This is a genomic window from Photobacterium chitinilyticum (assembly GCF_004104355.1).
GTDB classification, from domain to species: domain Bacteria; phylum Pseudomonadota; class Gammaproteobacteria; order Enterobacterales; family Vibrionaceae; genus Photobacterium; species Photobacterium chitinilyticum.
On the sequence record NZ_RJLM01000003.1, the window covers coordinates 230,687 to 288,357 of the forward strand.

The 57,671-nt window shown below is 44.1% G+C and carries 60 protein-coding genes and 2 tRNA genes (2 of these 62 running past the window's edge); 27 read left to right on the top strand and 35 right to left on the bottom strand.

Features of this window, described 5'->3' with window-relative positions:
- The 8 genes from EDI28_RS09950 to EDI28_RS09980 form a co-directional block, all read right to left on the bottom strand.
- Positions 1-1,692: the 5' portion of a proton-conducting transporter transmembrane domain-containing protein gene (locus EDI28_RS09950; protein WP_128783710.1), read on the bottom strand. Its footprint begins 258 nt before the window's first position; only the first 1,692 of its 1,950 coding nucleotides appear in the window; it begins with the start codon at positions 1,690-1,692; its stop codon lies beyond the left edge, outside the window.
- Positions 1,689-2,303, bottom strand: a complete 615-nt coding sequence (locus EDI28_RS09955) for a 4Fe-4S dicluster domain-containing protein (RefSeq protein WP_128783711.1) — start codon at positions 2,301-2,303, stop codon at positions 1,689-1,691. Before EDI28_RS09955 ends, EDI28_RS09950 begins: the two co-directional genes overlap by 4 nt.
- Positions 2,304-2,633: 330 nt before the next feature.
- Positions 2,634-4,490 (bottom strand): SelB domain-containing protein, encoded by a 1,857-nt coding sequence (locus EDI28_RS09960; RefSeq protein ID WP_128783712.1) that lies wholly within the window; start codon positions 4,488-4,490, stop codon positions 2,634-2,636.
- A gap of 12 nt (positions 4,491-4,502) precedes the next feature.
- Positions 4,503-5,867 (bottom strand): L-seryl-tRNA(Sec) selenium transferase, encoded by a 1,365-nt coding sequence (gene selA, locus EDI28_RS09965; protein WP_128783713.1) that lies wholly within the window; start codon positions 5,865-5,867, stop codon positions 4,503-4,505.
- Positions 5,868-5,960: 93 nt separating this feature from the next.
- Positions 5,961-6,052 (bottom strand) — tRNA-Sec (locus tag EDI28_RS26925).
- 291 nt (positions 6,053-6,343) lie between these two features.
- Positions 6,344-6,418 (bottom strand) — tRNA-Gly (locus EDI28_RS09970).
- Positions 6,419-6,641: 223 nt separating this feature from the next.
- Positions 6,642-6,824, bottom strand: a complete 183-nt coding sequence (locus EDI28_RS09975) for a hypothetical protein (protein WP_128783714.1) — start codon at positions 6,822-6,824, stop codon at positions 6,642-6,644.
- A gap of 146 nt (positions 6,825-6,970) precedes the next feature.
- Positions 6,971-9,169, bottom strand: coding sequence for a glycosyl hydrolase family 18 protein (locus EDI28_RS09980; protein WP_128783715.1), 2,199 nt, complete (start codon positions 9,167-9,169; stop codon positions 6,971-6,973).
- 565 nt (positions 9,170-9,734) lie between these two features.
- Here EDI28_RS09980 and EDI28_RS09985 point away from each other — a divergent pair.
- The 3 genes from EDI28_RS09985 to EDI28_RS09995 all read left to right on the top strand — a co-directional run bounded on the left by EDI28_RS09985 (position 9,735) and on the right by EDI28_RS09995 (position 12,694).
- The gene (locus EDI28_RS09985; protein WP_199287401.1) at positions 9,735-10,634 is read left to right on the top strand and encodes a chemotaxis protein; all 900 of its coding nucleotides are present in this window, start codon (positions 9,735-9,737) and stop codon (positions 10,632-10,634) included.
- Between the two features lie 173 nt (positions 10,635-10,807).
- Positions 10,808-12,289 (top strand): FMN-binding glutamate synthase family protein, encoded by a 1,482-nt coding sequence (locus tag EDI28_RS09990; protein WP_128783716.1) that lies wholly within the window; start codon positions 10,808-10,810, stop codon positions 12,287-12,289.
- 99 nt (positions 12,290-12,388) lie between these two features.
- The gene (locus EDI28_RS09995; RefSeq protein WP_128783717.1) at positions 12,389-12,694 is read left to right on the top strand and encodes a hypothetical protein; all 306 of its coding nucleotides are present in this window, start codon (positions 12,389-12,391) and stop codon (positions 12,692-12,694) included.
- A gap of 44 nt (positions 12,695-12,738) precedes the next feature.
- On the opposite strand, the gene EDI28_RS10000 is transcribed toward EDI28_RS09995, so the two are convergent.
- Positions 12,739-15,162, bottom strand: coding sequence for a response regulator (locus tag EDI28_RS10000; protein WP_128783718.1), 2,424 nt, complete (start codon positions 15,160-15,162; stop codon positions 12,739-12,741).
- 79 nt (positions 15,163-15,241) lie between these two features.
- Here EDI28_RS10000 and EDI28_RS10005 point away from each other — a divergent pair, with 79 nt between their 5' ends.
- On the top strand, positions 15,242-16,000 hold the full coding sequence (locus EDI28_RS10005) for a substrate-binding periplasmic protein (RefSeq protein WP_128783719.1): 759 nt from the start codon (positions 15,242-15,244) through the stop codon (positions 15,998-16,000).
- Between the two features lie 85 nt (positions 16,001-16,085).
- On the opposite strand, the gene ribA is transcribed toward EDI28_RS10005, so the two are convergent.
- The gene (gene ribA / locus EDI28_RS10010) at positions 16,086-17,138 is read right to left on the bottom strand and encodes a GTP cyclohydrolase II (protein ID WP_128783720.1); all 1,053 of its coding nucleotides are present in this window, start codon (positions 17,136-17,138) and stop codon (positions 16,086-16,088) included.
- 277 nt (positions 17,139-17,415) lie between these two features.
- Between ribA and yjjG the strand changes: the two genes are divergently transcribed.
- Positions 17,416-18,090, top strand: coding sequence for a pyrimidine 5'-nucleotidase (gene yjjG / locus EDI28_RS10015; protein ID WP_128783721.1), 675 nt, complete (start codon positions 17,416-17,418; stop codon positions 18,088-18,090).
- A 174-nt stretch (positions 18,091-18,264) separates the two neighbouring features.
- Here yjjG and EDI28_RS27540 read toward each other — a convergent pair whose 3' ends face one another.
- A complete protein-coding gene (locus EDI28_RS27540) occupies positions 18,265-18,390 on the bottom strand; it encodes a hypothetical protein (RefSeq protein WP_267900008.1) in 126 nt (41 codons plus the stop codon).
- Positions 18,391-18,436: 46 nt separating this feature from the next.
- Here EDI28_RS27540 and brnQ point away from each other — a divergent pair, with 46 nt between their 5' ends.
- Positions 18,437-19,729, top strand: a complete 1,293-nt coding sequence (gene brnQ / locus EDI28_RS10020) for a branched-chain amino acid transport system II carrier protein (RefSeq protein ID WP_128783722.1) — start codon at positions 18,437-18,439, stop codon at positions 19,727-19,729.
- A gap of 80 nt (positions 19,730-19,809) precedes the next feature.
- Here brnQ and EDI28_RS10025 read toward each other — a convergent pair whose 3' ends face one another.
- From EDI28_RS10025 to hdfR, 3 genes are all read right to left on the bottom strand, one after another.
- Complete coding sequence (locus EDI28_RS10025) at positions 19,810-19,992, bottom strand: restriction endonuclease subunit S domain-containing protein (RefSeq protein WP_128783723.1); 183 nt, start codon at positions 19,990-19,992, stop codon at positions 19,810-19,812.
- Positions 19,993-20,141: 149 nt separating this feature from the next.
- Positions 20,142-20,303, bottom strand: coding sequence for a hypothetical protein (locus EDI28_RS26930; protein ID WP_164918524.1), 162 nt, complete (start codon positions 20,301-20,303; stop codon positions 20,142-20,144).
- Positions 20,304-20,590: 287 nt separating this feature from the next.
- On the bottom strand, positions 20,591-21,451 hold the full coding sequence (gene hdfR / locus EDI28_RS10030; protein ID WP_128783724.1) for an HTH-type transcriptional regulator HdfR: 861 nt from the start codon (positions 21,449-21,451) through the stop codon (positions 20,591-20,593).
- A gap of 160 nt (positions 21,452-21,611) precedes the next feature.
- Between hdfR and EDI28_RS10035 the strand changes: the two genes are divergently transcribed.
- The 3 genes from EDI28_RS10035 to EDI28_RS10045 all read left to right on the top strand — a co-directional run bounded on the left by EDI28_RS10035 (position 21,612) and on the right by EDI28_RS10045 (position 25,087).
- Entirely contained in the window at positions 21,612-21,959 is a 348-nt protein-coding gene (locus tag EDI28_RS10035; protein ID WP_128783725.1) for a MaoP family protein, read from the top strand.
- A 133-nt stretch (positions 21,960-22,092) separates the two neighbouring features.
- Entirely contained in the window at positions 22,093-23,121 is a 1,029-nt protein-coding gene (gene gshB / locus EDI28_RS10040) for a glutathione synthase (RefSeq protein WP_128783726.1), read from the top strand.
- On the top strand, positions 23,105-25,087 hold the full coding sequence (locus EDI28_RS10045) for a flavohemoglobin expression-modulating QEGLA motif protein (protein ID WP_128783727.1): 1,983 nt from the start codon (positions 23,105-23,107) through the stop codon (positions 25,085-25,087). Before gshB ends, EDI28_RS10045 begins: the two co-directional genes overlap by 17 nt.
- A gap of 366 nt (positions 25,088-25,453) precedes the next feature.
- Here the strand turns inward: EDI28_RS10045 and EDI28_RS10050 are convergent, their stop codons facing one another.
- Both EDI28_RS10050 and EDI28_RS10055 read right to left on the bottom strand, forming a co-directional pair.
- Positions 25,454-25,975 (bottom strand): aminoacyl-tRNA deacylase, encoded by a 522-nt coding sequence (locus EDI28_RS10050; protein WP_128783728.1) that lies wholly within the window; start codon positions 25,973-25,975, stop codon positions 25,454-25,456.
- A 115-nt stretch (positions 25,976-26,090) separates the two neighbouring features.
- Positions 26,091-26,591, bottom strand: coding sequence for an NlpC/P60 family protein (locus tag EDI28_RS10055; protein WP_233353336.1), 501 nt, complete (start codon positions 26,589-26,591; stop codon positions 26,091-26,093).
- 244 nt (positions 26,592-26,835) lie between these two features.
- Here EDI28_RS10055 and EDI28_RS10060 point away from each other — a divergent pair, with 244 nt between their 5' ends.
- The gene (locus tag EDI28_RS10060; protein ID WP_128783729.1) at positions 26,836-27,318 is read left to right on the top strand and encodes a GNAT family N-acetyltransferase; all 483 of its coding nucleotides are present in this window, start codon (positions 26,836-26,838) and stop codon (positions 27,316-27,318) included.
- A gap of 443 nt (positions 27,319-27,761) precedes the next feature.
- Entirely contained in the window at positions 27,762-28,517 is a 756-nt protein-coding gene (locus tag EDI28_RS10065) for a 1-acylglycerol-3-phosphate O-acyltransferase (RefSeq protein ID WP_128783730.1), read from the top strand.
- Positions 28,518-28,575: 58 nt separating this feature from the next.
- Here the strand turns inward: EDI28_RS10065 and EDI28_RS10070 are convergent, their stop codons facing one another.
- The 3 genes from EDI28_RS10070 to EDI28_RS10085 form a co-directional block, all read right to left on the bottom strand.
- Positions 28,576-29,427, bottom strand: coding sequence for an alpha/beta hydrolase (locus EDI28_RS10070; RefSeq protein WP_128783731.1), 852 nt, complete (start codon positions 29,425-29,427; stop codon positions 28,576-28,578).
- A 71-nt stretch (positions 29,428-29,498) separates the two neighbouring features.
- Positions 29,499-30,092 (bottom strand): TetR/AcrR family transcriptional regulator, encoded by a 594-nt coding sequence (locus tag EDI28_RS10075; protein WP_128783732.1) that lies wholly within the window; start codon positions 30,090-30,092, stop codon positions 29,499-29,501.
- Positions 30,093-30,645: 553 nt separating this feature from the next.
- Positions 30,646-30,999 (bottom strand): DUF2750 domain-containing protein, encoded by a 354-nt coding sequence (locus EDI28_RS10085; protein ID WP_128783734.1) that lies wholly within the window; start codon positions 30,997-30,999, stop codon positions 30,646-30,648.
- 248 nt (positions 31,000-31,247) lie between these two features.
- Here EDI28_RS10085 and EDI28_RS10090 point away from each other — a divergent pair, with 248 nt between their 5' ends.
- The 5 genes from EDI28_RS10090 (at position 31,248) to EDI28_RS10110 (ending at position 34,660) form a co-directional block, all read left to right on the top strand.
- A complete protein-coding gene (locus EDI28_RS10090; protein WP_128783735.1) occupies positions 31,248-31,844 on the top strand; it encodes a class I SAM-dependent methyltransferase in 597 nt (198 codons plus the stop codon).
- Between the two features lie 155 nt (positions 31,845-31,999).
- Complete coding sequence (gene rarD / locus EDI28_RS10095; RefSeq protein ID WP_128783736.1) at positions 32,000-32,911, top strand: EamA family transporter RarD; 912 nt, start codon at positions 32,000-32,002, stop codon at positions 32,909-32,911.
- An 89-nt stretch (positions 32,912-33,000) separates the two neighbouring features.
- Complete coding sequence (locus tag EDI28_RS10100) at positions 33,001-33,351, top strand: nucleotide pyrophosphohydrolase (RefSeq protein WP_128783737.1); 351 nt, start codon at positions 33,001-33,003, stop codon at positions 33,349-33,351.
- A gap of 125 nt (positions 33,352-33,476) precedes the next feature.
- Positions 33,477-33,878, top strand: a complete 402-nt coding sequence (locus EDI28_RS10105) for a globin family protein (protein ID WP_128783738.1) — start codon at positions 33,477-33,479, stop codon at positions 33,876-33,878.
- The gene (locus EDI28_RS10110; protein WP_128783739.1) at positions 33,875-34,660 is read left to right on the top strand and encodes a hypothetical protein; all 786 of its coding nucleotides are present in this window, start codon (positions 33,875-33,877) and stop codon (positions 34,658-34,660) included. Before EDI28_RS10105 ends, EDI28_RS10110 begins: the two co-directional genes overlap by 4 nt.
- A gap of 44 nt (positions 34,661-34,704) precedes the next feature.
- Here EDI28_RS10110 and EDI28_RS10115 read toward each other — a convergent pair whose 3' ends face one another.
- The 3 genes from EDI28_RS10115 to nrdD form a co-directional block, all read right to left on the bottom strand.
- A complete protein-coding gene (locus EDI28_RS10115; RefSeq protein WP_128783740.1) occupies positions 34,705-34,968 on the bottom strand; it encodes a DUF2960 domain-containing protein in 264 nt (87 codons plus the stop codon).
- Positions 34,969-35,170: 202 nt separating this feature from the next.
- Entirely contained in the window at positions 35,171-35,647 is a 477-nt protein-coding gene (gene nrdG, locus EDI28_RS10120) for an anaerobic ribonucleoside-triphosphate reductase-activating protein (RefSeq protein WP_128783741.1), read from the bottom strand.
- 88 nt (positions 35,648-35,735) lie between these two features.
- Positions 35,736-37,856 carry an anaerobic ribonucleoside-triphosphate reductase gene (nrdD, locus tag EDI28_RS10125; RefSeq protein WP_128783742.1) on the bottom strand — a complete coding sequence of 707 codons (2,121 nt, stop codon included), beginning with the start codon at positions 37,854-37,856 and terminating at the stop codon, positions 35,736-35,738.
- Positions 37,857-38,468: 612 nt separating this feature from the next.
- Between nrdD and EDI28_RS10130 the strand changes: the two genes are divergently transcribed.
- Both EDI28_RS10130 and EDI28_RS27545 read left to right on the top strand, forming a co-directional pair.
- Positions 38,469-39,323, top strand: coding sequence for an endonuclease/exonuclease/phosphatase family protein (locus EDI28_RS10130; protein ID WP_164918525.1), 855 nt, complete (start codon positions 38,469-38,471; stop codon positions 39,321-39,323).
- Positions 39,324-39,456: 133 nt separating this feature from the next.
- Entirely contained in the window at positions 39,457-39,585 is a 129-nt protein-coding gene (locus tag EDI28_RS27545) for a hypothetical protein (RefSeq protein WP_267900009.1), read from the top strand.
- Positions 39,586-39,658: 73 nt separating this feature from the next.
- On the opposite strand, the gene EDI28_RS10135 is transcribed toward EDI28_RS27545, so the two are convergent.
- From EDI28_RS10135 to EDI28_RS10160, 6 genes are all read right to left on the bottom strand, one after another.
- Complete coding sequence (locus EDI28_RS10135) at positions 39,659-41,002, bottom strand: sigma-54-dependent transcriptional regulator (protein ID WP_128783744.1); 1,344 nt, start codon at positions 41,000-41,002, stop codon at positions 39,659-39,661.
- A 277-nt stretch (positions 41,003-41,279) separates the two neighbouring features.
- Positions 41,280-41,789 carry a hypothetical protein gene (locus tag EDI28_RS10140; RefSeq protein WP_128783745.1) on the bottom strand — a complete coding sequence of 170 codons (510 nt, stop codon included), beginning with the start codon at positions 41,787-41,789 and terminating at the stop codon, positions 41,280-41,282.
- Positions 41,790-41,797: 8 nt separating this feature from the next.
- The gene (locus EDI28_RS10145; RefSeq protein ID WP_128783746.1) at positions 41,798-42,472 is read right to left on the bottom strand and encodes a C39 family peptidase; all 675 of its coding nucleotides are present in this window, start codon (positions 42,470-42,472) and stop codon (positions 41,798-41,800) included.
- 161 nt (positions 42,473-42,633) lie between these two features.
- On the bottom strand, positions 42,634-43,212 hold the full coding sequence (locus tag EDI28_RS10150; protein WP_128783747.1) for a hypothetical protein: 579 nt from the start codon (positions 43,210-43,212) through the stop codon (positions 42,634-42,636).
- Positions 43,213-43,428: 216 nt separating this feature from the next.
- Entirely contained in the window at positions 43,429-43,761 is a 333-nt protein-coding gene (locus EDI28_RS10155) for a carbon storage regulator (RefSeq protein WP_128783748.1), read from the bottom strand.
- Positions 43,762-43,802: 41 nt separating this feature from the next.
- Entirely contained in the window at positions 43,803-44,426 is a 624-nt protein-coding gene (locus EDI28_RS10160; protein WP_128783749.1) for a hypothetical protein, read from the bottom strand.
- A gap of 416 nt (positions 44,427-44,842) precedes the next feature.
- On the opposite strand from EDI28_RS10160, the gene EDI28_RS10165 reads away from it, so the two are divergent.
- The 3 genes from EDI28_RS10165 (at position 44,843) to EDI28_RS10175 (ending at position 46,892) form a co-directional block, all read left to right on the top strand.
- Positions 44,843-45,877 (top strand): transporter, encoded by a 1,035-nt coding sequence (locus tag EDI28_RS10165; protein ID WP_438942788.1) that lies wholly within the window; start codon positions 44,843-44,845, stop codon positions 45,875-45,877.
- 115 nt (positions 45,878-45,992) lie between these two features.
- The gene (locus tag EDI28_RS10170) at positions 45,993-46,391 is read left to right on the top strand and encodes a DUF2750 domain-containing protein (RefSeq protein WP_128783750.1); all 399 of its coding nucleotides are present in this window, start codon (positions 45,993-45,995) and stop codon (positions 46,389-46,391) included.
- 150 nt (positions 46,392-46,541) lie between these two features.
- Entirely contained in the window at positions 46,542-46,892 is a 351-nt protein-coding gene (locus EDI28_RS10175) for a HopJ type III effector protein (protein WP_128783751.1), read from the top strand.
- 49 nt (positions 46,893-46,941) lie between these two features.
- Here EDI28_RS10175 and EDI28_RS10180 read toward each other — a convergent pair whose 3' ends face one another.
- A complete protein-coding gene (locus EDI28_RS10180; protein ID WP_233353338.1) occupies positions 46,942-47,259 on the bottom strand; it encodes a hypothetical protein in 318 nt (105 codons plus the stop codon).
- A gap of 299 nt (positions 47,260-47,558) precedes the next feature.
- On the opposite strand from EDI28_RS10180, the gene EDI28_RS10185 reads away from it, so the two are divergent.
- From EDI28_RS10185 to EDI28_RS10195, 3 genes are all read left to right on the top strand, one after another.
- Entirely contained in the window at positions 47,559-48,341 is a 783-nt protein-coding gene (locus EDI28_RS10185) for a nucleotidyltransferase family protein (RefSeq protein ID WP_128783920.1), read from the top strand.
- Between the two features lie 236 nt (positions 48,342-48,577).
- Positions 48,578-49,363, top strand: a complete 786-nt coding sequence (locus EDI28_RS10190; RefSeq protein ID WP_128783753.1) for a nucleotidyltransferase family protein — start codon at positions 48,578-48,580, stop codon at positions 49,361-49,363.
- 137 nt (positions 49,364-49,500) lie between these two features.
- Positions 49,501-49,761 carry a Rho-binding antiterminator gene (locus EDI28_RS10195; protein WP_128783754.1) on the top strand — a complete coding sequence of 87 codons (261 nt, stop codon included), beginning with the start codon at positions 49,501-49,503 and terminating at the stop codon, positions 49,759-49,761.
- A 90-nt stretch (positions 49,762-49,851) separates the two neighbouring features.
- Here EDI28_RS10195 and EDI28_RS10200 read toward each other — a convergent pair whose 3' ends face one another.
- A complete protein-coding gene (locus EDI28_RS10200; protein ID WP_128783755.1) occupies positions 49,852-51,141 on the bottom strand; it encodes an L-cysteine desulfidase family protein in 1,290 nt (429 codons plus the stop codon).
- 201 nt (positions 51,142-51,342) lie between these two features.
- Entirely contained in the window at positions 51,343-51,795 is a 453-nt protein-coding gene (locus EDI28_RS10205) for a methyltransferase family protein (RefSeq protein WP_128783756.1), read from the bottom strand.
- Positions 51,796-52,038: 243 nt separating this feature from the next.
- Here EDI28_RS10205 and EDI28_RS10210 point away from each other — a divergent pair, with 243 nt between their 5' ends.
- The 3 genes from EDI28_RS10210 (at position 52,039) to EDI28_RS10220 (ending at position 54,761) form a co-directional block, all read left to right on the top strand.
- Positions 52,039-52,545, top strand: a complete 507-nt coding sequence (locus EDI28_RS10210; protein WP_199287402.1) for a YgjP-like metallopeptidase domain-containing protein — start codon at positions 52,039-52,041, stop codon at positions 52,543-52,545.
- A gap of 137 nt (positions 52,546-52,682) precedes the next feature.
- Positions 52,683-53,105 carry a DUF3010 family protein gene (locus tag EDI28_RS10215; protein WP_128783757.1) on the top strand — a complete coding sequence of 141 codons (423 nt, stop codon included), beginning with the start codon at positions 52,683-52,685 and terminating at the stop codon, positions 53,103-53,105.
- Between the two features lie 327 nt (positions 53,106-53,432).
- A complete protein-coding gene (locus EDI28_RS10220; protein ID WP_128783758.1) occupies positions 53,433-54,761 on the top strand; it encodes a diguanylate cyclase domain-containing protein in 1,329 nt (442 codons plus the stop codon).
- Here EDI28_RS10220 and EDI28_RS10225 read toward each other — a convergent pair.
- The 4 genes from EDI28_RS10225 to EDI28_RS10240 form a co-directional block, all read right to left on the bottom strand.
- Positions 54,747-55,148 (bottom strand): ribosome recycling factor family protein, encoded by a 402-nt coding sequence (locus EDI28_RS10225; protein WP_128783759.1) that lies wholly within the window; start codon positions 55,146-55,148, stop codon positions 54,747-54,749. The genes EDI28_RS10220 and EDI28_RS10225 overlap by 15 nt on opposite strands.
- A 103-nt stretch (positions 55,149-55,251) precedes the next feature.
- Positions 55,252-55,467, bottom strand: a complete 216-nt coding sequence (locus EDI28_RS10230) for a DUF3820 family protein (RefSeq protein WP_128783760.1) — start codon at positions 55,465-55,467, stop codon at positions 55,252-55,254.
- 223 nt (positions 55,468-55,690) lie between these two features.
- Entirely contained in the window at positions 55,691-56,263 is a 573-nt protein-coding gene (locus EDI28_RS10235; protein ID WP_438942786.1) for a YceI family protein, read from the bottom strand.
- 93 nt (positions 56,264-56,356) lie between these two features.
- Positions 56,357-57,671 carry the 3' portion of a methyl-accepting chemotaxis protein gene (locus EDI28_RS10240; protein ID WP_199287403.1) on the bottom strand. The gene runs 323 nt beyond the window's last position, so the window shows 1,315 of its 1,638 coding nt (coding positions 324-1,638); its start codon lies off the right edge, out of view; the stop codon is at positions 56,357-56,359.

Sequence of the window (57,671 nt, forward strand, 5' to 3'; positions counted from 1 at the left end):
ACCACAGGCCCAAGGGTCGCCTTGTTGACGATTAGCCAATCGACGCTGACGGAAGGCATATAGCAAAGTCGCCGGCACCAAGGTCAGCAGGGTCAGCGCAATCGCAATGACGGGCGTCGATAGAATTGCCTGATCGGCAACAGCAGGATAAACCGCCATACCGTTCACGACGGTAACAGGCGCAATATGCAAGATTGAGGAGGCAATCGCTGAGAAATATGGCGCAATCCATGGCGAGCCGATACCCAGCACAATACACAGCACCGCGAGAGCCGATGTCGCCGTTACCATTGCAGGCCCAACCTCGCGGGTGTTCGCCGCTTGCTCCGTTTTAGGTGCACCGGCAAAACAGATACCGTAAACCTTGACGAAACACATACAGGCCAACGCCCCGGTTAACGCCAGCATTACCATGCCAAAAGGCCCTGCCAGCAGATTGGCTACGCTGCCGGTTTTTCCGAGGCTAAATAGCGACTGATAAATAAACCATTCAGAGACAAAACCATTCAGCGGAGGTAATGCACAGATAGCCAAGGTACCGATTAGGAATGTAATAGCGGTTTTTGGCATGGTTTTGCCCAAACCGCCCATCTTGTCCATGTCTTTGGTGTGCATCCGATAGACAATAGAGCCGGAACCAAGACACAACAGACCTTTGAATACCGCGTGGTTCAGCAAGTGGTACAGACCGCCCAGCAACCCCAGCAACGCCAAGGTCGGATGATGAGAAGCGATCCCTATCATGCTCACCCCGACACCAATTAAAATGATGCCGATATTTTCGATCGTGTGATAAGCAAGCAAGCGCTTGATGTCATGCTCAGCAAGGGCATACATAACCCCGAGAACAGAAGACAGGGCACCAAAGATCAGTACCAGAAAGCCCCACCACATCTGGGTTGCGCCAAGAAATAGCACACCAACTTTTAAAATGCCGTAAATACCGATTTTCACCATGACGCAAGAGATCAACGTCGAACAATACGAAGGGGCAATCGGATAAGCTTTTGCCAACCAACCATGAAAACCAATACTGGCGGCTTTAATCCCAAAGCCGGCCAACGCCAATAAAAACACCAGTGATGCCGTGGTGCCGGTAACAGGATTATGGCTAAACGCACTGAAGTCATAACTGTTGGCATGCAGCGCTAAAATCAAAAATGCAGCCATGATCAACACACTTGCTACATGGTCGGCAATAAAATACTGCAAGCCTGCTTTCTTGCTTGAGACGCTGCCGTCACTGATAACAATCAGCCAAGAAGCCAGTGAAATGATCTCCATAAACACGATAAAGACCATTACATTGGCTGACACCACCAAAGCTGTCATCGCGGCGGCAAAAACGTTGAACAGAATATTGATTTTCCAACCGCCTTTACCTAAATATTCTTTAAGGTAATTGATGGAGTAGACAGAAGCCGCCATGGTCACGATAGATATCACTACCACCATCAAGGCAGACAACATGTCCATATTCACAACACGACCCGCTGCGGCAGCGGCATCTGCCGAGCCATAACCACAAACAATAGTGGTTAGGCCTGCAAGCATGCCAAATAACCCACCAAAGGCACTGATCACCCCTGCAATACGCAAGCTATCTTGTTCCTGCTTGCGCCCCACCAGCGATACTAGCGCGGCAATGCCATAACAAACCAAGGCAAATAGAACTAAAACTAACGGATTCATTGTGTTACGGCTCCATCTTTCACTGATGCAGAACTTTCTGCTGCACATTGGCGTTTCGCCTGACGTGCTTTGGTCACACTCACCTCATCGACCACCACCAGCGCCTGAGTCGGGCAGACCTCGACACAGGCTGGGCCATCTTCACGAAAACCACACAAATCGCATTTCACGGCAATGCTTTTCACCCCGGGCTCCCAGGCCAGAATGTCTTGCCCGAACGTACTGGGTACCGAAGTGGATGGATTACTGGAGCGAGGAGTAGAGGGGATAAAAGTATCGTAGCTATTTGCCATCGCCACGGGACGACTACCATCAAAGGCTATCGCACCAAACGGGCAGGCAACCGCACACAACGTACAGCCAACACACAGGGTCTCGTTGAGTAAAACCCGGTCACCTTCTTTGGTAATGGCCTGAACAGGACATACCTTGGCACAGGGGGCATCTTCACAGTGACGGCACATAACAGGTGCTGTCGCATCCTCATGCTTAATCACCGTCAGCCGAGGATGGCTTTGCAGACCTTCTTTCTTATGTACTGTTGAGCACGCTGCCATGCAGGTACCACAGCCAATACACTTCATAGGATCTGCAATTACAAAGCTTTTCATGACATTCCTAGTCAATTGCAAAACCCTGCAAATAGCAAAGAGTGTGCCATTAATCACACTTTTATTTTTAGTGTTATTTATCAGCAGGTTAAATTCAAAGTAGACAGAAAATTAGATACAACTCATTATCAACCAATTGTCATCGACACTACTATCGTCAATCAATATCGACAATAGTGTCGAATGACAGCCGTCCCCCAGCAAAAACGCTTTTTACAGTAGGTACTTTTCACAAAAAAAGCGGGGGACACAACCTTGTGTCCCCCGCCTTTCCCAACAATATTTTTCCAATTTGTTCGCGACCTTTTCCGGGCTTTTATCAGTTTCGGTTTATACCGACACTGATTGCCAGGTGCGGAGAATAATCCGCTCATCGCCGTCACGCCTCACCCAACCGTCTTTTTCCATCCGGTTCGCGAGTGGAATGGCGTACTTACGGCTCAACCCGGCACGAGTTTTTATGTCACCCATCGTGATACGATCCTGCGCCTGATGGTCTGCAACCACCGCCTGGACGATGCCTTGGTACAGCGCCATATCATAGTAAATGGTTTCATCCAGCGCGGTAATATACTTATAGTGTGCCAGCTGGCGCAGCCATTTCTTTCCGCCCGTCACCGACACCTTGTTCAGTTCCAGACCAGCCTTACCCAATCCACGAACTTGATCTAACAACGCCAACGCTTCAGCTGGCAAATCATCCTCATTTTCCCCCTGCCCGAGACACCACTTACCATGGCTCAGGTGCACTTTATCCTGCTGTTTTATCGCCTGCATAATCACCGATAACACCGTATCGTCCAACCGTAGCCGACTGCCAATTTCGCCGATGCCCATTGCACCATCTTCGGCCAACATTGTGAGCAAGGTGTGCTCGGTGTTCGCCAGCCATTCAGGCGCAAACATAATCGGAGCAAGATAACGGCCTTGATATTCCTTGATCGTACCGACTTTGCTGGTATCAAAATATCCCTGCAGATTTAACAGAAGCTGATACTTGAATGCAGGAGTCAAAACCGCAGGTAACTGATCTAACTCATCATAGATTCGACGTTTACGGCCTGATGGAATAAAGTCACACCACACCACCTCGCCACCATGCAGCAGACGACTTCCCCCCTTGAGGATAATCGCAACACGCTGGGCAAACTGAAGTGGCAGCGGTTGTTTAAATACCAGTCGCGCCAGTTTCGTATCTGGGATATAACAGAGCTTGGCGATACCGTGCCACGTTCCTATAGCCACCTCGACTTCGCGCTGGCGCTTAGCCGGCGATGCCGTTTGGGTTTGGCTGATACGCACCACACAGTGTTCAGTCTGCATAATCACTGACTCAGTGCCGGTCAGAAGGTGACCTCGCCCAACTTCTTTACGGGTCAGTCCCTTAATATTGACCGCAACACGGCAGGTTCCTGACACCGAATCCAGTTGCTGATGATAAGCTTGAATCGAACGCACAGTACCCACCTTTCCCAAGGGGTAGCAGCGCACCTTATCGCCGATGCGCAAGCAGCCTTGCGCCAAGGTACCGGTCACAATCGTCCCGATCCCGTTAACAACAAAGGCACGGTCAACATACAGCAACGGCGGATTCACATCGCCAGAATGTTCAGGTTCAGAGTGCGACGCACATGACTCAGGAGCCGTACGTGTCCGCGCAACGGTCTCGATAACTAACTGTCGTAATGCCGGAATATTGTCTTGATGCAGTGCCGATACCGATACCAGCTCCGGTACCAGCTCTGTCATCTCCATCACATTTTCCAGCGCTTGTTCTTCAATCTCGGCCAACCGCTCCGGAGAAACCTTGTCACGCTTGTTTATACAAACAATGATCTCTTCTATCCCCATGGCGTGGGCAACCTGAACATGGGAGGTTGTCATCGGCATCCAGCCTTCGTCGGCCGCCACCACCAGAATCAACGCATTCAGATGCCATACCCCGGCAACCATATTACGCAAATACCGCTCATGCCCCGGAACATCGATAACACCGATAGTATTGCCATCATCATCTTGGAAATGAGCAAAACCCAGATCTTGAGTCATCCCCAGCGCTTGTTCATGAGGGCGGGCGGTAACAATACCTGTCAGCGCCTCAATCAGTGCAGTCTTGCCATGGTCAACATGCCCGGCCAGCCCGACAACAGCCTGATAGGCTGGTACTACATTTTTTACATGAATCATGGTGTTCTCAACCTATTTCTGGAAACGCTGCAGATAGTGTTCGATTTGGCTTTCAAAGTGATGGAGATCATCATCAAGCAAAGTCGCCAGATTCAGCATCAGCCGATCAGCATGTAAATAAGCAATAATCGGAGTTGGCATCGCACGCAGGGCATCAAGATGTTGTTGTGCCTTACCAGGTAACAACAAAGCCAGACCATAGCAATCATAGGTTTCAGATGGAATTGAACCGCCACCCACCTGCATCTCCATCGGAACCATCTCGGCATACGGTGCCCATTTTGCTACCAGACGCTCAGCTAAGGCACGGGTGTGCTGGCAACGAAGGAGGGTATGCTGTGCGATACCTTCGCCTGAAGGTGTTTGGTTGAGTTTTCGGATCAGCAACTCTTCTAATAACGACAGAACAATACGCCCCGGCCGGAATGTCCGCATCATCGGGTTTTTAGCCAATATTTTTGTTAAACCCTGACGCCCTGCAATTATCCCGGCTTGAGGGCCGCCGAGAATCTTATCGCCTGAAAAACACACCAGATCGGCCCCCATTTGCAAATATCGGGAAAGCGACGTTTCGCTGCTGGCGTATTGTTCCGATGACAAGCCCGACCCTTGATCAACCACCAGCTGAACATGTTCGGGTAAGCGCTTGGCAACATCCTGAATATCCGGTGATTCGGTAAATCCTTGGATTGAAAAATTAGACTGGTGCACCATCAATACCATGGCAGTATTGTCGGTGATCGCGTTGATATAATCGTCGCTGGTAGTAATATTGGTGGTGCCCACCTCAACCAACTTGCAGCCAGAGAGCGCCAGGATATCGGGAATACGAAAACCGCCACCAATCTGAATTTGCTCACCGCGCGAAACAATCACCTCCTTGCCTGCGGCCAGCGCATGCAGGATCAAGTAAATAGAAGCCGCGTTATTGTTAACAATGACACAGTCCTCAGCACCAAGCCATGCATTGACTAACGTTGGTAGCAAACCATTTCGGCCGCCGCGCTTACCGGTAGCAAGCTCTAGCTCGAGGTTACTGTAACCGGTATTCACCTCACGCACGCTATCCCATATCTCAGTTACAATCGGCGAACGCCCCAGGTTGGTATGTACCGCAATGCCAGTGGCATTAAGCACTCTCATCTGACGCTTAGACTGCTGAACCTCGCAGACTTTGACTACTGCAGCTAACACATCTATACCCTCGGCACCTTGCACTTTAAAGCGCTCAGACTGACGAATAAGGGTAAGCTGAGAACGAATAATCTCTGTAACTACAGGCCGGCTCAAGGCTAAGACATAGGGTTGCAGGAAAGGATGTTGCAGAAGTTGTTCGACTTGAGGTAGACGATAATTGATTGCAGTTTTGACGGCCACTGGCGCATTCCTTGAACTGATCCAGATATAACAATGACCATGCTTTTATTTCAAACATAGTCTGTACTGAAAGAGCCATTTAAGCGCTTGAAATGGCGGAAGAGGCAGGAATCGAACCTGCCAGAGCCTATTCAGCTCACATCGGTTTTGAAGACCGAGAAGGCCACCAGACCTCATCTCATTCCGAAACTGCGTGCATACTATGCGAAGAAGGTGAATATTTTATTGATACAAATCATTTATCATACAAATAAGCGAAATTTCTAGTGAGGCTGTAAAAAGACTATAAATTGAAAAACTAACCACGAAAATCACGTAGTTGTACCAATTTGGATAAATAGTTGTTCAGAAAATTGCGCAGGAATAATTACTGAGGAAAAAGCATCAGAGCTATAGCTGATCATCAGACGTACAAAAATACGCTGCTAAGTACTTTATTTTTCAGGTAGATATATGGAACTTAGAGATAAGAAAGCTGGAGCGGGCAGCGGGAATCGAACCCGCATCATCAGCTTGGAAGGCTGAGGTAATAGCCATTATACGATGCCCGCTTTATTGATATCATTAACTAGGTTGCTAATGATGTTTTGCATCGAACAGGGACATAATGTCAGATTATTCAGCGAAATAAAGCACCCGACCCAAAAACTTGACATACATCACAAAAAAAGCAAACCAATCGCTTATTAAACAACCACATAGATGTGGTTTTGTCTGTCTCCACAAAGTACAAAAGCTGGCTTTCTGCCAGCTTTTGATAAACACGTCATTCTACTACTTGCTTGATGGGTACTCGCCTTCTTTCCTCTTCTGTGCCTTATTGCTTACCGTCCAGTGCTCATTAGGATCATAGCTCTCATCACAAATATCTAGAGAAAACCCCATATCAACAATTTCTTTCAATGTCAGGTTATCAGCAAGTTTGGCAATCTCTCCTGACTTGTTACGTAGCTCCATAACCGCCCACCTTCATCAAATATCCAACGCCCAAGTGACATTTTAAATATAGTGCCGCCTTTGACATTTGTCTTGTTGCCTCGCTAGGTAGAAAACAGCCCTGCTCAGGCAGGGCTGTAAACGGCGATTAGCTGTTAGAGCGTCAATCAGATCTGTTGCCAAACATTACTTTGATCTGGCTGTTCGCCTTTTGTCCACCACTTCGCTTTATACTTCAAGCCGTTGTAGGTAACAATATCACCGCCAACGTAAACAGCACTAGAGTCCCAAGTTGTATTACTTTCAGCCGTTACAGTCACAGCGACAGTTGAACTCGCTTCCGCCTGACCATCTGACACAGTAACAACTAGATTAACAACTGTGTCAACGGATACCGCTGGTGCTGTAAAGGTGACATTCGCGCCTGCCGCTGTGCTGGTCACGGTGCCACTGGATACGGTATAAGTTAGTGAATCGCCATCAGCATCATCAGCCGAGACAGAAATCACCACTTGCTGACCACTGGCTACCGTTGCAGTTGCTGGTGCTGTCAACACTGGAGCTGTATTACCACCATTTACGCTTCCTTTGACATTCACGACCACATCTTTGACAACGCTTTTACGGCCATCAGTCACCTTGACGGTTACCACTTCTTGTAGATTGGTCGCTGTGTTTGGCGCTTTATAGGTTACCGACGCACTACCATCACCATTATCGACGACAGTTGCATTTGTCGCGCTAAAGGTTAGCTTGTCACCGGCATCAGCATCTGTCGCAGAAACAACAAAACTAATCACCTGCCCTGCATCAGCCGACTGTGCTGCAGGAACGGTGAGTACCGGCGCGTTATTTGGTACCGTGCCTGTGGTAAATACACGGTCAATGGCTTCAGCCAATGGCGAACTCAACTTGGTACACGTCTTAAGGTTGGTACCATGATTAATAAAGGTGCCTTCACACTTAATATCACCATGCACCTGCCAGACAATAACGCCGCCCAGGTTGTTATCAACGATGTACTGTGCCTTCTTCTCGATAGCAGGCACATCATCATAGCTGAGGAAGTACTTACCTTTCACCGCGTAAGGTACTTCAGCATTAGCGTCCCACTTGTGCTCCCATCCAGGCTGCTTAATTATATAGTTATAGTTCGGCTGCCCTTCGAAGACTTTCCAGTTATCCATATCTGCCGCTGAGTTAGTCGGGCCATCGACACTAAAGTTTACGGTACGTTTTTCGGTCGGTGCGCCGACATAAGCCACAGGCTCTGTGGTCTGTACACCTCGGCCATAGAATGCGGCACCAAAGTTGATTTTATTTGACGGTACCCCTTTGGCTGCCATCCAGTTACGCAGGTAATCTAGGTTAAATTCAGCAAACTCCTCCTCTGGATAAGCGTAAAGCGGCGAATTATGCCCAGCTATGTTTGACCATCCCCCGTTAAGGTCGTAGGTCATCATGTTGAAATAATCCATGGAAGCAACAAGACGTGACCAGTTATACCCTTCCAGTTTTGTCGGCGCAGCCGAGAAAGCTGCCGTTAGCAGCTTGTTCGGACCGATCCGCTGACGAATATCTTCCATCAGCTGCTCAAAATCAGCGAAATCTGTCTGATTACCCGGGAAATTCATACCGCCACTTCCCGGGAATTCCCAATCAATATCAATACCGTCAAACCCTAAGGCCATAAGCTTGTCGACATCGGCAAGGAAACGCGCTTTCTTGACTGGATCTCGCGCCGTTTCAGGGAAATGCTTCGACATACTCCAACCACCTAACGAGGCCATGACCTTGACACCTTTCTGATGAGCAAGATCAATAAGGCCTGGCGCACCACCCGTCTTTTTCAGAGGAATTGGGAACTGTCCTGTAATACCTGTTGGTTCATGTAACCAACCGCTGCCTTGTTGAACAAAGCCTTGATTTTTAACTTTAAGGTACTGCTCCTGATTCCATGGTTCATTAACCGGGAATTGGTGAATATACTCTAGCTCCCCCCAAAGAATATGGAAGTCCCAGCTGGAGTAAACGTCGGGATGAAGTAACGGGCCGGGCTCTTGTACAGCAGTCGGTTGGTAAATGTTTTTATTTCTCAGATCACCACTGTGCAGTGAGCCATCTTTGGCCACACCAAAGAAGGAAAAGTTCAGGATAGAATAGATATCCATATTAACATTCAGGTGAGTAGCTTCGCCCTTTACGCTAAATCCTTCGTTCGGGCCTTTCCATGCTTCCCACTGGGTAAGGTAGCCGATCACATTTTTATCATGTGTCGGAGCCGCCTGAGCGGTACTGGCTACCCCTGTTATTAACATTGCGGCTACGGCGCCGGCAACTTTGCCCAGGATCAATCCCTTTTTCATGTTTTACTCCACGTCATCATTACTAAATTCGTCCGGGTACGACTCGTATACTCTCGCAACCCACTAGTGACTCTTCGTTAGCAGCTTTCCGTCATGGTTTTTACATTCACAAGCTATTAGCCCTACAACAAAGAAACCATCATCCGAAGCATTTCTCCCAAGAGTTAGTAGTAATTCTTATATGAAGTTTTTTTGTTTCGCGAAAATTATTAAGCGTTTTTAATAAGACCTCTAGGAAATACGTGCAATTTGTGTAAACGACATAGCATTCGCCCTAAACACATTCCAACAAACCTGTTTCTGAACGCTGTACAGGATGATAACCAGCAAGAACATTCACATAGAAAAATAAGATAAAAAGGCACTTTTCAGGCAAAAAAAAATAGCACTTTATAGAATTGCATACTTTAAAAGCGCAATTAACCCTGGTGGGGATTATCCAGTTCTCGCAAAATTCAAGAATTTACAATAAAGTCAATAACATCAATTCCTATTAGCTTAATAAAAAGCTACTATATTAGATTATATCTTTGAGTAATTTCTAACGCGCTAACAGGGATTGAAAATGATCAAAACTGCAACGAATCAATCTCAGGGAATGCTGCTTTTTCAACTTACATCGCTCCAATCTTTTGCTATTGGAACGTTGAAGGTAAAAGAAATTGTTCCTTACACACCTTTGACGGCTATTCCGCATTCGCATCCAACGGTATTGGGAGCAGCCAACCTACGTGGTGATACATTGCCAGTCATTGATATGGCTAAAGCAGTTGGCTATCCGCCACTAAGCAAAGATGAATTGAAAGACTGTTACATCATCATTACTGATTGCCGACGTATGCTCGTGGGCTTTTTGGTACGCGGGATCAATAAAATCACAGAATGTAATTGGCATAACATTGATGCACCGCCAAGCGCGCTGGGAAGCAATGTTTTTGTCACTGGTGTTATGAAGGTCGACGACAAGCTCATTCAGTTGCTCGATGTTGAATTACTGCTATCTAAAGTCTTCCCTGATAAACCTGGCAGCCTGCTTCCGGTTCTGACCGATGTTCAGCGCGAGATACTTCGACCGCTTAAAATATTGCTGGTTGATGATTCCGCTGTTGCTCGGCGTCAGCTGTCACAAGCACTCGACAGTATCAGCATCCCTTACTTCATTGCGACAAATGGCAGCGATGCGCTCAATATGCTTCAGCATGCCGCTGATGTGGGCAGTCCTTTCGACATTATTGTCAGCGATATTGAAATGCCGGGCCTTGATGGCTATGAACTAGCTTTCGAGGTCCAAAATAACAGTAGTCTAAACCATGCCTATATTATTCTGCACACATCACTGTCTAGTGAAATCAGTGTCTCACAGGCCCACCAAGTAGGTGCGCACGAGGCGCTCACCAAATTTGAGGCTAATGAGCTGATCCATGCCATGCTGCGAGGAGCAGAGAAAGTCAGCACCGTCGATTAAGCTCACCACTCGCTCTCATACCTTAAACAACTAGGGCGCGCATAGTGCCCTATTCTCTACTCCCCTCATCAGTGAAATTATCTCGCACTTATTCGTTCCTTATACCTGCAGTCAAAATTCAGCTACGTTTATTGTTGTCTAGCTAACAACAGTAGACATCGAAGGGGGGTGATATGGGTGATTTTATTCTACTGAGTATCGACTTTTTATCCGGTTTGTTCATTTTTATTATCGGTCTTGGGGTTCTACTTGCTATCTACATGTACATCGTCGATATCAGACAACATAAACACGCGATTCGACATAATTACCCGGTTATTGGACGATTCCGTTATCTATTTGAAAAGCAAGGGGAGTTTTTCAGACAATATTTTTTCTCTATGGATCGAGAAGAGATGCCCTTCAATCGAGCAGAGAGAAGCTGGGTTTATAAAGCAGCCAAAAACGTCGATCGTACCGTCGCCTTTGGCTCAACCCGGAGCCTAGATCCTGCTGGCACGATAATGTTCATGAATTGTGCATTTCCTACCCTAGAAGAAGATGCTGTCACGCCTGCTGCCATTACCATTGGTGGGAACTGCCGCTATCCCTATACGACCAACTCTATTTTTAACATATCCGGTATGAGCTTCGGAGCCATATCCAAACCTGCTGTCAGAGCACTCTCAAACGGAGCACACATTGCCGGCTGCTGGATGAATACCGGAGAGGGAGGACTAAGCCCTTACCACTTAGAAGGAAAGGCCGATCTGGTGTTTCAGATCGGCACGGCCAAGTACGGTGTCCGAGATGAAAACGGTGAGCTTAGCGAAGAAAAACTCAGCGAGATTGCTTCCCACTCTGAAGTCAAAATGTTCGAAATCAAAATTAGCCAAGGTGCGAAGCCCGGCAAGGGAGGTATGTTACCGGGTAAAAAAGTGACGGCTGAAATTGCCAAAATTCGAGGCATCCCCGAAGGGCAGGACTCCATTAGCCCCAATGGCCACAAAGATATTCGCACTGTCGGTGATCTCCTTGATAAAATACACTGGATACGAGAAATAACAGGCAAGCCTGTTGGCTTTAAAGCCGTGATCGGATCTTTACAGTGGTTCACCGATCTCCTCGATGAAATCGAGCGACGAGGAGCCAAAAGCGCTCCTGACTTCATCACTATAGACAGTGCTGACGGTGGCACGGGTGCAGCTCCCCAACCTTTGATGGACTATGTCGGGTTGCCGTTAAAAGAAAGTCTACCTCTTGTGGTTACTCTGCTCGAAGAAAGACAGCTCAAAGATCGCATAAAAATCATTGCCTCCGGCAAGCTAATTACCCCATCAAAAGTGGCGTGGGCTATCGCGCTTGGAGCCGACTTTGTCGTTTCTGCACGAGGACATATGTTTGCTTTGGGCTGTATTCAGGCATTGCAATGCAACAAAGACACCTGTCCAACAGGTATCACAACGCATAACAAGAGGTTGCAACAGGGCCTTAACGTGGCGGACAAAACACATCGAGTTGCTAACTACAATAAATATATTCACTATGGCATTGGCCTGATAGCCCACTCCTGTGGTGTTACTAACGTCAGGCAATTAAATAGATCACACATTAGAATTGTCACAGAAAGCGGCTTATCCGTCGCTTTGGAAAAGCTCTATGAAAATCACCGGTAATTTTGTATCACAGCACGACAGTTTGACGGTTTTCTGACAATAAAAAAGTCCTGCTATGACAAAGTAATGCTTCAGCCAAGCAACATTCGTAGAGTATCCATGATTAAGCACGCTATCCTTACCCTGTTCCTCCTTGGTGCATCAACAAGCTCACTGGCATCACCTGAGCTGCTATCTCCATCTGAAATTCAATTCGGCCAATTTAAGCTGATCGAGACGATAGAAATACAAGGTGATATAGACGACAGCTTATTACAACTAGTTGATATAAAATTGAAAGACAAAAACACGGATTTCTACGTTATACAGGATATCTCTGAAGATACCCGCAAGGACACGGTGACTGTGGTCGTGAATCTATACAATCAAAACAGTAATCTCGATCTCTCTCAGCATCCCGCCTAAAAAGAAGGGGGCGATATAAGCATTCTCCCCGCCTCAGTTCAGACTCATGACAAATACTTTTCCAGCATTTTCGCCAACATCTGCTGGCTCACTGGTTTTGAAACAAAATCATCCATGCCCGAGGCGTAGCATTTATCCTTTTCCTCTTTAACAACATTCGCCGTCAGCGCGATGATAGGGATCCGCAGTCCCTCAGGCTCTAGGTTCCGAATCGCTTCAGTCGCTTTAAACCCATCAAGCACCGGCATTTGGCAATCCATAAATATAAGATCAAAACTACCCTCGCGAAATTTTGACACTGCAGTTTGGCCATTGTCAGCAATCACAACGGTTACCCCTAATTTTTCCAACATCATTTGGGCAACTTTCTGATTAACCACCGTATCTTCAACGACTAGTACTTTTGCTTTTTCCGGGATACAGCCCTCTTCCTGCAAAGCCATCAATTCGGGTAAAGACTGGCTTCGCAATGTAACACTTGCATTACTCGCTGTATTAAGACGAGAAGATTGCTTGGCAGAATGAATATACACTTCTGGCATTGTCTGCCGAGGCTGAATAAATTGCTCATTACCAGACAAGGTGAGTGAATCATGACCAACTTCAACAAGATCAATATCGGTACTGCGCACAACTTGCTGGACAGTCCATTTCAAATTCGATTCTTTATAAGGTCTCGCTAGATAAGAGCGAATTCCGGATTTTTTGGCCCTCTCTTCATCACCCACTTCTGGCCCAGCCGAGATCATCATCATTTTAGGGCAACGATCTACAAATTGTATTTTTAGTTGCTTGGCCAATTCAAACCCATTAATTTCAGGCATAATTTTATCAAGAACAATCAAATCATAGGGCTCTTTACGGCTAATGGCCTGCAAAACAAAGTCAGCCGCTTGAGTGGCCTTCTCACAGCAAGTCGACTTTGCACCAAAGTTGCTCAACTGAGCTGAAGTAATCCTCATGTTAAGCCTGCTGTCATCAACAAGCAGCACAGAAAGCTCTGACAACAGCTTTGTATCACTGCTAGAGGCCGTAGATAGTATATTTTTCTCCAATGACAAAACGAACGAAAAAATGCTGCCTTTTCCCGGCTCGCTACTGAGCTGCAGTTCTCCGCCCATCAATCGAATGATCTCTCGACCAATAGCGAGTCCAAGCCCTGTGCCACCATACTTTCTGGTAGTGCTGCCATCGGCTTGTTGGAATTTTTCGAAAATAGCATCATGCATCTCTTTAGGGACACCGATACCACTATCCGACACTTCAAACCTCACTTTTACTGACTTGTGGTCTTCATCTTCACGTTGAACATGAAGGTGAACAAAACCACTTTCAGTAAATTTAATAGCATTGCTTACCAGGTTATTTAATACCTGACGAAGCTTGGTTGCATCACCGAGCAACATAGGGCTGACACTTCGGTCAATAGAACACTGAAAGGCAAGTTTTTTTTCAGCAGCCCTTACCAAGAAAACAGATTCAACCTCTTTATTAAGCTCGAATAAATTCAAAAGGTTATGTTCCAGTTCCAACCGTCCGGCCTCAATTTTTGAAAAGTCCAAAATATCGTTGATCAGATCCAACAAAGAGAGTGATGAAGTATTAAGCATATTCACATATTCTTTTTGCTCTTCCGACATATCCATCTCTTTCATCAAACTGGACAGACCGATAATTCCATTCATAGGGGTACGAATTTCATGGCTCATGTTCGCCAAAAACTCGCTTTTTTTACGATTGGCCTCTTCTGCATATTCGCGAGCATCTTCAAGCTGGCAATAGTGCTCGCGGATCTGCTCAACTGAATGATTATAGCGGTTAGACAGAATGGACATTTCATCGTCAAACCAACGCGCGCGAAGATGAATCGCTTTGGGCACCTTATCAGAGTCAAAATCAGTCACAGTTCTAGACATCTGTGTTAGCGGCTGAACAACCAGCCGATACATAATAAGAATGATGAAGACAGCAATAACGAAGATTTGGACGGCCTGGCTCATCAGTAAAAAAATAAACTTATCGATCAAGCCCTGATAGATGGCATACAGGTCGGATTGAACCGTCAGTGTTGCCAGATTGTACTCTTTGTTACCCAACTGATAGACCATGTCCCATGACTTCTGGTGCATGTACTTCGGTAATTCAGTGCCAATTCTAATGATGATGCCTTCGCTATCTTTAATCTCAAGATAATGAAGCCCGGGTAAATGCATAATACCTTCGGCCTGAGTGGCCAATTGCTCGCGGTCTTCGACCCATAAGCTGGAAACCAAGCTCGATAGATAGCTTTCTTCAATCTGAACAAATCTTTCTTCGATAGAAGCCAAATCTTCCTTATAGTCAAGATACAGATTCAAACAGGTCGTAAATAAGGTAAATAGTGAGCTAATTAACAAAATTGAAAGTAGTATTTGCCTCGCTATACCCATTTTACGTTTAGGCTTTATTTCTTGATACGTTTTATTCATCCTTAAACTCGCATCTTATCCTTCTTCTACTAACATAATAATAGCTTCTTCAACCGGATAGTTAAGGTAAGGACACAAAATGAATAAAATTTTTTCGATTGCAACAGTATTAGCGTTATCTTGCTCAAGCTTTGCATTAAATGCGGAGTCTGTGAATTATTATGTCATTGCCAAACAAGCAAGTCCGTTCCAAATTGAAAATGGCGATAATAAGCACAGTGGTATTGTTACTGACATCGTAAGAGCTATTTTCAAAGACAGTCAATATGATATTAACTTCCATACCTACCCATTCAACCGAATGATTTCATTGCTTGAAGCTGGCGGAAAACCGAACTGGATCACATACGGAAGCCCAGGATGGGGAGGAGTTCAGGCGGAAAACCTATCTGACAGCCCTATTTATAACGTCAAACACGTACTTGTAAGCAGCCATAAGAACTCTTTCGAGTTCAATTCAATGCAAGACATGAACGACAGAGTCGTCGTGCTGCTTCATGGTTTTGACTACCCTCAACTGACCCCCTACTTCAAAGGCGGTAACGTAGAAGAACTAAGGGTCAAAGATTACAGCGCAGCATTCCGGGTTATAAGGAAATTACCGGGAGATACTGCATTTGTAGAGATGGATTCTCGGATTAAATATAATCTATCGCAACAAAACCAAGATTTATCTCAGTACGATATCCAACCATTTGGGTCGGTCATTCCGGACTATCCTATTTACCTTGCATTTGATCCTAACATGAATAGAGAAATGCAAAATTATGCAAATTCAAAATTGAAAGAACTAAAAAGCACGGGAGCTATTGATAGTATCATTAAAAGCTACTTTTAATTAGGCCAACGTTACAATAACAACACTCATATTTATATGAGTAATTAAAAACGCAGCATAAGCTGCGTCTTTAATTACAACCAAGTTACTTAATAAACTCTTCGTCAAACATGTGACCAAGTTTTGTCGCTTTGGTTTTCAGGTAATTCTCGTTATGTGGGTTATTCCCTTCTTGTAGAGGAACCCTTGCCTCTATACTAATACCTGCACTGGTTAAGGCTTTTACTTTGCGGGGGTTATTTGTCATCAACCTAACCGATTTAATATCAAGGAAGCTTAACATTCCCCTACAGAAAGAATAATCACGCATATCAGCGGCAAATCCGAGTCGCTCATTCGCTTCAACCGTATCTGCGCCGTCATCCTGTAGATGATAAGCACGTATTTTATTAATTAAGCCAATTCCTCTCCCTTCCTGGCGCAAATAAAACAATACGCCACTTCCGGCATTCACGATATTCTCCATCGCTCTGGACAATTGAAAACCGCAGTCACATCGAGCGCTGAAAAGGGCATCACCAGTCAAGCACTCCGAATGCAAGCGGATCAAGGGTGGTGATTTCGGATCCAGCTCACCATATACCAGCGCTAAATGTTCCTTCCCTGTTGCCTGCTCGACAAACCCGTACATCTGGAATGTTCCCCACTGAGTCGGTAGCTTTGCACTATCAACAAAGTGAACAAGGTTAAAAGGCTCCATACCAGAAAAATAATCTCGCACATCCATCAGGATTTTACCGAGTTCATTGCGCCCGCTTCCATCCCCACCATCTCCCCAGAAATCATCATGATGAGAATGCTCTTTAATAACACTGTCGCCAGTGCTCACAAGCAAATGTGCAAACCGAGGATTTTGACGAAACTTTTCAAACACGATGAAGCGCATAACAGCACTTCGAACGTCCATCCAGTCGTCTTTGACCTTGTCTGCAAATTGACGACTTAAATTGAACGCTTTGTCAGGTGTTTCCGCATTTAAAATCTGCTGTTGAATCTCAGGTTCAACAAACTTCTGTGCCTGGTAGTAATGCTCACTTGTTGGCCACACAATATCACTTAATGTAATAGGACTAGATGCGAAGTTTGATAAGAATCCGTGGCTTTCTTCTGGCTCATAGAACTTTATTTCATCAACCATTCATTTTACTCCTTAGCATTATATTAAAGAAACAACTGCAGATTAATGGGGGCTCTCCATGCCTCTTTTCCCATACCATCAAGTATAGTTAATTAAACAGAATAGCAAGCCAGACATCGTCATTTAGCGTACATAACTACTTATAGGTATAACTAGGTTAAATCTAAAACTTTATATACAACTAGCATTTATGAAATTCAGAGAGAAAATATAACCTTGATTGATGTATTATCTGCCAACACCAACATAAAGCGAACCAAAGACCGGATTAATGTAAATGAAATATAAATGGATACTCTTTGATGCAGATGAAACCCTGTTTCACTTTGATGCTTTTCAGGGGCTGAATTTAATGTTTTCCCGCTTGGGCATCGAATTCACTCAAGATGACTTTGCGGAATACCAGAGAGTCAATAAACCACTGTGGGTTGATTACCAAGATGGGGTTATCACAGCCCAGCAGCTACAAAACATACGCTTTCAGTCATGGGCAGAGAAGCTCAAGGTCACAACTCAATTCATCAACAGCGCCTTCCTCACCGCAATGGCTGACATCTGCGCGCCGTTACCTGGTGCCCAAGAGTTACTGCACAACCTGCAAGACAGAGCAAAACTGGGCATTATCACCAACGGTTTTACCGAGCTGCAACAAATAAGGCTAGAACGTACCGGTTTCCAAGACTACTTCTCGACACTGATTATCTCGGAGCAAGTCGGTGTCGCAAAACCTGATCGCGGCATCTTTGATTTTGCCTTTTCGCAAATGGGGCATCCTGACAAAAATGACATACTTATGGTTGGTGATAATCCGCATTCAGATATTCTGGGTGGAATGAACGCTGGGATCCATACGTGCTGGCTAAATGCCCATGGTCATCAAGTTCCTGAAGGGATTAAACCGAATTACCAAGTCTCCACACTCGATGAACTTAACGCATTGCTAAACAGTTAAACACTTAAGAATCAGATAGTTAACGAGGTGAAAGATTAATGCAAAATAATCCGCTAGGTTTCACCTCAAAACCCAGAATAAAATAAAGCTTTACATCAGGCCGTGCACTGCATTATGTTAATTTTACTTATCTAAATTCCAAGTGTGAAGAATGCGCATCTCAATGACTAACAATCAGTCCGATTGCACGCAAGTAAATTCTTGCTCAGCATCTTGCACACTTTTCTCTGTCGTCGTCATTTTCTGACGCTGACGGCTTTGTTTTTCGTCAGCTTGGCTGGCGAAAACAGAGTATTTCACCTCTCTTTTCTAACCACCCAACTGACAATGACTGAAGGTGGTTCCATTGAAAAAAAGAGATATCACGGCTATTGGCTTTACGACCTTTGCACTGTTCCTGGGTGCGGGTAACCTTATTTTCCCTCCGATGATGGCCCTGCAAGCTGGAGAAAACTGGCTCATTGCGATGGTAGGCTTCTTGATTTCCGCTGTCGGGCTGCCGGCTCTGACAATTATCATTCTGGGTCGCCTTTCTTCTGTCAATAAACTCACTCAATCACTCCCGACATGGTTGGACAGAACATTCTGGCTAACCGTATTTATAACCCTAGGCCCAGCTTTTGTTCTACCCCGAGCTGTTACTGTCGCCTATGAAATGGGCTTAAAACCATTTGTCGGTGAAGGTTATCTATTGCCATTCTCTGTCACCTTCTGCGCCATTAGTCTGTTTCTGGCCCTCAAGCCAGGTAAGCTTGTTGATATTATTGGCAAGTTCATGACACCAGCCCTCATTGCGATGCTTGGCGTACTCGTCATCACCGCTATTTTCAACCCTCAGGGGTCAACAACCCAGGCTCTTACTAACTACCAGCAAGCACCCTTGGTAAACGGTTTGCTAGAAGGCTATATGACTTTAGACGCAATAGCTGCCGTAGCCTTTGGTTGGGTGATCATTCAGGCGATTAAGGAAAAAGGGGTCACCACCCAGATCGGTATACGCCGATACAGCTATTTCATCGCTGGTATCTACATGATATTGATGAGCATTTGTTATCTAGCAATGGGTTACCTTGGTGCAAGTTCTTCGGCTATTGCTCCCGGGGCAAGTAACGGCGGGGCGATTCTCACACTGTACTCGGCCGCAATTCTCGGGCCTATTGGCCAGCTACTACTCGCCGCAATTACCCTGACGGCTTGCCTAACAACGATCATTGGCCTTACCAACGCTAACGCAGAGTACTTTGAAAAGACCTATCAACTTCCATTTACAAAAGGGGCAACGATTGCCATCACACTGACTGCCCTAGTCGCCAATTTTGGCTTAGAACAACTTATCTCGTTCAGCCTACCTCTTATCCTTGTACTGTGTCCCATCGCAATAGCGCTCGTGTTGGCCGCCTCCCTATCACTCACTGAAAATCCAAATCTGAAATACTTGGTGTTAATTGCATTAGCTTTGGGGTGCATTGATACAGCCACTGTACTCGGAATTATGACTGACTCTCTTAACCGGATGTTCCTAGAATGGCTCCCTCTCTATAGCAGCCACCTTAGCTGGGTAGGCCCGTGTAGCTTAGTTCTGCTATGGCTGTCATTCACTATGAAGCCAACAAAAAGTCATCAGCCAGCACTTAGCTAAGTTACAAGCCGAATGACTACTCATAAAAAACGGCACCTTGAAAGGTGCCGGTTTTTTATTCGAGATAACGAATCGCTATATTAGCTATCTTCGTCGATCACTCGCTGGCCAGTCATATACTGTTCAAGAATTTCAGGCGTCAGTTCACCAGCTTCTTCCAGGCGCTTTAACGTTTCAACAATGCGCTTTTGCTCTTCAATGGAAGGGATCGGTAATTCAGGCTCTTTTTCGATATCATTAGGGATACTTAGGTTATCTAGCATTGCACAACTCTTTGGTGATTCATGTAACTGCAGCCAGTATACCGCAATCTGCGGGAAAAAGGTTGATCCCAGATATTGAGCTATCAACTAAAAGAGCGTTCATCTTGAACGCTCTTGTACTGGTATATGTCTACAGAAGATAATAATAATCAAAAGTTACTGTCATCATACTCTGAATACTCTTCACGCTGCCTCGCAATGCGGCGCTTTTTCTTCTTTGGTTGCTGGTTGAAATCTCGAAAGTCATCTTCCAGATCGAATTTGTTTTTGGACTTAGATCCTTTGCTAAATTTTTGATCTAACTTTGCCATGCTCGTTTCCTGAAACATATTCAGAGTAAAATGCTACTGATTGATTGAACACCGATAACGATATAGTCATCAACAGATATCGTCACCAACATTTACCGAATAATAATAGTCGTTTATGACAGTAAAACTAAAAGATACCGGTCCGAAGAGAATAAAACTACGACCAATATCAAATACAAGAACCAAAACACATATCGGATCTCATCTTACTGCCTGACGCGGAGAGTAGTGAGAATTCCGACAAGTGTACAACAAGTTATTTTTCATCCAACAAGCAATAGATTCGATTAGACGCTTTCAATAACATTGTTGAAAGGAACACTAAGCATTGCCTGCAGCAACGCCAGCTTGTCGCTATCTTCACGCCATACCAAATACAGTGACTGCTCCATCACCGGAGCCCCAAAAATGGGGTATAGCTCGCCATGCTCAACACTCTGAGCGATCACCGGCGACGGCAAAAAGCCGACCGAGCGGTTATTCAACAAATATTCCAGAGCCATCCTACTCGAATGGGTATGCATAACAGGTGTCTTTTGCAGTTCGCTTATACGACTGTGCTCGACCGAGAAGCGCGTCCCCCAGTCAAGAAAAACCAGAGGAAGCGCACTGAGATCATCCATGGTGCTGCCTTGTTCTCGGGTAACAAGCTGCAACTGAAAATCACGGACTCTTGATACCTGCAAGTTATCAATTCTCGGCGGTTCACTGGTAATCGAGACATCAATACTCTTGTCGAGCAACCGCTTCGCCATACTTTGTCTAGGAACGGATTCCAATCGTAGCGACAAACCCTCTTCGGCGTCATAAATCCGGTTGATCCAGTCTGAGATACCATCAAACTCCCAGAACATCGGCGATGCTCCTATTGTCACCTGTTTCGTTAAACTGTCAGTCAGTGCAACATCCTGTTTAGCCCGTCCCCAAGTCTGCAAAATAGCCTCGGCGTATGGCTGCAAGCGCTCACCGGCCGCTGTTAACTGAACATTTCCCCGCTGTCTTGAAAACAGATCATTCCCCAGCTGAGACTCCAGTTGCCGAACACGAAAACTGACCGCCGACTGGGTTAAAAACAAATTATCTGCAGCCCGGCCAAAATGCCTTGTTTTCGTCACTTCTAGAAACGTTCTGAGTAGTTCTGTATCCACATGTGTTCTCAATTAGCGAAAGAGGATAAAAAAAAGATAGTACACCTTCGCCCTGTTTTATTTTAATCAATTTTTTTTATCGTCACGACGAAAAAACTTCGTTTTACAACGTCAGCCAGCTGCACGACTATCTGCGAAAATCTCATCAGGAAGCAATTTAATGAGAAGTGAAGGCAAATTTTACGACGATAAAAATTTCCCACGCGGCTTCAACCGTTCAGGTGTATTCACTATCAATGAAGCAACATTGCTGCAAGATTACGGCCGTACGATGAAAGGGCTGGAAAACGGTACCCTTGAGCCCGCAAGCGAACCAGAACGGCAGTTCCTCGCAGAGATCCTCGGCCAGCTCGACGTGCAGTCCGATTTCGCAAAATGCTGGATGAAATACACCACTAAAACGACCCAGAAAATAAGAAGCTATACCTTGTGTGTTTCTCAACGTAAGCAGGCCTATTGCTTCGATGACGATAACGAGAGCAACCTAGAAGTCGACATCGATTACTAGTGCTCTCTTGGGGTAGCCGCATGACGGCTTCCTTTCACCCTTAACGCTAAATACCGATTAAGCCATCCACATTGTGCGATGACTTCGTTCTTTTTTGCCTGTCATCCGTGACAGTTCATTTGGTAATACTTGTATGAAAATTTGTTTTGTTATGTACCCGTGGGAAAGAGTTGAAGCCGACACTGACTCAACGTTACGCCTTATTCATGAAGCGGCTAGCCGCGGTCATACGGTTGCAATTACAACACCTAACAATCTGACCATGCGCCACAGTACGGCGATTGCATTTTGCAATGTCCTAAAAACGGGTGAGGTATCAAACAATATTCCGAGTTTTTACCACAAAGCTGAATTTCGCAAAGCGCAATTGCCACTGGCTGGTTTTGACGTGATCTTTATGCGTGCCAATCCACCGCTGGATACCATGGCACTGAACTTTCTCGACTCTGTTCGCGACGATACCTTCATTGTGAATGACATCGATGGGTTGCGTGTGGCCAATAACAAGCTTTACACCACTTCCCTGCCGGATCCGAATAACGAGTTTATTCCGGTAACTCATGTATCAAAAAATCGTGAATATCTAGAGCGAGTGCTGGAAGAAAGCCCCAATGACCGAATGATCATGAAGCCGTTGAACGGCTATGGCGGCAAAGGCGTCATTCTTGTCGAGAAAAGCGCTAAGTCCAGCGTCAAGTCTCTGCTTGATTTTTACATCGGAGAAGACAAGAACTACGTCATTTTGCAGGACTATATCGAGGGTGCCGAAGAAGGCGACGTGCGGATCATGATGCTCAATGGTGAGCCTATAGGCGCCATGCGACGGGTACCTGCATCCGGTGATGTGCGCTCAAATATTCATGCCGGCGGCAAAGAAGTAAAGCATAGCCTAACCAAGCAAGAGCTACGTCTCTGCCGACATATCGGTCCAAAGCTGGTACGCGATGGACTCTATTTTGTTGGTCTTGATGTTATCAAAGGCAAACTGGTCGAAGTGAATGTACTTAGCCCTGGTGGGATCACCCGTATCAACCGTCTGAACAGAACCAAGCTGCAACGTGAAGTGATTGATTTTGTAGAAAGTGTTGTTGTTGCCAAAGAAGTTGGTATCGCCCGCAAAAACGAATACCGTCAGGTGATTGCTGATGCTGCAACTTACTGAGACTGAAGTGCTGGACAAGATCCGGCACCGTATTCCGTTCGAAGCCCAGCTCAACGATGGCAGCCTGATTATCCGTATCAGTGAGTATCAGCCCTATATCGCCACAGCCATTCATCACGGTCACCGCCTTCGCGGTGATCTTGTACCCAAGTGCAACCTGAGCGAGATGGAGCGGTACTATGAAGAAGACCCTTACACCGGGGATTTTATTTCGTCCCTGCCTGTTGTTCTTCAGGGCGAAGATTCCCGGTACGAGTACGATCTAAATCGTCCTGTAGACAGCAGTGTTTATGAGACGGCGTGGGGCAAACAAGTCTGGTCCGAAACATTAACCGCTGCCGAACGTGCAACATCTATCAGCAAGCACGAGCAGTACTATCGTATTTTAGGATGCTTGGTCGATACACTTGAAAGCCAGTTTGGCCTGTGCCTGCTATATGATGTCCATTCATATAACTACCAGCGTATAGAGCGTGAAACACCGGTATTCAACCTCGGAACTGGCCAGCTCAATACGCGCAAGTGGGACAAAGAAATTAATCACTTATTAGGCCGGCTTGGCAATATCGAGTTACCGAATATTGAAATTGATGCTAGTGTCAATTCGGTTTTCAAGGGGCAAGGCTATCAGGCCACCTTCATCAAGGAGAATTTCGCCAATACGTTGATCTTGCCGATCGAAGTAAAGAAAATCTTCATGAATGAGGTCGGGGGTGAAGCCTTCCCCTTGGTTATCGAGAAACTAAAAGAGGCCATGAAGACAGTGCTCACTGAACATGCGGCGGCAACGATTCTGCGCCGTACAAAGGTGAAACGTCTCACGGGCAGCCATATACTTGCGTCTAAACTGCCACGCGAGGTGATCAAGCTTGATCGCCAACTGTATTCTTTGGCCCGGGGTATCAATACGCTGAGTTATATTAATCCGACCAACCTTAAACAGGAAAAGCGTCGGTTCCTCCATAAACCGCATGACTACCAGCCAAGATTTACCTATCGACAGCTGGATATTGACCCGTATAAGTTCAGGGAGCAGCTCTATCGTCTACCGGTTGACGACGTCCGCGATGCCGACATTCAAAAGATGTACCGCCGGGTTATTGACCAACTGGCAATACGAATTGACTTGCTGAGCAGTATTGGCCAAGACGAGTTTCTCTATAACTCGCTGAGATATTACGGTCAGCCAAATCAGCAGGATATCGCCAATGCAAACTTTATTCTCCACGCCAAGGAGTATCAGGTAGCAGAACCGGCCAGCATCAGTGCGGCCGAGGCAATCAATGCTTTCAAGGCAGCGGCTGAAGAGTACGCTATTTCCTGCAAGATTGTCGGTTCCAAGCAGTTAATTGCGCGGGCAATGGTTAGCGGACGTAACATCAAGGTCAATATGGGCTGCCTGTTCTCGCCTGCGGATCTGAACGCACTGATCCACCATGAGCTCGGTGTCCATATGGTCACCAGCGTTAATGCTGATAGGCAACCGCTCAAGGTACTTAAACTCGGGTTGCCGGGTAATACCCACACCCAGGAGGGGTTGGCGATTCTGTGCGAACACCTGTCAGGCAACTTCCCGTTACAGCGACTGAAAACTCTCGCACTTCGGGTGATTACTGTGGATAAAATGGTGCGAGGTGACAGCTTTAGTGAAACTTTCAACCATTTGGTAACAGAGCATCGCCTAGATAAAAATGATGCATTCACCATCACGGCCCGAGCCTACCGAGGCGGTGGTTTTACCAAAGACTATCTCTACCTTAAAGGGCTGAGAGATGCCTTGATATATTATCGGGAAAGCGATCTGACATCGCTGTTTGTCGGCAAGACAGGGTTTGAGTTCAAGCCACTGCTGGACGAGCTGATCACACGAGAAATATTACGGAAACCCGACTATCTTCCCAAGCCCCTAACACAGATTGATGACGGCGATCCAATCATCAACTTTATGCTCAACAGCATTAAGTAAGCACCTGCACACCCCGTACGTAACGGTAGTTTTACCACTGTCGTTGCGTACCCTCCCTCTAAACTAGCTCCAACTTGAAGTTAACTCGTAAAACAAAGAAAATGTGCCTGAACTGAAACTATAACTGACCTAGACGGTGGCAGTTTTCACTGCAGTATTGGGGGCGGTTGAGGGTCAATATGAGTCACAAGGTGGATCGTTTCCGCCACGACGGGTATCACTACCGCCCTAGGGTTACAGTTAAAAAACACCTTTAAAATCATAAGCTTATTATACAACCACAAAAAAACACCCGCGAGATTATCCATCCTACGGGTGTTTTCCTAATAACAACACATAGCGTGTTCTCTTCAGTCAGCTAAAACTTTATTCCCAGTCCCAGCCTCTTCTACTTTCCTGCTCCTGAGAAAACATCATGCGATAACCACTAATATTTTGATGTGGAATATCGTGCATCACTTTATGGAACTGCTTGTTATCCAAATGGATCAAGCTCTCATGATCCCCTGATTCTATATAAAGTTCATCTTGTTCAAGCAAAAGATCGTCTACCAACATGCTAACCTTATAAGCTTGCCCTAGCGAAGGAACTGCCCCAGGATCGCAATCCTGAAATATCTGTGGTAGTTCGTGCTCACCAATCAAGAAATACTGTTTTCCCATCATACGGCCAATCTTATCAATCATCACTCGCCGGTTTGATGGAACAACAGCCATCAGGTATTCACCATTCTGATCTTTGAGCATTACGGCTTTCGCAACTTGCGAAGTGGGTACATGCGCAGAGATAGCAGAGCTAAAAGATGTGTCGGTATGACGGTGTTGGGTAAGGCTGAAATCCACATTATGACTGTTGAGGAATTGCCCTACTTTAAGTGCCATGGCCATGTTCACCTCCGGAAATTATTCCTACAGCAAAAGTATGGGAGGCGTTGGCCATTTTTGCGAGATCGCGGGCTCAATTTAGCGTGTAAATACGGAAAAAATTCATACCCAAATTACCTCAGTAAATTTGTACTCTTCGCATCTGCCAAAATGCCCGCCGCCAATATGGGTTGTCCAAACGCGAAATCATGACACCCCGAGACGTTGAAGCATGAAGAAACTCTGATTTCCCGAGATAGATCCCGACATGCCTCAGGCTACGGCCCGTTTTAAAGAAAACCAAGTCACCTTCTTTTGCTTCGGCCTGAGGGATCCAGCGTCCGATTCTTGCCAACTCGCCAGTCGTTCTCGGCAGAAGCCGATTGAACACGTCAGAATAACCCACCTGCACAAACGCCGAACAATCTATACCACGCTTGCTATTTCCTCCCAGACGATAGGGTGTCCCCTTCCACGATTCATACACCATACTGAATGATGGTGTAGAAAGTGACGGTATTAATGCCGTTGGAATTGACTGATTCCTTTGCTGATAGTTATCGACTGACTCAACACGGCCAGGCTTAGATGCCGCCTCATTAACTCCGAGGTTAGACGAGCAGCCAGAAAGGGCCGTCACCGATAAACATACAATCAAAAAACAAGAATAAATATTCACAGCGCAAATGTTCTATTTTTCCTACTGAATCTACGGAACGTGCAAAAAAGTTACTGCCGACTTTCCGCTGCAATCAGTTTTTATTAGTTTCACGATAGGTTATATCATTCCACAGTTTTGAACAGAGGTGCTATCGAATCCTGACATTAATTGTTATAAAAACCACCGACTTGACCACCAGCCAAAACAGGGAAGATGTTAACAAATGAATATATATCCACTCAGGGCATTTATCAGCGATGATATTCATGCTGTAGCCGAAATCTATTACCATTCTGCGTCCGTACTTGGACAGCAACATTACTCCCCTGAGCAGGTTTCAATCTGGGCTGATTATCCTCACTCGCACTTTGATGAATTTGAAGCCTTCATGTACCAAGGTCACACTCTGGTTGCCGTCGATGAAAAAAACCAACCAATCGCATTTGGCCAGCTTCACCCAGTCAACCATCTGACGTTACTGTATGTCTTACCGGAATACTCTCGCCAAGGACTGGGAAAACAGCTCTACACTGCGTTTGAGGCGATAGCCTTGGCGAAAAAACAGACCAGCCTGAGCGTGACAGCCAGCAAAGTATCAAGAGGCCTATTTGAGCAACTAGGGTTTGAACTGATAGAAAAAGAAATCTCACTCAGGAACAACATCCCGTTCGAGCGCTACAACATGGTAAAAATACTTAAGTCGTAATTTTTAGACAAAAAAAAGAGGCGTAGCTCGGCGCTCGCCTCCAAAACTCCACACAACTGAAGAGACTTTGCACAACAGACCGCATACTTTCAGACAAGATCGATCATGCCGTGTCAAAACCAAGCTCTTTATCTCTTGAATTATAAAGACTTTCCAACATTTTATTGACTCGTGTAACCACGTGCGATTGACTTCACACCTGCACTGTAGGTTTACATAGCAACACCTGCTTTATTGGGCTTTTACTGATCATTTCTTAATCGTTCTGGCAGTGTATATAATGATCTTGGTGCACCGAATGCTCTCGGAGCCTGTTGAGTTTATTTATCTTTAGGCTAATTTGCTGTATTTTTTAAGAAACCTGTTTCTGAAGCTCCTCTGGCCTCTTCTGTTAAACATGCCAATGACGTCAGACTGAGTACTAATAATTCAAAGGAGTGATTGTGCTTTCTCTTATCCGCCTGTTGTTAGCGGCAATGTTCATAATATTTACCTCGCTTTTTGCCTTGGTCTACTGTCTACTGAGCCCTCGCAATCCCAAACACGTGTATTTTTTCTGCCGCTGGTTCAATCAGTTACAAAAACTAGCTGGTGTAGAGCTAATTCAGCGAAGCAAAGAAAACGTCGCCAACGTTGGAAACAGCGTTTATATCTCCAACCACCAAAGTATATTCGACTTCGTCACCGCTCCCGGTATGCTTGAGCCGCGAACTGTTACTATTGGCAAAAAAAGCCTGCTGTGGATCCCCTTCTTCGGCCAGTTATATTGGATTACCGGTAACATACTGATTGATAGAGAGAATAAGTCTAAAGCTCGCAGTACTATCAAGCAGGTAGCAGAGGCCATACACCAACGTAACCTATCTGTCTGGATGTATCCTGAAGGCACGCGCAGCAAAGGACGCGGACTGCTCCCCTTCAAAACAGGTGCTTTTCGAATGGCCATCGAAGCCGGTGTGCCAATTATTCCGATGTGCGTTAGTACAACCCACAACAAAATCTTACTTAATCGCCGTGATAACGGCATCGTCATCAGTGAAATGCTGGAGCCCATTGATATTAGTCAATACGAACTCCAAGATGCTCGCAAGCTGGCTGACTACTGCCATAAATTAATGGAAGACAAGATTGCCGAACTTGATGCCGAAGTGGCACGTTTGGAGCTTGCTAGACAGCAGATACAAGTTAACTCCAATTAACCAGTAAATGGCAGGACAAAAAAGAGCATCATTGATGCTCTTTTTTATTATTGGCAAGTTATTGTTGGGCAACTAACGAGTCAAACGCCTGACGCAAAGGAGCACTATTTAGAATCCGCCCATGCCCGAGCCCTTCTGTTGCTAGCAGCTTCACGTGATCAAGGTTGCAAGCTGTTTCGGAATGCTGAAATGAAGCAAAACGGTCGCCCTTGTCATGGACTATAACCGTTTCCCCAAAGTGCGTTTTAAGCCGCTCTAGCGGGTCAATCGATTCTAAAGAATATTGGTACGTTTCCGAAATTTCACCGACGACTTCATTAAATAGCTTCATGGAGTAACCCGAACGCTTTACGGTGCTGACTAAATTTTCAGTATAATTCAGCACAGGTGCCACCAATAAAATGGGTTTGCCTTTCAATAGCGAGTGTCTACTCTCCAGCACCATTGCCCCACCCATGCTATGTGCAATAACACCGACAATACTGGCTTGCTGATCTAATACTTCATCAAACACTTTAACAAAACCAGGCAGGTGCCCATATCGGCCTTCGCTTTCACCATGTGCCGGATTATCAAACGCCAAAGCGGTATAACCCGCTGCGGCAATATGCTCCATCAGTGAGTAAAACTGGCTGGATGAGCCTGACCAGCCATGACCTAGGATCCAAGTCGGCCCCAGCCCCAACTGGTAAGTCATGATTTTGCCTTCCGTTGTTTCAATTTGACGTCGGATCAATCCTACTGGCTCACGAGTACAACGCTTACCTCGATCAGGGGTCAGCAGCAAATTCTTAGCCACCTTTCTTGCATGACGAGGGGCGACAGTGTGATGCAGGCGTGTTGTCAGGTTGATCAAGCCTCGGCGAAGATCAAGGCCTTTACCCTGCTTAAAATATATCTTGCTGCTCATTGAGCCTCCAAAAAGTACGATCGTGCTTTTTTAACTAAGCAAAAAAAACTATAAGTGTTAAATTGAGATTATTATTGAACTCGCCACTCGTTCATTAGCTCTTCGATACCCAGCCAGAACCGCTGGTGTTCGTCTGTTTCAAGTGACAGTGATCGAAATAAGTGGCTACTCAGGTACACACCATATAAGCGGTATACAAATTGCCAGGTATCCAACTCAGGTTTTAGCTCACCATTCTGTTTCGCTTTTTCTACCTGACGACACAAATACTCCAACCAGCGACGCGTAATAGCCAACAGTGCCAACTGAACAGGGTTATCCGTATCGCTGTTATCTTTCCAGGCATCAAGAAACATACAGCTGCCCTGAAAAGACTGATTCCAGTCCAACCAATTTTGCAGCAATAGCCTCAGCTTCTTTTCAATGCTTTCTGGCTCTGCCATTCTCGCAGGTTGAATAACGCGATGTGCAAAGTATTCACCGGTATATTCCAATACCGCAATCTGCAAATTTTCTTTCGAGTTAAAATGAGAAAACAGGCCGCTTTTCGACATTCCCGACGCCTTTGCCAACTGACCGATAGTCAAGCTGTCTAGTCCATCTTTACTGGCCAGGTTAAAGGCAGTCTGTAAAATATGGTCTCGAGTTATACGGCCTTTGCTCATTTTGCTTCTCAATCTCTGGCGATGTGCTATTTTTAGCACGATCGTACTTTTCTATGCAATGTATATTTTTGCCATCCTCACCCTTTTTCAGCCACAATACGTTTTAGCCGTTAGCGCTCTGCAAACCGGAATAGACTATCTATAGAGACGGGACAATCCCCGACCTGATGTACGACATCCTCAGCTTGTTTTAAAGAATCATAACTACACGGAACGCCGAAAGTATCAGTAATAGGGTAATCATTCCCCTCAGAGTCTCTGAAATTAACACTCCAGCCAGCACTTAAAAAATCGTGCACTATTCGAGCTTCAACCAACGTCTGCTCTGCCATCATTTGGCGACATTCAGAAAGCACCATAACAACACCCTCATGTTTGATGACTCTCTGTAAATATAGCTGATATCTCAGCCAATAATAATTCAATGTCTGGCCGAATATCTTAGAAATAGATACAACAAAGCCGTATCAATAAGATACGGCTTATCTATTCGGTACAACGTTGCCTAGTACTGCATCATGAGTACATTACAGGCCCGATATACAGGTATGGTTTACAGGTATAGCTTGGCTACATCTGCAGGCTCATGCTCAGAACCTTCCAACTGCTCATTCCAGTTCATTCCGACTAGCACACCATCTTCTGCCAAGGTGACCATCCAGTCTTCCACAAACACATCCAGCGGGATCATCGTTGCGGTAAACTCTTCCCACTCATCGGCACAGTGAAGTTTTGCATTCTCTTCGCTTGACCAAAAAGGCATTACTTCAGAATCTTCAAACTCACTAGATGCAACAGACAGCCAATCACCCTCTTCGTTACATAACCCCCAAATCACTTGGGTCTCTTTTGTTTCGGTAACAAACAGATCACAGTTCGCTTGAATATCTGCGGTTAGCTTAGTCATTCTATTCTCTCTTATCATTGGCCTGCTGGCTTACAATCACAACAGGAGGTTGTCCCAACATATTGTTAAGCACCTGATGCCCGTTAATAATACCAAACTTCTGCACTCTGGCGTGATTAAAATCTTATCGGCATTATAAATACAGGCAGCTAGATCATACCCAGTCATCTATATTCTAATAACTGAGTGATTATGACACTGTTATACTGTATGAGTCAGCGTGATCCATGATCGAAGAGGGAACATGAATGGCAACTGTCGATTGGCTGGATTACCTAAGTAACCAAAAGCTGTTACCACCACGCGCGCATCTCATTGAAGCCCACCAATTTCTGGGAAATATCACCAGGAACCGTATTGCCGTTGATTGTGGCTGTGGTACGGGCCGGGATACCCTGTACCTGCTCGAGCAAGATTATCGCGTTTTTGCTTTTGATATTAATATAAAGAGTCTTGAAACACTGTCCGAGCATCCTTTGGCCGCATCGACACCCAGTTTAGATGTTCAACTAAGCAGTTTTTCCGACTATACCTTTCCTCGCGCTCATCTTATCAATGCAAGCGCCTGTCTGTTTTTCTGCTCCCGTCATGAGTTTTACCGACTATGGCCAAGCATTCACGAAAGTTTATACAGCGGAGGAGTGTTTTGCGGCCATTTCCTTGGTATAGACGAGAGCAATACTGATGAAGAGCTTCCCGTTCTAACCCACACTAAAAGCGAGCTGGAGCAATTATTTGCTTCCTTTTATGTTGTCTCTTGGAAGGAGAAACAAGAATATTCAGCCCAGTTGACCGGAGAAAGACGCTCCTGGCTTGTACATACAATTATCGCGATGAAAAAATAAACTCAACCATTATTGATACTTACCAGTGTTGTTTTTTAACTTGATATTCCTCTTGGTTATTTGTCATATAAATTGCTTTATCCCACTCAACTAAAGTGACAAAATAGCCGCCTACACCCCCTGTTGTCTTTTATTTATACTATTGGAACGCCTGTATGCAATCTCACCGTGCCGGAAATGCGTTGGCCGCTTTTTCATTTGTGCTTTGGGGCATCTTGCCACTGTATTACCAGTTTCTTCCCGAAGCTGATATTAATGAACTACTCGCGTTTAGAATTATATTCTCAGTGCCTGTCATGCTGATTACGATTGGGCTTCTAAAGCGACCTTTCCCTTCATGGCAAACAATTTGGGCAGACAAGCACTCGCTGATAGCAACATCTATTGCCGCTGCAATCATGTGTATCTCCTGGTATGCATTTACCTGGGCGATCACTCATGATCAAGTACTTGCTGCCAGTCTTGGTTTCTTCATCAACCCCTTGTTTGCCATCGCGCTCGGTGTCATCTTTCTAAAAGAACGACTGTCACATGCTCAGTCAGCAGCCGTGATTCTGGCCATTGCAGGGATTGCCTATCAAGTCTGGCACTATGGTGAGCTACCATGGATTTCACTAATCATGGGCAGTTTTTTTGCACTCTATGGCTTATGTAAGAAATATATCCGCTATGATGCGCTAACATCCGTCACCATGGAGGCCGCGATCCTTGCACCACTTGCATTGGCATTCATGGCAGTACAGGGGATTTCGGGGCAAAGCGTCGCGTTGTCATCCGATCTATCTACACTGCTGCTGTATATCGGCTCGGCGCCAGTTACACTTGCACCGTTGATTTTCTTTGCTTTGGCTATCAGCCGCACTAGCCTAACCATGGTCGGGTTGATGCAGTACATTGAGCCAACACTGCAGTTCTTGCTTGCCGTATTTCTTTTCGGAGAGGTTTTTGATGAGATTAAGGCCATCAGCTTTAGCTTGATCTGGCTGGGTTTGCTCCTCTGCACATTGGAAGCCTTGCAAGGAGTGTATCGGAGAAAATTTATCCATGCTGAAAATACCAGCATATAAATCTGCTATACCTACTTTAACCTTAGTCACATCATGTGTGTAAAATACTAAGGTTAAGCACCTCTACCAACGCTGCAAAAGAGAATAGTATGTGTTCGGAAATTAAACAGATCCAACAACAGCTGGCAAAATTCGCCGCAGAACGTGACTGGGAGCAATTTCATTCCCCCAAGAACCTGGCAATGGCATTAAGCGGTGAAATGGGCGAGCTCACAGAAATTTTCCAATGGCTAACCACAGAGCAAAGTAAGCATCTTCCTGCCGCTAAAAAAGCTCACCTCGAGGAAGAAATCGCCGACGTGCTCATGTATTTAGTTCGGCTGGCGGACAAGTGCGATGTAGACATTATGGCGGCATGCCAAAAGAAACTATACAAGAATGAACAAAAGTATCCGATTGATAAATGTTTTGGAAATGCTAAAAAATACAATGAGCTCTAGGTCGTAGCACTGTCGAGCAGATTCTCACAATTCCTGTATATTTAGTTGCTTATACCATTTTTGGATTCATACTCATATATAAAGTCATATTTTCTTGAAGCGTTGTCCCTATCAAAGGAGTCGAGATGGATATTCACGAAGTCTTTAACGACAGCTATGCTAGGTGCAACCAGCACCCTCGTTTCTTTGAAACCTTCTACGAGCTTTTTTGCCAGAAAGATGACAAATTCCGCCTGATGTTTGCCAACGTCGATATGCAAAAGCAAATCACAATGCTAAAGGCATCGATAACGATCATTTTACTGGCACCAATATCCGACTCAGCCCGTGAGTCGATTCGATTTTTCGGAAAACGACATGGTCCTCAAGGTATCGGTGTCAGCCCGCTTGATTACGACATCTGGCTTGATTGCTTACTGGAAACCGTCCATCAGTGTGATCCTTACTATACGCCTGATGTAGAAAAAGCCTGGCGAGAATGCTTCTGGCTAGGTATCGAGATCATGAAGGAAGAGTGCGAGACATGACACGTATCGGGTACTATTATCGAATATCGCTGCTCATTCTTATTGCTATCATCCTTGCTGCTCTTGCCCTGTATTTTTCTCCCATCACCCAAAGCCGTAATTTTTATGATTATGCCGATCAACAGACTTGGCTAGGAATCCCCAACTTCGTTAATGTTATTTCCAATCTACCTTTTTTACTGGTGGGGATATTCGGATTAAAGCAATTTTGTACCCATCATACGTATGCCTTAGAACATAGAGTAAACAAAATTTACCCTATCTTCTTTGGTGGGTTAATAGCGGCTTTTTTCGGTTCAGGTTACTACCACCTTGAACCGAACGCTTTGAGACTAATGCTAGATCGTATACCTATCACTGTAACGTTTATCGCTCTTTACTGTATCGTTCTTAGTGAATATATACACCCACACCTTGGCCAGCGCCTGTTCGTTCCTGCAATAATATACGGCGTACTCTCCGTCATATACTGGTATGTCAGTGATACCGTCAGCGGCCGAGGCGATTTATCTGCCTACATTTTGGTGCAGCTGATTCCCCTTATTCACTTGCCCCTTATTATAGGATTGTTCAGACCGCAGTTCAGCCACAGTAGATACTACTTGTACACGCTATTTGCCTATCTCTTGGCCAAATGGGCAGAATCCAATGACGAACAGCTGTATGCGTTGTTAGGAGAGATCAGCGGGCATAGCATCAAACATCTACTTGCCGGATTTGGTGGATTTATCATCTATTTAGGCTGGAGCAAGCGCTCGAGAGTGACAATGTCTGGGAACTGAGCTCAGCTCCCAGACATACCGCCTTAAACAGGTTATACGAGAGGCTACTTCTCGCCGATGCCGCGGTGTTCTTTCTTTGCCAGGGTGATTTTTCCAAACCCTAGTTTTTTAAAATGGTTGTCTCTATAGTCCCTAACAGCCTTAGAGCCTGAAGATACAGCTTCAACTTGCTGTTCCATTTTCAGAAACGCCGTCAGGTCAATACCCTCAGCTGCAGCTACAGCTTCATGAATCGAACGGTATTGATCGTAAGAGAATACCAGTTGCTTCTCTTGTTTCTTGTAGGTATAGATAATGGTGCGTGACATAACGCCTCCAACAGCAAAAAAACAGCTTGGGAATTTACCCTAACTCACACGATGATGGAAGAGGGATAACAACAATCACCTAACCCGCGTTAGAGATATAGCGGTGGCCAAAATTTTCATACACTCTCTTTTCCCACAGTTATACACAGAAACAGTGGATAACTCGCAGACATAGCGCCATTTTGGTCACAATAAATTAACACTAAAGCTCATTTGATTGAAAATAGTGAATAACCTGATTAGCACTACCTCGCCAGACCAGCGACGGATCATGCTGTTCTTGCACAAATTTCCCATCAACTAATGCGTCAATCAACGCGACAACCTCACACTGGGCTTCACTCAGCTCGTCTAACACATACCCTGTCCACAACCATACATCTTTTCCTACACACTCCGCTCGCACACGCTGGATAAGCTTTAATACAGCGCCAAGATTGGCCGGATGCAGAGGATCCCCTCCAGACAACGACAACCCTCGACGTTTAATTCGGGTATCGTTCAAATCTGAAATAATTTGATCTTCCATTTCCTGTGTAAATGAATGGCCGCAATCTAAGCGCCATGTGTTTTTGTTATAGCATCCACGGCACTGGTGCTCACAACCTGACACAAACAAAGTACAGCGTGTCCCGGGACCATTGACTACGTCAACAGGATAATAGTTAAGGTAATTCATTATCTTTCTCACCATAAACAAGAAGTGCCAATTAAGGCACTTCTCTATTCGTCGTCATGAAACGCTTAAGCTGCTATATCTAACAAGATTACATATGCTTGACGCGACGCTTCACTTCTTCCTGCTTACCGAAGTTAAACGGACGTGCATCCGGGCTGCCCAAATAACCACATACGCGACGCGTTACAGACACCTTCGATGGATCATGGTTACCACACTTCGGACAAGTAAAACCTTTGCTGGTACAGTCGAATTCGCCCATAAAGCCACATTCGTAGCATTCGTCAATCGGAGTATTGGTGCCGTAGTACGGTACTCGGCTATAGCTGTAATCCCACACGTTCTCCAGCGCTTCGACATTATGCTGGATATTCGGATACTCTCCATAACAAATAAATCCACCGCTGGTGATTTCGGGGTATGGCATTTCGAAATCAATCTTGTCGTAAGGATTTACTTTCTTTTCAACATCCAGGTGGAAACTGTTTGTGTAATACCCCTTGTCTGTAACACCTTGAACAATACCAAACTCTTTGGTATCAATGGCACAAAAGCGGCTACACAAGTTTTCACTAGGCGTACTGTAAAGGCTGAAACCATAACCTGTTTCTTGCTTCCAGCTATTAGTGGCCTGCTTCAGATGCGTGACAATCGCAACCGCTTTTTGGCGTAATTCTTCACTGTCGAACACGTGCGTCTCTGTGCCGTAAAGCGCATTGATCGCCTCATGAATGCCGATATATCCAAGTGAAATGGATGCTCGGCCATTCTTAAAGATTTCAGAGACATTATCATCTGGCTGCAGTCGGACACCACAGGCCCCTTCCATATACAGAATAGGAGCAACACGTGCCTTTACGCCTTCCAGGCGGCTAATGCGGGTTTCCAGTGCACGTCGGGCCAATGCCAGCCTTTCATCAAGCAAGCGATAAAATCGTGTTTCATCACCTTTGGCCAGCAATGCAATACGTGGCAAGTTCAAGCTAACAACACCCAAGTTGTTTCGCCCTTCATGAACCAGTTCACCATTTTCTTCATAGGCATCCAGGAAGCTACGACAACCCATCGGTGTTTTAAATGATCCTGTTACTTCAACCACCTTGTCATAGTTCAAGATATCTGGGTACATTCGCTTAGACGCACATTCTAATGCTAGTTTTTTGATGTCGTAGTTTGCATCGCCATCTTTATGGTTCAGCCCATCTCTAATTGCAAATACCAGCTTAGGGAAAACGGCTGTTTTACGGTTTTTGCCCAAACCCTCAATACGGTTTTTCAGTATAGATTGCTGGATCAAACGAGATTCCCATGACGTTCCCAGACCAAAGCCAAAAGTCACAAACGGTGTCTGTCCATTGGCAGTATGCAGTGTATTTACTTCATACTCCAAGGACTGGAAAGCATCGAAACATTCTTTGTCAGTACGGGCTTTCGCAAACGACTCCGGCTCGGCAATACCCCATTCTTGGGCTATCTCTAAATGCTTGTTAAAACTGACTGTAACATAAGGAGCAAGCACTTCGTCGATACGGTTGATCGTGGTACCACCATAGATGTGGCTGGCTACCTGAGCAATAATCTGCGCAGTAACCGCAGTTGCCGTTGAAATTGACTTTGGTGTGTCAATTTCAGCATTTCCCATCTTAAAGCCGTGTGTCAACATGCCATTCAAGTCTATCAGCATGCAGTTAAACATCGGGAAAAACGGTGAATAGTCCAGATCATGGAAATGAATATCGCCCAGTTCATGAGCCTTAACAATATCACGAGGCAACAAGTGTTGTTTTGCGTAGTGCTTAGCAACAATCCCAGCAAGCAAATCACGCTGAGTCGGAATCACCTTGCTGTCTTTATTTGCATTTTCGTTGAGCAAAGAAGCATTGCTCTGTTCTATCAACCCTCGAATTTCACCATTAAGCTGGCTCTTTTTCTCACGAGCAAGATCACGGTCATGTCGATACTCGATATAAGCACGGGCGACTTCTTTATGTGGGCCTACCATCAGGTGATTTTCGACCGCATCCTGAATCGCGTGAATATCGACTTCTTCAACAGACAAAAATTGAGAAAGTACACCGTCTGCTACCGACGCTGCATACGCCTCATTCATCGCTTCAACTGATTCGGCTGCGCTCAGTACCGCTTCTTTAATACGCTTGGTATTAAACGGTACACGGCATCCATCACGCTTAATCACAACAGGTTTCACACGGGGCTCCTACGAAAATGACACTGTCACTTAAACACAAAATATAGGGTCTAGTGATTTGGCTAATACAAGATGTGGTGTATTAGGCGAGAAATACGAAAAACAAACATTGATCTAAATCATTTTTTTTAAAGGACAGTACAGGGAACAACCGATGATTTTGAGCTCGTGCCAAAAAATGAATGTAAGCTTTTTTCTAAGCCTTTTTGTCAACAAATTTATTGTCTTCAATGCCTCTTTTTTAGAAAAATACTCCTTGCAAATAGACAAATCAGAGAGGTTGCTTTCACTTAGTAAAATCAGAATCGTTACCTTCTACCTAGCACCTTGTAACTGATAAGTCAGCCAGCAAAATGTACTTCACCGCCCACTTCCAATATCGGTAAAAATATCAGAAGAAACCTCGTTTTCTGCTGGCGCCGATCATCTAATCGTCCCTATGCCCCCTCACGCGAATCATTCCAAATGCTCCTGAGACTGATAATCATCGTGTTACTATTTACTTTAATGATATTCCCGCAGTCACTAAGTAAAGATACTCACAGCACTCACACAACTGGAAGGCATCTCCAATCCAACCAACCTTCACTTCTCACGCTCGTTAGTTGGAATATGCAATGGTTAAGCGTTGCGAATAAGGAGACGTTCATTACAAGAACCACCTCTGATTTCACGCAACTTGCTAGGATTCTGGCTGATCTGTCACCCGATATTCTGGCATTCCAAGAAGTAGATAGTATCAGTGCAATTGAGGCTTTGCTGCCTTCGTCCAAGTACAAGATCTTTCTATCTGACAGGCTCACATCCCCAAATGAAAAATTCGCAGGTATAAACCAGTTCACAGGATTTGCCATTAAGAATGGGCTACCAATCGACAATCCACCGGATCTCAAGGCACTTAATATAAGGCTCCATACAAGGAAAGATCACACCAGACAGGCAGGAAGACTCAGATACGGCAGTTACATCATTGTCCGAAAAGGAATGAAAAATGAACTGCACTTACTGAACATTCATTTAAAATCAGGCTGCTTTAGCGTCAAGAATAAGCCCAGTAGCAGATCATGCAGAACCCTCAGGAAACAAGCATCCGCGCTGACGACATGGATCCAGCAACGTTTGAATAACGATGAGGACTATATCGTATTGGGTGATTTCAATCACCGACTTAACAGTGAGCATCAATGGCTATTAACATCGTTAAACCAAAAACTGTCACTCCCCGCTTTTAATCTCACTGAAAATACCGATGCAGCCTGTCTGGCTCGTCACACCAAACGTAACGGTAGCAGGAAAAAACGACTTTATCGTTCACTTGTCGATCATGCTCTTGGTTCAGAGAAGGTTGCCAATTCTATCAAGATGCATGGGCAAGTTTATCAGTACCAATACGCAACCGATGAGGTCGACAACTATCAGCTGTCCGATCACTGCCCATTGGTGATCAGCCTGCCCAGTTTAGAGTGATTTTTAATCACTCTTGGCTTGTTGGTGAGACGGTGATCTCTCTTTCATAAGAATGTCATTTGATCTTTGTACTATTAGCACTATAGATAGTAGTCAAGAGCACCTATCGTGTGAGGTAAATAATAGGATTAATATGGACGCGTTAAACCAATATACGTTTGTTGCGCCAACCGAAGATGAGCTCATGGTTGAGCAGCCTGATACGCTCTATCTCTCCGTTGACGATGACGAGCTAGCCAATGACATTATTGTACTAAGCTAACTCTACTTGATGTGATGAAATAGACTTAACTGATCATAAAAAAGCCCGATTTCTCGGGCTTTTTTAGTACAGGTTATTCTCGTATGTAGCCATTATTAAAATGTCTGACATCTGGCACGATATTGTGCTTGTTTAGTAAGCGATACATTGTTGCCCGTGAAACACCAAGATCTTTTGCTGCCGATGCTACCTGACCCCGGTGAGTCTCGAGTACAGCCACCAACACATCCTTCTCAGCCTCATCCTTAATATTCCTCAAGCTTTGCTTAAGGTTAGCTTTACTTGGCAAATCAAAATGTTCTGCACGCACTTCATTGCCTTCAGCCAACAAAGCTGCACGCTTCACTTGGTTGATTAACTCCCGTACATTGCCAGGCCAACTATAACGCAACAGCAACTGCTTGGAGTCTTCAGAGAAAGATGCCGCCATCGTACTGTATTCTCTGGCAAACTTGGTCAAAAATGTTTCAGCCAACAGGAAGATATCCGATCCACGTTCTCTCAGCGTCGGTACTTTAATGTGGAATACATTTAACCGATAGAACAACTCTTTACTAAATTCACCGCTAACAACGGCAGCTTCTAGATCGGCACTCGATGAAGCAATAATCCGCACATCGGAAGATGCATCATCATCTAGCGACTCCCCCGCAGGGATCTGTAAATAGGAAAGAAGTTCATCTTGGAGTTCTTTGGATAACTCTTCAACATTGTCCAATAAAATAGTGCCATTGAACTGAGAGCCGTCCTCATTGGTGAAACTCCCATCGAGAAAAGCGATTTTCTCGTCATCTCTTGTTAGTGATCCGCAGTTCACAATAACAAAAGGGGCGTTCTTTCTCTTTGAAAGGTTATGAATTGATTTGGCAATCAACTCTTTACCGGTACCATTTTCACCAGTAAGAAAGACATTGACCTCGGTTAATGCAACTCTCCTCACCATATCTCTGAGTTGTTTTATAGACTTGGAGTCACCGAATAAGCCCATATCATGCTGGGATGTTATCTCAACCCATGAGCTTGATTCTATGTCAAGCATCCCTAGTTGGTGGCCAACTGTATCGAGTAAGTGGCTACCTGGAATCGGAACTGAAAAATAGTCGACACAAAAGTTATTAATAAACTGACATATTGAATCAGTTTTTAATTGTTCTTTTTTGATAATCGCAATCCATTTCACTTGCTTAGTTTTATTTGCCCTTAAAGAAATGCTATTTAAGCTAAAATCATTATTGCTTAAATCAACAATACAAATACATGGGCTAAACTCTTCCAGGATTGAGTCAGCCGTCCGTAGGTCATAGCAGCAATGGGTTTTCCAACCTGATTGTTCAAGAAGCGCAATCCAAGGTTCATAGTTACATCCAATTGCAACCAAACGACCATTAATTGATTTATTTTGACATTGAGCCACCATCGAAGTCACCTTCTATCAATGTGCATATTATTATTGATGTCTTAAAAATATAGGCAATAAACGACAGTTTTGCAGGGTATCAGATGTAAGAAATGTATTGAAAAGTTATTACTTTAAAACATTGTGAAAAAGAGTCACTAATAATCAACCAGTTATTAAAAACAAAAACAACAATTAAATGCAGCTTTCTGCATGCAGATTAAGTTATCGACAACAAAAAAGGTACAGTATTTATACTGCACCTCCTCAAATGACAAATTTTTACTATGAAAATAGTTTAATAGCCGCTATATAGAATAGAGTTCTCGAGTCGACTTTGATAAATTGACTGCTGGATAAAGCCATTAACATCAGCTTCTACATCCATTATCATTTGGGTATTAATCCTTGTTCCGTCATCAGAGTTCTGGACAATAAACCCAGTACTACCTGAGCCTGGAGTTGCTGTATTAATATTATTACCACCTATAGAGATAAATTTTAACGGGTCCTCAAACTCTACTGTCTTATCTCCTGACTGGCTTACAAGCATACCATTGTTAATCGTAAAATCAGCTATATGTGTTGAAAGAATCGTTTCACCATTAACGGCTGTGCTCATTGTTAAGCCAATATTAATGACATTTTCATTTATCGTGACAAAACCACCTCGTATCAATGACATTTCATTTTCAGACAGCGATGTTAATCCAAGCTCATCAATAGAGGGAAAGCTGATGGAAGCATTGGCCATAATAGCAGCACCTCCTATCACCGATGCGACGAAGATACGAGTTAACTTTTTCATACTAGCCTCTAATAATCGTTTGCACCGGGTAGTGTGATACTAAACGTTGCAAGTGAATCTCTCGCTATCGCTTCTGATGACGGCGAAGGCGTATAGACATTATAATTCTCAGCAGTTATAAAGCTCTCACGGCCTTTTACTGCTTGGTTTTTCACTAATAAAACTGAACCCTTATAGTAGGTTTTAAAATCATCTATCGGCATCACGATTGTACCGCGAGATGGATCACCGAGTATCACTTGGCTACTATTAATCCCTTTAATCACAACAAAGTGCATGTAACCATCAAAATTAACAATTGTTATTCCTGGAATTCTTATTTTACTAAATTTTTCAAGAGGGATGTTATAGCCATTGGCATCCAACCCAATAGAAACCAGATAGTTTTTCATATCCAACATTGAGAAACCTTGCTTCTCAATTTTTTCTTTATTCCCATGTTCGAACATATATTTGAAAACATCATTCTCTGACGTTTCAAGATCATAGTGATAAGTAATTAAAGATGCGACAGCAGCAGAACCACAACTAAAGTCATATTGTTGCCTATAGACATCACCAAATAACTTTTCTTGATAGCTTTTAACATTAACATTATAAGCTCCTCTACTTGGAAAGTAATCGAGGGCGTATATGCTGCTTGTCGCAAATAGGCCGATAGTAAACAATATTGATCTTTTCATAATCTATACCGCTTTGGTTTCGTGGCCGTATTAATGCCGAGTCCATATTCGATGATGAATAAAATATAGCACTTGTGATAAACGATGAATTATCAAGTTTAATAATTACTGGCTTACCATACTCATGTTAAAGAAAGGGCCGTTTAGGCCCTTTATCTAGCCTAGTAATCACCACCAGGGCTAACTACGCCCCCACCTGTGCCAACAAGCGCTGCATTTGTAGCTGATGTTTGCTGTACCATAGAGTTATTACCGACATTTTGACCGGCAACATTAATACCAGATGCATCACCAAAAGCTCGGTTCATATTGTTGGTTTGCACCACGGTTACATCCGTTGGATTCGAATGGCCTTTACAACATGCCCCGCCGTAGGTCACTTCGGCATCCATAACATGGCCATATAGTTTAGAATCAGCGAGATACGTATTGATCTCAACATCGAGCTCTTTTTTCAAGGAGTTATCAACATCTTTATTTATTTCAGTGATCTCCTTGTAAACATTCCCGACGTTTTTAAGCTCAAGCGTGTCGTTATCCTTGTTTCCGACATTGCTTTTATAGAAATCTTTCGTAACCGTTAACTCTACATCTTTTGTGACATCTAAATTGCCACTATCTTCAATAGTGATATCACCATCGTGGCCGTAGCCATAGTCGTAGCTACTATCATAATCATCTGCAAGGGCTAACGGTGAAGCCACTAGTGCCGCAATCAGCATAATTTTATTTTTACGCATGATATTACTCCAAAAATTATCAGTTCTTATTTTAATATCCGTGCATTTAAGCCACATCATTACTACTTATTTACAATCCTAATACCGAGCAATAAAACAGCTATATAACAAAAGAAGCACTGTTATTTTGTCCTGCGAAACCAAATCCAACTCTAATTATAGATTTTTTGGTCGCTGACATATTTATTAATATGCCAGCATAGATAGACTAACAATTTACTTCAATGTCAGGTTAACCACGGTCGCATTCTGAATTAACACATTGTTACCAGAGTTCTGAACTACATTTAACACACCTGATGCATTACTAAATGACCCTGAGTCAATAATATTGTCACCCGTTGTATTATTGTAAGCCCCATTACCTGCAACATCGCCATACATATCTGAACTTGCGTTTATATTATCAATCTTCAGCTCATATTGACCGCCACGAGACTGAGTCATAATATCATCACTCAAGGTTTCAGAATTTGCTAGAATATCCAACTCATCTGCAACAACCCCATTAGAGATAAGAGCAACTGCTATCAGTGTTAAATATTTCATGACTTCCTCCTGAAAGCTGTTACACAGCCCTCAGTTATGTGTTATTGACTGGTTAACATTGCATTAGTGCTAGCACTTTGCTGTACCAACGAGTTATTACCCGCATTTTGTCCAGCGATATTAATACCTGATGCGCCTGTAAATGCATCCTGCATAGTGTTGCTTTGTGTCACATTTAATGTATTTGATGCTGGAGCATGATAGCCATCACCATAATAACCGTAGCCATCATCACAACATGCACCACCGTAAGTAACTTCACTGTAAGTAACTGCACCATCTAAGGTTGAAGTTGCCATGTAGTAGTTTTCTTCAATATCAATTGTAATATCTTTGCTATTGTCGTAATCGCTATTATCTGTGTACTTGTAAACATCTTTATTATTCACATCGTACAGTAACATATAGTCACTATCGTCGTTGTAACTGTCTTTTATTGAAACATCTTTTTCAAGTGTAACCGTTAAGTTCTTTTCAATATCTTTATTGAATGAATCTGTAACTGTTGTATTGTTGTCGTTGTCATTATCATAGCCAGAATCATAGCTTGAACCTCCTGACTGACTATAAGGATCATGACCGTAATCATAAGGGTCATGGTCATTGGCTAATGCAAGAGGTGAGCTAACAACTGCTACTAATAGTGCGATATGAGTTTTACGCATGATCCTACTCCAAATATAATGAGTTGTTCTTTTTTATAAACACTCGCATGGTTTCGCGAGATAACTTAATCATAGTTTTGGCAACTCACACTTTTGTATTATTTTTAATAAATACACAGTTATTTGAATATATACTTTCCGCTTTAATCACCTTACTTTATAATGCCTTAAAGATAATAAATTGTCTTAACTTTAGAATGAGACAATTTAAATTTTGAGAATATTTCTTACTTTTATCCCAACCAATAAACTCTCGCGAATATCTCAGTGATAAGACACTTATTTAAGATTCTCAGGTGACAGCTTATTCTCACTTATACTACTCTTTTCTTACTAGCTTGTATGAGTATAAACATACGACTATATATGAATTCTTAGGGGCATACACTTGTTATGTAAGTGAGGGAATCGTGAGTATTTTCAATAATATAAGCTTTGTTTCGCTTTTAGCTTTATTTTCAACCACAGTTACAGCAGATGAGCCAAACGCATCTAAGGAGAATGAAAAACCGAAACGAGTTCAGACCGTTGCCGATATTTTAGAGCAACCCGGTGTACTCACACCTAAAGGATCTTTTGTTCTGGATACCTCTTTATCTTATACCCAGAACTCATCAAACTCTGTCTCTGTCGTTGGTTATACCGTTCTACCTTCGCTTATCGTGGGGCTAATACGTGCCAGCGATATTGATCGAACAACATTAACCTTTGGTCTTACCGGTCGTTACGGGATCACTAATAGGCTGGAAGTAGAGGCGCGTATTCCCTGGGTATACCGTTCAGATTCAATTTCAGAGCGAGATTTAAACAGCGGCTCTAACACAGCGTCATTACGTACCGTCGATGGAAACGATATTGGTGATATAGAAGCAGCTTTTAAATACCAGATAAACATGCAGGACGCACCGTACTGGATCGGTAGCCTGCGCTTTAAGAGCACAACGGGTAAGTCACCTTATGATGTACCGATTAATAGCCTCAACGACTTCGAGGAGCTACCTACAGGATCAGGTTTCCCTAGTATCGAGCCCGGTATCACCATGATAATGCCTATTGACCCAGCAGTCATTTTTATGAACTTTAGCTATATCTGGAATATCAAAGACGACGTTGAAGTCGACATCACTATACCGGGTGAAGATAGTGACGAGAACATTCGTGTCGATACCATTGATTTAGGCGATACCATTGGGTTCAGTGCAGGAATGGGGTTTGCGGTGAATCCCAAGTTTTCATTTAGTCTTGGCTTAAGCCATAAAACGATTTTAAAGTCCAAGATTAATGGCACGACATCCAGTGACGCAAAACTCCTACAGCTTGACTCGCTATCTTTTGGCGCCAACTATGCCGTCGATAGAGATACAACGATCAATGTTGGCGCTACAGCAGGCATTACCGCCGATGCGCCTGATTTCCAGTTATCAGTTCGTATCCCATATACCCTAAAATAACACCTCCTCAGAATGAATCCCCGGTTCAAGAAGCCGGGGATTCACTTTCAATGACTAAAGTCTAATTTTCCTCTATGCTATAACGCTTAAAATAGGCAGTAACAGGAATTAATTCATGTCCACCCCATTAGATTCATCCCAGATTGAGGCGATCCAAAGCTACGATGCTGAGAAGCGTTACAAGCACCTGGTAAAAGAAGTTGTTTCTAATCGTCAAATCTGGATTCTGACTGATGAACATGGCTGCGTCATGTTAAATACGGACGACGAGGATTGCGTACCAGTTTGGCCAAACAAAGAATTTGCTGAATTATGGGCAACTGGAGACTGGGAGTCTTGTAAGGCAGAGGCTATTTCTCTGAACAAGTGGCATAGTCGCTGGACTCATGGACTAGAAGATGATGAGCTAGCGATAGTAATATTCCCTAACCAGGATGAAGATGGCTTGGTTGTTTTTCCTGACGAACTGGATTTTGAGCTTAAGCAACAAGCTCACAAGCAGAACCAGCGCTAGTCAGTTTTTACCGAGACCTGATCACAAAAAATGTTTGTACCAAAGGGCTGTTGTAGCCCTTTTGTTTAGCAGGAATGCGATCTGCTATATAGTTACTCATCGTCTATTCTCGATTCTTTTGCTTTTATCAACTGATGGAGATGTAACGCCATGGAAGCGCTACTAAGTAACCTCAAGCAATATCCTGAGCAAATTGGCTTCGACGCTGTCATTGACATAATCAAACAGCACTATCGCTATACACCAACAGCCTTCACCAATGGACTAGGCAATGAAACTCTCGTCAATACAGCTGGTAGCAACGAGGGTTCATGCCGGATCTTCGCCTTCGCCCGACTACATCAGCTTTCTGAGGCTGAAACGCTAGCGTGTTTTGGTCGGTTCTATCGTGAAGAAGTACTTCAAAACCCTGATGGCAACGATCATAAGAATATACGGAATTTTATGAAATACGGATGGCAAGGAATTCAGTTTACAGGCAAAGCTTTGTCTGAGAAGTAATAGCCGTTATTTCGTCAAAGGGGCGATTGCCCCTCGACATGAGCACAATTCAATATTGAAACGGCTTTTGACAGTGAGAGCATTTTCCAGCTGGCTTCATGAAAAATGGGGCTCGGGTTGCCCTACCACACGCTGCACAAAACTTGGTTCCGCGGATAGTTAACCAGGTCAGAGGAACCATGAAAGCCAGCAATCCCAACATCATAGGTAGAGGCGGCTGCATATAAACAATCACCGCGCCAATAACAACATTGCTGAATATGGTATACGCTGGCCACAATTTTCGCTTGCGCTCGACATCAGCTCCTCGCTGAAACAACATATAGCTACCAACAGATAATCCCAGCCAGATTATGGCAAATGTCACTAATAAGTCTTGTTGCACAATAACCACTCACTCAATAATATGCGATTCGACTTCAGTCTAACATCCCCATTGCTGTATCAGCCAACTTCACCATCATTAGTTATAAATCGAATACTTTTTCGCCAAGCTAATAATTGGATTTTCTCTAGTTTGGGAACCCAATCACAACCTGAAAAAGCGATACCTCAAATTTGCGGCTGACGTCCTTGAAAACAAACCCCACGGACAGATATCTTAACTGAGCGGATAAAAAGATGATCCGCAACCACTTTCCTCTAGTGGTGATACAAGGAGTTTTAATGGTTGCAAAATCCTTATTGAGAACATGTTTTGTTCTGATGTTTGTTCTTGGCCGAAGCCCCGTTGCTTCAGCCTCGTTACCTGAATACAACAATTCTGATATTGAAAACCCCTCACCAGCCCAAAGATCTAAAGAAACATTCCAGCGATCTCTTAGTGGCCTTTACTCTATCCCTAGTTACCGTTCACCTACCCTGCTACAACCATATTCAGACTTTGATGCACTCTACAACCAAGCCGCCTCAGCCCAGAGCGAATTGAAGGATGTGCTCAATCAAGTCAGCTTGTTAACAGTAACCCAGCCGGTATTCCCCGGACTTAAATCAAAAGCTAGGGCAGAACACAAAATTGCAACAGAACTTGGAGGCCAAGCTGAGCTTCTCACCGATTTGGCACGAGGATCCCTCGTTTCTAACGACATAGGAAGCCTAGTGCAGTCCTTTGAACTACTGAATAATGAAGTCACGGTTGTCGAAGTAAAAAACCGCTTTAAGCATCCCGCACCTTCAGGATATCGCGATCTTAAACTATTAGTTCGCCTTCCAAAAACCCAGCATATTGCTGAGATCCAATTGCACCTAGAGGAAATATCTGAAATTAAAAATGGTGCAGAACACGATATATATGAGCAAATTCAAGTGATAGAGCGTCAGGCCAACGCAGAGCTGCGTGATTTAAGCGATATCGAAGTGGCTAAGCTCAAGCAACTACGGCAGCAATCCCTCTCTATGTACCAGTCTGCATGGCATCAATACCTGCAGCCAGAGGCCATTGCCAGCTAATCAAACCAAACAAGCCAGTCCGTGCAACATTTTTATCGGGCTGGCACAACTTAAATACCCCAGCCTAGTAAATTCATCTTCTGTTCAGATTACTTTGCTATTCTACAGTCCATCAAAGAGAAGCTCTCAACAACCTGATACGTCACTTTTATCAAACCTTAGGTTTGAAGGTCACCGTTTTACGTATAGTGCTGAAGCCGAAGGGCTGTTCCTATCAGCATAACAGGAGTTGTTTAATGGATATAAAATCTGTACTTCGTACCTGCTTTGTTCTTCTATTTGTTCTTGGTCGCGGTCCAGCAATGGCGGCCCCAATTGCAAGCTATTCAGAATCTGACTATGAGCTGCCTTCCAACCGCTCAGAAACCAGTAAGAAGTTATTCCAGCGCAGTCTTAGCGGCCTTTACAGCATTGATAGCTGGAAGGATGCAGGTATCGCTCAACCCTACTCAGATTTTGACCAGTTATACCTTGCCGCTGCTCATGCGCAGCAAGAGCTTGATACCGTTATTAGAGAAATAAGCCTACTCACCAACACGCAGGCAATTTTACCAGGAGTAAAGTCTGAACAGCGCGCCAAAGCAAAGGTAGAGACGGAGCTTCAGGGAAATACTAGTCAAATAACCGACTTGGCTAGAGGTTCGCTCGTTGCAGAAGATATCCCAAACCTCGTCCAGGCTTTTGAATTGCTAAATAAGGAAGTGGCCGTAGTTGCGGTAAAAAACCGCTTCAAATCACCAACTGATTCAGGCTATCGAGACTTAAAGATGCTGGTTCGGCTACCTGAAAGCCAACTCATTGCCGAAGTCCAACTTCATTTAGATGCGATATCAACAGTAAAGAACGGTGCGGAACATGAAATTTATGAACAAATTCAGAAAATCGAACGTGTAGGCTTACAGCAAAACCGTTCTATCTCTGAATTTGAGCGGGCACAGATTGCCCAACTACGTATTGTCTCTAACAACCTTTACCAAGAGGCTTGGCAACAGTACCTTCAGCCCGAAGTACTCGCAAGCTGACACTTAGCACTACGCTATTATCAATACTGCGACGTTCTTCATAATTAAGACAACAGCCTGAATGTTGACTATTATATATCCAAGCATCTTGATGTCGCTTGGGTATATTATGAACACGTCGCTAGGAGGCTCCAACGATGACCCATCGTTATCAACCAATTGACTGTGCCCTTCACGACTGCTTTGAAATGGCTTGTGTTTACCACTATCAGGTAAAGCTCGATTTACGAGATGAGAGTTCAGTCGAAGGCAAGTGCATAACCACAGAGACCCACCCGGACAAATCCGAGTGGTTAGTATTCAAAACCGAATATCAGTACACCAAGATTCGATTAGATTTTATTGAGCGTATGTCTGCCATCACCCCGGGAGCCCGATTCTCGGTTATCAACTGCTGACACATAGTCCTAACACAGAGTAACTTCATATCCAGCACCTGAAACACAAAGAGCGCCAACAGGCGCTCTTTGCTCACAAAAACCAGAGAATTACTTGTGAACCATAATATCTAGAATCTGTACATCTGTATGGGTCATCGCACCATTGGCCAGTGCCGACATATTGCGAATGGAGGAATCAACATCATCAGCCACAATACCTTCATTGCCGCTTACCCGCATACCATCAAGCGCCATCAGTGCCGCTTTCACCGCCGCACTAGCCGATGATGATACTTTCATCGCACAACTAGTTTTTGCACCATCGCAGATGATACCGGTAATATCACCAATCATGCTACAAATCGCTGAACTGATCTGCTCAAAACGACCACCAAGCAGCCAAGTCATACCAGCAACTGCTCCCATTGAAGCCGTCGTCGCGCCGCAAAGTGCCGACAGTTTATTCTGATAGCTCTTAATATAAATAGCCATCAAGTGAGACATCATCAAAGCGCGTGCTGTTGTTTCAGGATCTGCTTTTACATGCTCAGCAACCACGGCTACCGGCATCGTTGCGGCAATCCCCTGATTTCCTGATCCCGAGTTACTCATCGCCGGTTTCATCGCACCGTCCATCCGGGCATCTGAAGCCGCAGAAGTCCGGCAAAGAACGTTAGTCAGCAGACCACCGGAAAGCAGACCACGATCAACATTACGTTGGAACATCGCTCCAATCTGCAAACCATACTGACCCGTCAAGCCTTCCTGAGACAGAGCATCGTTTAGCTCCAATGACTCCGTAATAAATTGGATATCCTCAATCGGGACATTCAATGCAAATTCATAGATATCATGGGCGGAAGCATCTGAAAAGATGTTCTCGGGCTGATGTTTAGATGCCTGCTTTGGCTGCGGATCGATGATAAATACAGCATCGCCATTAACGTCAATCGAAACTACATTGGTATGGCCATCCGCTATTATCACTGTTGCCTGATCGGTCTCATCGCTAACTGTCACCTTAGCAAATAAAATATTAGAAACTTGGGCAACCCCTACGCTAACCTGCTGTTGATCAAGCATCAATCTCGCTTTATCAACGTCATCTGGGGTGATGTTTTTTAGTACTTCTAACCCTGCATCTGGTTCACCCGCCAGGGCGCCTACAGCTGCAGCTATCGGCAACCCGACCATACCAGTACCTGGTACACCGACTCCCATCCCATTTTTCATTAGATTTGGAGACACAGATGCTTCGATTCGATTAGCTTTGCCCTTAAGATGCCGAGCCGCAATAGCAGCAGCTAATGCCACTGAAACAGGTTCTGTACAACCCAATGCCGGAACGACTTCTTTCTTAACTGTTTCGATAAAACCGGTCCAGAGGTGCTTTTTCATTATAATTACCTTCAGATAAACAGGTGAAGTGTAGGGTACTGTTTTATCCCCATTAACTTTATATGGTTAATTTACACCTACCCAAAGGGAATTGTTTTACCTAATTTCCTATAAAATAGGGACAAGGGAGAAAAACTTTCTCCCTCCTTCTGGTCAGCTAAAAGACAGACATTCCGCAACGCAAATCTTCAGCATTAACCGCTAGCACCAGCGACGTACTTGTTCACAGTACTGGCGATACTCGTCACCAAATAGAGCTTCCAATACATCTTCCTCAGGTCCAATTTGAAAATTGTTCATATAGAAGATAAACAGCGGGATCATCACCAGACTAGAAAACGTAGATAAGTAAAGGAAGGCAGCAATCAGCAGCAAAACCAGTCCCAGATACATCGGGTTCCGTGAAAAGCGGTATATACCGGAGGTAACCAAGCTTGATGCTTTGTGTGGGTTATGAGGATTGACAGTGGTTCGTACTTTGGCAAATGATACAATCCCCGCCAGCCCTACCAGCGTACCACATAGACAACATACCAATGCCATCATTGACTGGCCCCAAAATGAAAAAGTCCATATCGGCCAGTAAATTGACAGCAAATACATATCGCCAATTGTTATCAGTAACAGCGCAGGTGGGGGTAATTTCAAATACATATCGCTATTCCTTTCGCAGAAAAATGAACTGACCTTCACGCCTTGCACAACAACAGCCATAAACCGTTAATAACAGTGTATACCCAGTTATCTCGGTTCAGTTATACAAGCACGATGCAAGTTAAGCTATTGATTTTTTATCATTGGAGAAACCAGTCGTAATAGATTGCTAACCAACAGTATGCGCTATAGAATCATCCTTCCCTTTTGCCTTTACCTTCTGAACAACTAACTATCTCGATCATGCAAAAGCTCAAGTACCTCCAAGGCTATCCCCCGTCACTCACCGAACAAGTGAGCGGTTTGATCAACTCGAACAAACTTAAAACGTTCTTGCTAAATAAATACCCTCACTGTCATGAGCTAAAAACTGAAAAAGCCCTGTACGATTTAGTTCAGGAAATAAAATCTCAGTACCTGAAAAAGTCTCCGCCAGTAAGCAAAGTGCTCTATGACAAGAAGATACATGTCATCAACCATGCGCTTGGCCTTCACTCTTTTGTCTCTCGTGTGCAGGGTAATAAACTCAAAGCAAAACATGAAATTCGCATCTCATCGATTTTCAAGCATGCTCCTCTTCCCTTTTTAAGAATGATAGTTGTCCATGAGCTAGCCCACCTGAAAGAAAAAGAGCACAACAAGGCTTTTTATCAGCTGTGCTGCCACATGGAACCCGACTATCATCAGCTCGAGTTCGACATGAGGCTATTCCTAACCCAGCAAGAACTGGCCGGCCCAATTTACCCTTAACAGTCTTTAACGTCTGCACTTCCCTTCACTCTCCCTTTGGGAGTGTGCTCATATTTGGAGTAACTGGATATAAAGATCTGACAGCAACCAAAGTTTTAGCCTACAATACAGCGCTAATTAAAAATTTAGGTGTTTACATGAAAATTTGTGCTGTTGAGTTAAAAAGCAATGAGGCGATTATTTGCCTGCTTACACAAACAAATGGGTTATTTGACATCCCTCAGTGCCGAACTCAAAAGTTCATTATGAAAGATTCTCTCGACAATACTGAAATGAGAGATTTCCAGTTCGCATTTAAAAAGCTACTTGATGACTATCAGATAGATAGTGTCGTGATCCGTTCACGCGAAACTCGCGGAAAATTTGCAGGCAGTGCTGTTGGCTTCAAGCTGGAAGCCGCCATTCAGCTGATCGACGGTGTTCAGGTTGATTTCATGTCAAACAGTGACATTAAGCAAAAGCTGAAACGTAATCCGCTGGCTATCGATTTCCGTGATACTGGCCTACGTCAGTTCCAGGAAGCTGCGTTCACGACCGGCTATGCTTTCCTAAGCAAATAAGCATCAGGTCAGGGAAAGGGGATTCTCTCCCCTCTCCCTACGATTGATAACAATCGCTATCAAGTAATACACACGCTCACTCTGATCATTTCAAATTCTTACAAACTTCCAAGGCTTCATCACCCTAACGAAAATACGACCTGTGTGGCATAATTAATTGTCCAAAGCTTTGCTTCTTAAATAAGTAAATCAAGAACATATACCGGCCTTGGGATAAAAAAAACCCACTATGCCACACGATGCACAATGAGGATATATACCATTTAAAATAATACCAAAGTGGGATACACTAGGTACGATTTAAACAAGGAAGAATGTAAAAATAAGATGAGTGTACGTTTAAAATTAACAATATTTTTAAGCATTCTATTTATTACTTCCATTGGTAATTCGCTTTTCTTTTTTATTTTAGAAGCTAACAATGAAAATAAGATTAAATGGGTGACTCACACTAATGAAGTTATCTATACTTCAGAACGCTTGTTAAGTAGCTTAAAGGATGCCGAAACAGGACAAAGAGGCTATTTAATTACGTTGAATCCTTCTTACTTGACGCCATATTATTCCGGAAAAGAAGAGTCACAAATCCGATTAAACGAACTCAAAAGCTTAACTTCAGATAACCCTGAGCAACAAGAACGCTTAAGTACAATCGAACACCATATAAGTCTTAAAAATGCTGTGTTAGCTCATACTATTGCCCTTGCAGAGCATGACCGCATTGGTGAAGCCATTAAGATTGTACTTCAGGATAGAGGTAAACTTTTTATGGACAAAATAAGAGGAAACATTAATGAGTTTATTCATGCTGAAGAAATACTATTAGAGCTCAGAAAATCTGAGCTTCATAAAAGCAGAGAGATGATGACTAGCGTCATTATTGTAGAAGTAATATTCTACTCTCTATTTGCGATACTAACATTCTCGTTCATTAATGAACGTCTCTTCTTGCCCATAAAGTTACTACTCTCTAATACAGCAAAAATGAAGAAGGGTGAGAAGATAGATAATTCAGACGATTGTCTAAATGATGAAATGGGCATGCTGCTTTCTAGCTTTTATAGCATGAGTAAAAAGGTTAATGACAGAGAACGAGCCTTACACCATAGGGCGATTCATGACGAGCTGACAGGATTGAAGAATCGAGCAACTGTTTTTGATGAAATTGATAGTGCAATAAAAGAGTCGATTCTAACTGATTCAAAAGTGGTGGTTTTTTTCTTAGATTTAGATAAATTCAAACAGATAAATGATTCATTAGGCCATGATGCTGGTGATATTATTCTTAAAGAAACAGCCTCAAGACTAAGGTCTTCAATTCGATCAGATGATCATGTTTTTCGTGTAGGTGGTGATGAATTTATTATTCTATTAAGAAAAGTGCAAAAACAATCAGAAATTAATAATGTTGCAAATAATATTTCTGATGCATTTAACGAACCCATTACGATTAAGGGAAGCATTCTTAGCGTTCAACCTAGTATTGGCATTGCTATTTCTCCTGATGATGCTAAAAATAGTGAAGAACTGCTCAGGCATTCAGATACGGCAATGTATGAGGTTAAAAATAACGATAGCCAAAAGTACAAGTTCTATAATAGAAATAAACAGAAAGATGTTGATGAAAAGAATATCGATAAATTAGGGATCAGCTAACGAATCAGCATTAAACCTAGCAAGTCGAGCCTCAGCTATAGAACAATTAGTTACCTGCATTAACTCAGCAAGCGTGATATTTGGAGCCTCCAACACAAGTCGCTTTAACCTACCTTCTAATGGCTCAAGTTTATCATTGTATTCCGTAAGCCTTTCGTCAATTTTTCGTATTAAAAATTGCATGGATTCATAATCGGATATACGAAGCCTATCCAAGAACTTATTTAACGCACATGCATCTCCAGCCACTTGCCAATGCCTAGAACGGCGAACTCTTTTCAGTTCACAGTCACAATCTAAAGCAACGAGTTTTGCCTTTTTTACATTGTCTCCACCAACCCGGTGAATCAAAGCTGGTAGGTGAGTTATTATTATATTTTCCGTCATTAACTGAGTTCCAATTATGCTCATCACAAATGTGAAAGCCCTCAACCAAAGCTACGGGCCTTCAATCAGGGAGGGAATGCAGCCCCTTAAGCAGATATCACAGCTAGTCGTGCCTCAAAGGCCGAATCACCGATTCAAGCCCTTCAATCTTAAACTCCAGCGCCAAGGCCATTAGCGTGCCAAGCTCGCCTTCAGGGAAACCTTTCTTTCGAAACCACAGTAAGTACTCTTCAGGCAAATCTATTAGCGCTCTACCGCTGTATTTACCGAACGGCATTTTTACGTTAGCAACTTTGATTAAGTGTTCTTTTTGAAACATAGTGCTCTCCTCGTCCTTAAGCTTCGTTGATCACACCATCATATTCAAGCGCTAACCAATAACAGCGACTACACTAGTCCGCCAACCAACGCTGACTGACTAATTCTTGCCCATCGCAAACGAGGCAACCGAAAAACTCAGTACCTAGACGAATTTTACCAACACCAGCAGGTGTTCCTATCATCACAATATCGCCATCTTTATTTTTCTCACATGTACCCGTCTACTGAACAAAGATAAGTTGAGCATTGACAGGGACACTAAGCAAGATTGAATTAAGTTTGGCAATTTCTTTCAAAACCTTGATCCCTTTATCCAGCCCAAAGAGTATAGACTTGACTTCTACTGGCCAAGTTGTTGAAACCATCAGACCACCGTTTTCCAAACCAGTAACTTGTAGCTTAGCGGCTAAGGCTTGCTTGATACCATGAAGATCAAGGGTGAATTCCACCTCAACAGACTGAGTTTCTCCTGGTGTCAACTCACTGATCAAGACAGGATCAACCTTAGCCGTCAGTGTCGCAAACGGAAATCCCTCAGTTTCGAACAGCTCTTTCTTCATTCGCTCATCCCGAATCGAAATCTGGGTATCGACACTGGCAAGATCGATAACAACTTTCACCTCTCCCGCCTTAGAGATCGAGCCACTGATATTTCGAAAATGATGCTGCTCTATTACCGAGTCATTCTTTACTGAAATAAAATTCACGATAGAGTTATTATTATCCAGCTTCCAATCAGCAAATACACTGGTGCTTAGCCCTAAAAACAATAAGCCGGTCAACCAAAATCTCAAACACACGCGCATTTTTTTATCCTATTGTTGATGTTCTTATCACATCACTATAGGTCATCAATTCTTAGCTACCGTTATTATTATTGAGTCGACTCAACCGAGCTTAAATCGATTGATCGTACCCATTAGCTCCACCGATACCTGGCTAAGCTCTTCACTGGCACTTGCCATTTGTGCCGATTCTTGAGATACCGATAACGACATATCTTTGAGACTCACCACATTTCGGTTGATATCATTAACGGTGAGGCTTTGCTCCTCTGTTGCTGTCGCTATATGCTGACTCATATCCTGGATAGTTTGAACCTCCTCATTGATGGTGTTCAACGCATGGCCAGCAGAGGCTGAGATCTTCGAGGCATTATTGGCTTTTTCCGCCCCTTTACTCATAACCTTAACCGCATTTTCTGCCCCCACCTGAAGCTTCTCAACAATATTCTGGATTTCTAGCGTCGATTCCTGGGTACGCTGCGAAAGCGTTCTTACTTCATCGGCAACGACAGCGAAACCTCTACCAGCCTCACCAGCACGAGCAGCTTCTATCGCAGCATTTAACGCCAATAAGTTAGTTTGCTCTGCTATACCTCGAATCACTTCGAGGACGGTATCTACATTGCGACTGTCCGCCGCAAGCTGATCAATCACTTCACTGGCTTTTCCGATATCTTCTGCCAACAAATTGGCTTCTGCGATATTGTGATTGATGATCTCTTTACTGCCCTGAGTCCCTTTAGCTGCGGAAATACTCGAATCGTTGGCCTCTACCGTTCTTCTGCTTACCTCTTCAACTGTCGCCAACATTTCTGTCATTGCCGCAGCAAGTTGTTCCACGTCATTCTGCTGCTGATTTAAGTTGTCATCGACTGTATTGATCGATAACGACATTTGCTGTGCTGAGGCTGATACTTGCGTACCGACGGCACTGATATTTTGCATAATGCTCTGTATCGATCCAACAAACTGGTTGAAGTGTCTGGCGAAATCAATGAGTTCACTAGTGCCCTCTTCTCTTAACCTTTGCGTTAGATCTCCCTCTCCCTTAGACAGAGCCTCCATTGCATTAACAGTACGTTTAAGCGGTAACGTAATAGACCGGATGAAGAAAATAACGATTAAGGAGAGAACACCAAGGATCACCGCTGCGTTTATCATGGAGACCACTTCAGAGCGGTGAATATCCGCCTGCAAAGCTTCCATGTTCATACCCGTTCCAACCAACCACTGCCAAGGCCCGAATTCAATTGCATAACTGGTTTTCGGTTCAAGCTGCTCTTTGTCATTACTATTCGCCCATACGTAGTCGACAAAGCCTCCGCCACTGCGCCCTTTGATATACATCTCTTTGACAAAAGCAACACCATTAGGGTCGACTAAACCCATGGTATTCTTGCCGACAAGCGCCGGAACA

Coding starts and splice junctions, on each gene's coding strand:
- EDI28_RS10050 (WP_128783728.1), bottom strand. CDS start 25,975: ATGGCCATGGCACTTAAAGTAGGGCAATTCCTCAACAGTCATAATGTG.
- EDI28_RS09955 (WP_128783711.1), bottom strand. CDS start 2,303: ATGAAAAGCTTTGTAATTGCAGATCCTATGAAGTGTATTGGCTGTGGT.
- EDI28_RS10195 (WP_128783754.1), top strand. CDS start 49,501: ATGACCCATCGTTATCAACCAATTGACTGTGCCCTTCACGACTGCTTT.
- EDI28_RS09990 (WP_128783716.1), top strand. CDS start 10,808: ATGGGTGATTTTATTCTACTGAGTATCGACTTTTTATCCGGTTTGTTC.
- EDI28_RS10200 (WP_128783755.1), bottom strand. CDS start 51,141: ATGAAAAAGCACCTCTGGACCGGTTTTATCGAAACAGTTAAGAAAGAA.
- EDI28_RS10060 (WP_128783729.1), top strand. CDS start 26,836: ATGAATATATATCCACTCAGGGCATTTATCAGCGATGATATTCATGCT.
- EDI28_RS10000 (WP_128783718.1), bottom strand. CDS start 15,162: ATGAATAAAACGTATCAAGAAATAAAGCCTAAACGTAAAATGGGTATA.
- EDI28_RS09960 (WP_128783712.1), bottom strand. CDS start 4,490: ATGATTCATGTAAAAAATGTAGTACCAGCCTATCAGGCTGTTGTCGGG.
- nrdG (WP_128783741.1), bottom strand. CDS start 35,647: ATGAATTACCTTAACTATTATCCTGTTGACGTAGTCAATGGTCCCGGG.
- EDI28_RS10045 (WP_128783727.1), top strand. CDS start 23,105: ATGCTGCAACTTACTGAGACTGAAGTGCTGGACAAGATCCGGCACCGT.
- EDI28_RS10025 (WP_128783723.1), bottom strand. CDS start 19,992: ATGCTAGATAACCTAAGTATCCCTAATGATATCGAAAAAGAGCCTGAA.
- EDI28_RS10185 (WP_128783920.1), top strand. CDS start 47,559: ATGGTTGCAAAATCCTTATTGAGAACATGTTTTGTTCTGATGTTTGTT.
- EDI28_RS10205 (WP_128783756.1), bottom strand. CDS start 51,795: ATGTATTTGAAATTACCCCCACCTGCGCTGTTACTGATAACAATTGGC.
- EDI28_RS27545 (WP_267900009.1), top strand. CDS start 39,457: ATGGACGCGTTAAACCAATATACGTTTGTTGCGCCAACCGAAGATGAG.
- EDI28_RS10035 (WP_128783725.1), top strand. CDS start 21,612: ATGAGAAGTGAAGGCAAATTTTACGACGATAAAAATTTCCCACGCGGC.
- EDI28_RS10145 (WP_128783746.1), bottom strand. CDS start 42,472: ATGAAAAGATCAATATTGTTTACTATCGGCCTATTTGCGACAAGCAGC.
- gshB (WP_128783726.1), top strand. CDS start 22,093: ATGAAAATTTGTTTTGTTATGTACCCGTGGGAAAGAGTTGAAGCCGAC.
- EDI28_RS10070 (WP_128783731.1), bottom strand. CDS start 29,427: ATGAGCAGCAAGATATATTTTAAGCAGGGTAAAGGCCTTGATCTTCGC.
- EDI28_RS10155 (WP_128783748.1), bottom strand. CDS start 43,761: ATGAAATATTTAACACTGATAGCAGTTGCTCTTATCTCTAATGGGGTT.
- yjjG (WP_128783721.1), top strand. CDS start 17,416: ATGAAATATAAATGGATACTCTTTGATGCAGATGAAACCCTGTTTCAC.
- rarD (WP_128783736.1), top strand. CDS start 32,000: ATGCAATCTCACCGTGCCGGAAATGCGTTGGCCGCTTTTTCATTTGTG.
- EDI28_RS09975 (WP_128783714.1), bottom strand. CDS start 6,824: ATGGAGCTACGTAACAAGTCAGGAGAGATTGCCAAACTTGCTGATAAC.
- EDI28_RS10170 (WP_128783750.1), top strand. CDS start 45,993: ATGTCCACCCCATTAGATTCATCCCAGATTGAGGCGATCCAAAGCTAC.
- EDI28_RS10005 (WP_128783719.1), top strand. CDS start 15,242: ATGAATAAAATTTTTTCGATTGCAACAGTATTAGCGTTATCTTGCTCA.
- EDI28_RS10135 (WP_128783744.1), bottom strand. CDS start 41,002: ATGGTGGCTCAATGTCAAAATAAATCAATTAATGGTCGTTTGGTTGCA.
- EDI28_RS10075 (WP_128783732.1), bottom strand. CDS start 30,092: ATGAGCAAAGGCCGTATAACTCGAGACCATATTTTACAGACTGCCTTT.
- EDI28_RS10190 (WP_128783753.1), top strand. CDS start 48,578: ATGGATATAAAATCTGTACTTCGTACCTGCTTTGTTCTTCTATTTGTT.
- EDI28_RS26930 (WP_164918524.1), bottom strand. CDS start 20,303: ATGGCAAAGTTAGATCAAAAATTTAGCAAAGGATCTAAGTCCAAAAAC.
- EDI28_RS10175 (WP_128783751.1), top strand. CDS start 46,542: ATGGAAGCGCTACTAAGTAACCTCAAGCAATATCCTGAGCAAATTGGC.
- EDI28_RS10110 (WP_128783739.1), top strand. CDS start 33,875: ATGACACGTATCGGGTACTATTATCGAATATCGCTGCTCATTCTTATT.
- EDI28_RS10100 (WP_128783737.1), top strand. CDS start 33,001: ATGTGTTCGGAAATTAAACAGATCCAACAACAGCTGGCAAAATTCGCC.
- EDI28_RS10215 (WP_128783757.1), top strand. CDS start 52,683: ATGAAAATTTGTGCTGTTGAGTTAAAAAGCAATGAGGCGATTATTTGC.
- EDI28_RS10150 (WP_128783747.1), bottom strand. CDS start 43,212: ATGCGTAAAAATAAAATTATGCTGATTGCGGCACTAGTGGCTTCACCG.
- EDI28_RS09980 (WP_128783715.1), bottom strand. CDS start 9,169: ATGAAAAAGGGATTGATCCTGGGCAAAGTTGCCGGCGCCGTAGCCGCA.
- EDI28_RS10130 (WP_164918525.1), top strand. CDS start 38,469: ATGCAATGGTTAAGCGTTGCGAATAAGGAGACGTTCATTACAAGAACC.
- EDI28_RS09985 (WP_199287401.1), top strand. CDS start 9,735: ATGATCAAAACTGCAACGAATCAATCTCAGGGAATGCTGCTTTTTCAA.
- EDI28_RS10160 (WP_128783749.1), bottom strand. CDS start 44,426: ATGCGTAAAACTCATATCGCACTATTAGTAGCAGTTGTTAGCTCACCT.
- EDI28_RS10140 (WP_128783745.1), bottom strand. CDS start 41,789: ATGAAAAAGTTAACTCGTATCTTCGTCGCATCGGTGATAGGAGGTGCT.
- EDI28_RS10085 (WP_128783734.1), bottom strand. CDS start 30,999: ATGACTAAGCTAACCGCAGATATTCAAGCGAACTGTGATCTGTTTGTT.
- EDI28_RS10210 (WP_199287402.1), top strand. CDS start 52,039: ATGCAAAAGCTCAAGTACCTCCAAGGCTATCCCCCGTCACTCACCGAA.
- EDI28_RS10225 (WP_128783759.1), bottom strand. CDS start 55,148: ATGACGGAAAATATAATAATAACTCACCTACCAGCTTTGATTCACCGG.
- EDI28_RS10090 (WP_128783735.1), top strand. CDS start 31,248: ATGGCAACTGTCGATTGGCTGGATTACCTAAGTAACCAAAAGCTGTTA.
- EDI28_RS10115 (WP_128783740.1), bottom strand. CDS start 34,968: ATGTCACGCACCATTATCTATACCTACAAGAAACAAGAGAAGCAACTG.
- ribA (WP_128783720.1), bottom strand. CDS start 17,138: ATGGTTGATGAAATAAAGTTCTATGAGCCAGAAGAAAGCCACGGATTC.
- EDI28_RS10105 (WP_128783738.1), top strand. CDS start 33,477: ATGGATATTCACGAAGTCTTTAACGACAGCTATGCTAGGTGCAACCAG.
- EDI28_RS10220 (WP_128783758.1), top strand. CDS start 53,433: ATGAGTGTACGTTTAAAATTAACAATATTTTTAAGCATTCTATTTATT.
- EDI28_RS10230 (WP_128783760.1), bottom strand. CDS start 55,467: ATGTTTCAAAAAGAACACTTAATCAAAGTTGCTAACGTAAAAATGCCG.
- EDI28_RS09995 (WP_128783717.1), top strand. CDS start 12,389: ATGATTAAGCACGCTATCCTTACCCTGTTCCTCCTTGGTGCATCAACA.